We start from the raw sequence: 57671 nt of genomic DNA on the forward strand, positions 1-57671 counted from the left end.
TTATTTCTGACTTATTTTGCAAGTGAAACAAATAATAACTGTCCTTTCTTATGAAACGTTATTCTCTCAACACTTATTCATTCCTTTTCCTATTCAGCTCATTAAAAATTTCTCAATATATTTCTAGATAAAAAAGCTGCGTATAAAAGGTCTTTATCCTAACCTTTTATACGCAGCTTCTTTATTATAAATCAATAATATACTCATCATCATATTTATCGTATTGGAGCCCTGACCCTATTTTTGATTCCGTAACTTGATCTCTTAAAAACGGTGCAGCATCCATTTTGCTAGTTGCAATTTCAATTCCATATTTTTTCGTTAAATGAGCCAACTCTATTAAAAACCACTCTCTTCGTAATGTAACTGGAATATCAAATGTTCTTCTTTTCATATATAAAAGCACCTCTTTAATTTCATAACTTAATGAACATCACTACATGCACGTGTGAAAACTACCTTTCATCACTAACATCCAATGAAACATTATAGTATATGCATGTCCATTTTAAACGTGCTATTACAAAACATATTTTAGTTTACATAATCATATTATGTAAGAGTAGAAGAGAAAGGTATATCCCTTCCCTTCTACTCTAGAAACTTAAATTAAGAACATCTTGGTACACCTAAAGCTAAGAATAAACCTGCTACTCCCGCAGTAATCGGTACTTTTAACGTAATAACATCGTCTACTTTCGTTACTAAAAAGAAAGCATTACCTTCTTGTAATATACAAGTTACCAATAATTGAAATTCCATTTAACCCCCCTCCTTTCAATCGATATATTATACTTTATGAATTTTCTTTAAAAATGTAATAGGGAATATATCTATTTTTCCTTATATACGAAATAAATGTTTATAAGTCTATTAAAAATACTAATTTTCTAAATTTATATAAATCGTGTAATATCCAATAAGTTCCTATATAATCAATAGTGAAAATCTTACAAATGGAGGTATAAAAATGGCGATTTTGAGTAATATTGGTGCAGCTTTATTTTTTATTGCTTTTATTCTTTTAATACTATGTATCATTTCATTCTTTAAGAAAAATGGAAAAGCAAAACAATATGGTCGTCCTACTGTTATTCTTTTTATGATTTCAATTCTCTTAATAGGAATGGGCACTACAAAATCTGAACACCCAGTCATCGATTTTTTTGCTACTTTAAGTTTAATTTTATTTATTTTTTTCCTTGTTCTAGCAATCTTATCCGTAATTAAAAAGACAGGTGTAGCAAAAAAACAATTTATTATCACTGCTATTTTATTTGTCATTTTTGTTGCATTATCAAGTATTTCAGCTCCTTCTTCTGAAAAGACGACAGCAACAAATAAACAAGTCGCTTCTAATAATGCAGAGAAAAAAGATGATAAAAAGAAAGAAGCGGACGAGAAAACTCAAAAGCAAGAGGATGAGAAGCGTCTAGCCGATGAACAAGCTCGTAAGCAAGAGGATGAAAAACGCCAAGCCGAAGAGCAAAAACGTCTAGCTGATGAACAAGCTCGTAAACAACAAGAAGAACAAAAACGTCTAGCTGATGAACAGGCTCGTAAACAACAAGAGGAGCAAAAACGTCTAGCTGATGAACAAGCTCGTAAACAACAAGAAGAGCAAAAACGTCAGGCTGATGAACAGGCTCGTAAACAACAAGAGGAACAGAAAAAAGCACAGCAAGCTCAAACACAACCTGCTGCAGGAAATACTAGTAATGCATATTACAAAAACTGTGATGCAGTTAGAGCTGCTGGGAAAGCTCCGTTATATAAAGATCAACCAGGGTATAGCCGTAAACTAGACAAAGATGGCGATGGAGTCGCATGTGAAAAATAGCAATAAAAAAGAAGCTTCTAGTAAGCTTCTTTTTACTATTACGTATAGAATCTTATTACTCTTCCATTCTCGGAAGCCCTATATCAATTCAAATTGGTATCTTATTTTTTTATACTTGTAACATTAATCATTAACTGGGTCAATACTCCAATTAATGATTTCAATATTTTTCACCTCCACTTTTCCTTTGACAAGAAGATGTGGAATTAGGTGAAACATCCCGAATTTTCTACCCTTTTCATATTCCTCTCTGTAATATTCTTTTGTACAGATATTTAAATACTTTAATTCTCTATATTCATTAAAGTTGATGAGTTCTATTTCATATTCTTTTAATTCTCTAATTGGTCCACCCCAATTCTGCTTTGAGTACTTGTATATTGCCATACACTCACCATTCAGTGCGCTAATAGGAATTTTATAAAACAGTTTATTTGTATGAATGTTTACTCCTATTTCCAGTAGTACTTTATAAATCTCATAAGGATGCATTGGTAAAAAATGCACGACATCATTCCATAAACATTCAAGTTTTGGTATTTTACGTGTTAATAAGTTCTCTCTTTGAGGATGATCTTTATATTTTTGTATATACTCACCATATAAATTTGGATATAACCTTTTCAATTCATTTAATGGGATTAAATATTCTCCTTTTAATTCTTTTGGTACCATATGATAAACATATTCCATAAAAACCTCCTATAAAATATAAAATTCATACAAAAAAATCTTAGATTAATAGAAAATATATTTATAAACCATCTATATCATAATAATGCATTGTGGATAATTTTCGACTCAAAAAATCCTTCGCCATCAGTTCTATAATGTCCTCTGATAAATAACACTACTATTATTCTCAAAACTGACACATTATAAGTGATTTCAATCACCACATTGTTTTTCATCTATCTCTATTCTTAACTTAGATATTAAATTTAAACTTTATGGAGGCATTCATATGAAACATACATTTACTGAAACTTCAATTGTTGGTGAGATTGTTACACAATTTCCGAAAGCTAGTGATTTTTTCAAGTCATATAGAATAGATTTTTGTTGTGGTGGTGATAAGCCACTTATTGATGCAATTCATGAAAGAAATTTATCGGCTTCCGAAGTAATTACAGAGTTAAATACGCTTTATCATAATACGAAACAATTAAATGAATCTGAAATTGATTGGAAAAGTGCTTCTTATCGTGAATTGATTGATTATGTAATTAATAAGCATCATCGTTATTTAAATGAAGAGTTACCACAGTTAAGTCCATATGTGACGAAAGTATTACGCGTTCATGGAGCAAATCATCCTCATTTAGCTCAAATTCATAAGCTGTTTCATGAACTTAAAATGGAATTAGAACAGCATTTAATTAAAGAAGAAACAGAAGATTTTCCATTAATTTTAGAATTTGAACACAATCCAACTGATGAAAACTATGCAAAGTTACGTAAAGTAGTAGATGAACTAGAAAATGAGCACAATCATGCCGGAAATATTATAAAAGAACTTCGTAAAGTGACAAATGACTTTACTCCTCCAGAGGGCGCTTGCGGCACTTATCGACTTGTTTACCAGCGTCTTGAAGCTCTAGAGTCCGATTTATTTGAGCATATTCATTTAGAAAATAATATTTTATTTCCACGTGCCATTACAAAAGCATAAATAAAAGCAGGACATGAGCATTTCTACTCATGTCCTGCTTTTTCATTACGTGAATAACATCCACACTTCTCCCCTTCACATTAACCCGAATTTTAACAATTTGTGAATCATTATAAAAATGTGATAAATATCACATCTCCCCCTTTTTTGATTTTCTATAATAGAAATATAATCCTTTGTTCAACATTTCACATAAAAGGGGAAATGAAAATGAAAAAACGTTTAATTATGATCGGAAATGGTATGGCTGGCATACGCTGTATGGAAGAAATTTTAAAACATGATAGTGATTCATATGAGATTACTATTTTTGGAGATGAACCGCATCCAAACTACAACCGTATTATGCTCTCTCATGTTTTACAAGGCAAAACAAATATGCAAGATATCATTATGAATGAATACAGTTGGTATAAAGAAAACGAAATAACTTTGTATACAAATGAAAGAGTTCAAAGTATTAACCGAGAAGAAAAAATTATTATTACAGAAAAGAATCATACTCTTACATATGACAAGCTCATTATTGCAACTGGTTCTAGTGCTTTTATTTTACCTGTTGAAGGTTCCACACTTCCTGGTGTAACAGGATTTCGAACAATTGAAGATACACAATTTATGATTGATACCGCTAAAGAAAAGAAAAAGGCCGTTGTTATTGGTGGTGGGTTACTTGGTTTAGAAGCCGCAAGAGGTCTTATTGACTTAGGAATGGACGTACATGTTGTTCATTTAATGCCATGCTTAATGGAACAACAACTAGATACGACAGCAGCTTCTCTTCTGCGTGAAGATTTAGAGGCACAAGGTATGAAGTTTCTCATGGAAAAGAAAACTGTAAAGATACTTGGGACAGACCATGTTGAGGGCATTCAATTTGAAGATGGTGAAGTTGTAGACTGTGATTTAATCGTAATGGCTGTCGGAATACGCCCGAATACGCAAATAGCAAAAGATGCTGGTTTACTTGTAAATCGCGGCATTGTAGTCAATGACTATATGCTAACAAATGATGAATCCATTTATGCAGTTGGCGAATGTGCGGAACATAATGGTATCGCATATGGACTTGTTGCTCCTCTTTATGACCAAGGTGCAATATTAGCTAAGCATATAACAAATTTACAAACTGATGGATATATGGGCAGTATCGTCGGTACGCAATTAAAAGTTGCAGGTTGTGATTTATTCTCTGCTGGACAAATTTATGAAGATGATCAAACAAAAGCAATATCAATCTTTGATGAATGTAAACGTTCCTATAAGAAAGTATTAATTCGCGACAATAAAGTCGTCGGTATCGTTTTATATGGTGACACAGCTGATGGTACACGCCTCTTTAGCATGTTAAAGAAAGAAGAAGATATACAAGAATATACAACCGCTTCCCTTCTTCACAAAGCTGGTGAAGAAAGTGAACTTGACGTTGCTACAATGAGTGCGGATGACACGATTTGTGGATGTAATGGTGTTACGAAAGGTACAATCGTTCATGCCATTTTAGAGCAAGAGTTAACTACTTTTGAAGAAGTTAAAGGCTGCACGAAAGCCGCAGGATCTTGTGGTAAATGTCGTCCGCTTGTGGAACAAGTTTTATCTCATACACTCGGAGATGCTTTTGATGCTTCTGCGCAGTCTGCTGGTATGTGCGGATGTACAACTTTATCACGTGATGAAGTCGTAGCGGCCATTCACGAGAAAGGTTTAAAATCTCCAAAAGAAGTACGAAATGTGCTTGGTTTTGTACATGAAGACGGTTGTTCGAAATGTCGTCCTGCTTTGAACTATTATTTACGTATGGCGATTCCAGAAGAATATACAGACGATAAATCATCTCGTTTCGTTAATGAAAGAATGAACGGTAACATCCAGCACGATGGTACTTTCTCTGTTATTCCACGTATGTACGGTGGCGTTACAACAGCGGATGATTTAATGAAAATTGCTGAAGTTGCGAAAAAGTACGATGTTCCTCTTGTGAAAATTACAGGTGCGAGCCGCATTGGCTTATATGGTGTTAAGAAACAAGATTTACCTAACGTATGGGCTGACTTACATATGACTTCGGGATATGCATATTCAAAATCGCTTCGTAATGTAAAATCATGTGTTGGTTCTCGCTTCTGCCGTTTCGGTACGAAAGATTCATTAGGACTTGGTATGCTCCTTGAACAATCATTAGAAATGGTAGATACACCTCATAAAATGAAGATGGGTGTAACGGGTTGTCCGCGTAACTGTGCGGAAGTACTGACGAAAGATTTTGGCGTTGTATGTGTCGAAAATGGATACCAACTTTATATTGGCGGAAATGGTGGTACAGAAGTACGCGAGGCTGATTTTGTAATGATCGTCCCTACTGAAGATGATGTCCTTCGCATCGCCACAGCTTATATGCAATATTATCGTGAAACTGGTATTTACGGAGAGCGTACTGCCTACTGGACAGAACGTTTAAGCTTCGATCATATTAAAGAAATACTACAAGATGCAAGTATGGTTACTAGGCTAAATGAACGTTTCCAAACAGCTCGTAGCACATATACGGAAGCTTGGGGACAAGCACTAGAAACGAAGTCATTAAAAGCGATGTATGAAGTAGAAACTGTGAACTAAGGAGCTGTGACCTATATGATACAAACGAAAGAAAAAATAAAAGTTATGTGTGCAGAAGACCTTCCTATTCAAATCGGTAAAGAAGTGCAAATGAAAGGTATGTCTATCGCCCTATTTCGCCTTTCAAATGGTGATATTCGAGCTGTAGAAAATCGTTGTCCTCATAAAAACGGACCGTTAGCAGAAGGAATTGTATCTGGGGAATTCGTCTTTTGTCCACTGCATGATTGGAAAATCTCATTAATTACAGGTGAAGTTCAAAAACCTGATGACGGCTGTATCCAAACATACGAAGTAGAAGTTATTGATAGTGACATTTATATATACATGTAATTTACGAAAGGAAGCCTCCTCTGGCTTCCTTTTAAATAAAAATAGATGAGGTGCGATTATGAACGGATATGTATATTTAGTTGGTGCAGGACCAGGTGATGAAGGGCTTATTACAAAGAAAGCGATAGATTGTTTAAAGCGTGCAGATATCGTTTTATATGACCGTTTATTAAACCCTTTCTTTCTTAGTTATACAAAAGAAACATGTGAACTTATTTATTGCGGAAAAATGCCAAAGAATCATATTATGCGACAAGAAATGATTAACGCCCACCTCCTTCAATTTGCGAAAGAAGGAAAAATCGTTGTCCGATTAAAAGGCGGAGATCCATCTATTTTTGGCCGTGTTGGTGAAGAAGCAGAAACTTTAGCAGCAGCGAACATTCCATATGAAATTGTACCAGGTATTACATCTAGCATCGCCGCTAGTAGTTATGCAGGTATCCCCCTCACCCACCGTAACTACAGTAATAGCGTCACTTTACTAACTGGGCATGCAAAAGGTCCTTTAACCGATCATGGAACATATAATGCATCCCACAATAGTGACACAATCGCCTACTACATGGGTATAAAAAACTTACCTACAATTTGTGAAAACTTACTACAAGTAGGAAAAAAAGAAGATACGCCCGTAGCAGTCATTGAATGGGGTACAACTGGAAAGCAGCGCGTTGTCACAGGTACTCTAGCAACCATTGTTCATAACGTCAAAACCGAAAATATTTCTAACCCTTCCATGACGATTGTTGGTGATGTCGTTTCCTTGCGTAACCAAATCGCTTGGAAAGAACGTAAACCATTACATGGTAAAAAAGTTTTATTTGCATCTGCAACAAATAAAGAAAGCGCAATAAAGCAAATGTTACAAGAGTCCGGTGCAGAAATATATCAAATTCCAACTTTCAAAAAGAAAGAATACACATTAACCCCTGAACAAATCAATGAGATTTTTAGCGTTGACCGCCTTGTATTTTGTTCAACTGAAAGTGTAGAAATATTGATGAGATCATGTAGTAAGCACGATAAAGATATTCGTTCCTTACAGGCGAAACTGCAGTATATGAACGGTGCCACTCAAGAAAAACTGATGCAATATGGGCTACTAAGTACACAAGCAGAGTTCTCTTCCGATCCAACTGTTTATTTAGGACGAAATATTAACCGAATTGCTTTTATTCAAGAGAAAACTGGTGCTGGATCCTATATGATGACTCATGCGTATACTATTGATTATCGCTTCGATGAAGTTCATTCTCGTATACTTTCTGAATTCTCAAGGGATAGCATTGTGTTTGAAGGGCGTGCCTCAATTGATACATTTTTATCAGAAATAAAACGACTTGGCTTTATTGATATTCTTACTCTTCCCTTCTCGTATACCGACGTTCCAACTTTACACTATGCGAATAAAGTCGGATTTCATCATGTAGATGAGCAATTACAAAACATCATTATGATGAAAGATTTGGTGCTACAATGAAAGGAATTGTATATGTTGGACACGGCAGTCGCCTGCAAGAAGGCAATGAACAATTTATTCGCTTTATTCAATCTGTTATGAAAGAACGTAAAGAAAGAATTCAAAAAATAGCTTTTCTAGAGCTAACAACACCTACCATTGAAGATGCAGTTACAGAAGCGATACTGGAGGGAGCAACTGAAATAATGGTTGTACCTGTTTTATTATTTGCAGCAGCTCATTATAAACGTGATATTCCTTTTGAGATAGAGCAACTACAAAAGAATTATCCACAAATAACATTTTCAGTTGTACCACCTTTTAGTACGCATCCACATATGGTGGCACTTGTAGTGAAAAGAATACGTGAAGCCATGCCAATGCAAGGTAGTAGTATTTTACTCGTAGGACGAGGCAGTAGTGATTCACAGCCGATACATGAGTTACAACAAATCGGAGCAGCTGTCGAACGAAAACTCAGTATGCCAGTATCGTGCTCATTTTTAACGAAAGGAACTCCCTCTTTTACTGCTGAGCTCAAGACTATAACATCGACTGCGTCCCATGTATATGTCATGCCGTACCTTCTCTTTACTGGATTATTGCTTCAAAAAATTAAGTTGCATACAAAAAAATACGATCACGTTACAACTTGCAATTGCCTTCAGTTTGATACATATATAAAATTAACATTACTAGAACGAATGGAGGAATGTGTGTATGTATAACATGTACCCTCTTATGTTTAATCTACATAATAAAGTGGTCGTTATCATTGGTGGAGGTAAAATTGCATATCGAAAAGCGTCTGGTTTAAAAGATACAGGAGCTTTTGTCACCATTATCAGCCCAGAAATTTGCGAGGAAATGAAAGAACTTCCTTATATTACTTGGAAGCAAAAAACTTTTAGTAATGATGATATTAAAGATGCGCACCTTATTTATGCAGCTACAAATCAACATGCTGTAAATATGATGGTCAAACAGGCCGCCCACGATTTTCAATGGGTTAACGTTGTAAGTGATGGTACAAAATCATCGTTTCACACACCGGGTGTCATTCAATATGATGAATATGTTGTAACGATTTCAACTTCAGGTAAAGATCCATCGTTTACGAAGCGTATGAAGCAGGAACTAACATCTATATTTCCTAAACTTATAAAAAAGCTTTCTCGTACACATAAATCGTAATCTACCTATTATCTAACTATAAATTTACTTTGGACAAATGTTTTTTAGAGGCGTTTGTTCTTTTTATTATTAAACAAATAATTGACACTCCTACTTCTATGAACCACGTCAGTGGAAGTCCTTTTCTAAAACCCTAGACGTGTAAGAGGCGGAGTGCCTTTATCTACTAGTACCTTCAAAGTTCCCAATAGTGGAATTAAATTTAAGTTCATACATTTATCTCTTAATATCTTTATCTGTAGGCAAAACAATTGCAGCTATTATATAAAGTAACACTGTAAATCCGCTAGAAAAAAAGGCTGATAATGCAGTTACTATACGAAGGATACTAACATCAATTCCATACTTATCACTTAAACCACCTAATACACCTGATACTTGTTTATCTTGAGTGGACTTATATAATTTTTTCATCTAAACACCCCGATTCAATTAAATATTTGTATGTTAAAAATTAGTTCGATCTTTGGAAGAAATTTAAACTTTCTTTAACTAACCTGCCCTTTAATTGAATAACACCTGACATCTATATTTTAACATAAAATCCCATAAGCCTTCTTTTTTTCATTTTAAAACCACATTATTTTAGAAAACAAGCGTTTGTTGAGATATCAATAAAAAACATGTTGAAGCCTATTACTAAAAGAACCATCCCAAAATACTTTGGGACGGTTCTTTTTCCTGATTAATGATTCTTTAACATCACTAACAGTTTCTCTTGGCTATACATCCATACTGTAATGATTAAACAAGCAAGTGCTACTTCTGATAATGCCATAAATCCAATTGCATAATGGCCTGTTAGTTGGAATAGTAAAGTTAAAATTAATGGTGGGAAGAATCCTCCTAGTCCGCCTAAAGCTGAAACGAGTCCATTTACAATACCAGCTTGTTCAGAGAAGTACATTGGAACGAGTTTGAAGATTGTACCATTACCAATCCCTGCACAAAATGCGACTAGTAGGCAGCCAAATGTATACACATTCATACTTGGCATAAATGATAAGATAATACCTGAAAGTGTTAAACCGATAAACACGAAGATTAATATTTTAAATGGATTAAACTTATCCCCAAGCCAACCGCCAATCGGACGCATAATTGTTGCTAATACAATGAATCCGGCTGTCCGCATACCTGCATCTACTTTCTCTAATCCGAAGTGGGATACTAAAAAGTTTGGTAAATATACTGTAAATGCGACAAATGATCCGAAAGTTAAAAAGTAAAAGATACATAAAAACCAAAGTTTTTCATTTTTATATACACCTTTTATTTGTTCCATTAATGGTGTATTCACCCTTTTCTCTTTACGATCGCCTAATAAAAAGTTCATAAGTGCAAACGCTGCAAGTAAAACTAAATAACACTGTACTGTCGTTCTCCAGCCAACTGAAGTTGCGATAACTGGTGCTAAGAACGAAGTAATTGCTGTTCCAGCGTTACCGACACCGTAAATACCATTTACAAAACCGTGACTCTCTTTCGGAAAGTATTTCGGTAAAGAAGTTACCCCTACAGAGAATACAGCTCCACCAATTCCTACAAATAAGCCACCAATAATTAAATCCATCATTGAATTGGCAACACTAATATAAAAGACAGGAAATAATAATAGAATAAAACTAATAAAGAATAATTTCCTTGCTCCGAAACGATTTGTCCAATAACCAATTGGAATGCGAAGAACAGACCCTAAAATAACCGGTACTGCTGTTACCATAGAAATTTGTCCCGCAGTTAATGGAATATCCGTTTTAATATAAGGCATTAATGATGATAAAATGACCCATACCATAAAACCGATAACTAGATTAGAAGTTTGTAAGCTTAATTGAAAATTAGGACTTTTCATCGTGTTCCCTCCTATGTATGCATAGTTATATTCATTCCCTCCAACCTAATCACGTCCTAACATGATTAGGCTGAAAAGAATCAACCACCACTTACTGGCGGAATCATCGCTACTATATCGCCAGTTTGAATGATGTCATCCTCATTTGCATACTCTTCATTTATAGCGACCATTATCTCACCTGAAATCGCTACGTTGTATTTCTTAATGAGGACTTCCTTTAGTTCAGCAACCGTAATATTTTCACAATCTATGTGTAATGCTGGCTTACTTACTTCTTCTTGCAAATGTGCAAATAATAGTACTTCAATCATATTCTCATCTCCTTTCCAGGCTCACTATTTGCATATGCTACCTTCTCTAACTGATCACCTATCCAAGACTCACCATCTTCCCAAAACTCTTTCTTCCAAATTGGAACAATTTGTTTTATACGTTCCATAATATATTCATTCGCCTCATAGGCTGCTTTCCGGTGTGGTGTAGAAACAGCGACGACAACAGCCAAATCAGAAATTTGTAATGTACCAATGCGATGTGTAATCGTCACATATGTCCCAGGCCATTTCTCCCCTACTTCGGTACCAATTCTCTCAAGCTGTTTCTCCGCCATTGTCTTATAAGCTACATACTCTAAATACAGCGTACGACGCCCTTTCGTAAATTCTCTGACAGTACCAATAAAAGTAGTAACCGCACCACACTCACGACGAATTACTTTGTTTGTAACTTCTTCAATTGAAATAGGTGTATCAATTACTTCATAATACGTATGTGTCATCTTGCACCTCTTATCTTCGTATAAGTTAGCAATCTATTTTTCTATTATTTGTATGATCGAAGTGGTTCTTCCCACGGCCACTCACTTCCGACGTTTGATTCTAATAAAAGTACCGAAACAGTTATTCCTGCTTCAAATCCTCTCGTCCCTCCCGGCAGAACGATAAATGTATTCGCTTCTGCAAGTGAAGAAATTGCGCTAGATTTATCTAAACCAACTGGTGTAACTTGTAATTGACCATCTACAATCTCTACTCTCCCTCTTACAAAACGAGTAAATGGATTTGCTTTCGGAAAGTCTTTCTGTAAAATTGCTTCTGCACGATATACGTGCGGATTTTTCCTATGCAAGTATGTTCCAATGACTGGTCGAACATATAATTCACATCCGACATAACAAGCTGAAGGATTACCAGATAGACCAAATAATAGTTTTCCTTCTAACTCAGCTACAGTTGTCACACTTCCTGGTCGCATTGCTATTTTATTGAAAAGTACATTAGCTTGTAATCTCTCATAAATAGCAGGTAAATAGTCATAGTCTCCTACTGAAACACCACCAGTTGTAATTAAAATATCGACTTCTTTTATCGCTTTTTTTACAGTGTTATAACACGTCTCAAAATCGTCAGCGAATTGTCCATAATACTGTACAACTCCGCCCGCTCGTTCAATTTGTGCAGCTATCATATAGGAGTTACTATTTCGAATCTTCCCTAGCTTTAATTGTTCATGTACTTCAAGCAGTTCGCTTCCTGTCGTTACAATTCCAATAACCGGCTGTTTTACAACGTGTACGGTACTATAACCAAATGTAGCAAGAAGAGCTACTACTCCAGGATTAATAACAGTCCCTTTTTTCACAAGGATGGCATTTTCCTTTACATCTTCTCCTTTAAAAGAAATGTTATCACCAGAAGAGAAAGAGCGTTTTAATACCATATAAGTCTTTTCGTTTTCTTCAAATCCTTCCGTAAGCTCTAACATAACAGCAGCATTACACCCAGCTGGAATTGCCGCTCCTGTCATAATACGGACAGCTTGAAATGGTTTCACTTCTTCTGTAAAAACAAAGCCGGCTCCAATTTCACCAATCACTTCAAACTGAACAGGGTTACTGCTACTTGCTTCTTTTGTATCTTCTGCTCGAATCGCAAATCCATCGTACGGAGAGCGATCAAAATGGGGAACATCATGATCTGCAATAATATCTTCTCCAAGCGTTCTACCGTAGCTTTCTATAAGAGAAACCTTTTCTATTTCACCTTGATGAGCATATTCCATTACACGTGCAACTGCTTCTGCCACTGGAATTGGTATACGTTTTTCTAACATTCTTTTTCACCTCGTTTTAATAAGGAGCAACTCTCTTTCTGTTCATCCTATATATTTTGCATATAATCGTTTTGCTATTTTCACATCATTTGTCCCATGAATAAATGCCCTACCGTCTGTAAATAAAACAAAACGATATTCATCAACAAGAAACGATAATAAATATGGTGTTTTTTTGACATCCAAACTTTTTTGTAAGCGCTTTTGTATTTCTTCTAAATTAAGAGTTCCCTCTATTCCTGGACGTATTTGAACGGTATTCCGTCCGCATAACACTTCCGTTTTCATCTGTGCTTCAAATGTTAAACTTGGATACGTTCGTGATTCCCCGCAAGATGGACATGTACTTTTTCTCTGTCTATTTACTTTTAATGAGAGATATTGATTGTTCCAAATATCAAATGATAACATTGTTCCTCGCAGCGCCTCAAAATCATCCACCAATATTTTTATCGCCTCTGTTACTTGGTGAGCAACAACCATCTGTACAGCTGGCTGAATAATTCCGGCTGTATCGCATGTTGCACCGCCCATAGGATGATCCATCAGACAGCGAAAACATGGTGTTTTCCCAGGAAAAATTGTATACGTTACACCGTAACTTCCAATGCAGCCACCATATATCCAAGTTATATTTTCTTTTTGTGAAATGTCATTTATAAGTAGGCGCGTATCGAAATTGTCAGTCGCATCTATTATAAGATCCACTCCTTTTGTTAACTCTTCTATTTCTTGCATTGTGACATCCGTTACAACTGGTATAATTTTCACTTCAGAATTAATCTTTCTTAAATGTTCTGCTGCTGCAATTGCTTTTGGTTTAGACTGCTGTGCATCTTCTTCTCTATATAACTGTTGCCGCTGTAAATTACTCCATTCCACATAGTCACGATCGACAATTGTCAATTTCCCAATTCCCATCCTAACGAGCGCTTCTGCATTCGCAGCCCCTAGTGCACCCGCACCGATTAAGAGCACATGTTTTTCTCTTATTTTTCTTTGTCCCATTTCACCAATTCCAGAAAACAATACTTGCCTTGAATATCGCTCTTGCATAGGGAATCCTCCTTTCGTTATCCACCAATGTAAGACATTTCAACTTTTGGACGTTTATTTGTACTTTCAGCAGTTCTTTCATCTGAATATCGATCTGTTCTAAACTCCCATGTATGTTGGAGAATTTTTAGTAGTGAGGCATCAGAAATGTTTTCTCGAAGAAGCGTTCGCAAATCCGTTCCTTCCGTTCCAAATAGGCACGTAAAAAACTTACCATCTGCCGAAATACGAGCTCGCGTACAAGAAGAACAAAATGACTCAGATACTGAAGTAATAAATCCAACTTCGGCATCGCTCCCTACATATCGATACAATTTCGCAACTTCTCCAAAATAATTAGGCTTAACGGGCTCTATCGGATATACACGATTAATCGTCTCTATTAATTGTTCCTTCGTAATGACTTGTTCAAAGTTCCATCCGTTCGTACTGCCTACATCCATAAACTCAATGAAACGTAACTGTATTTCTTGTTCTTTAAAATACTGAGCCATAGGAAGAATTTGACTATCATTCATTCCTTTTTTTACGACCATATTTACTTTTACTTCTAATCCAGCAGCCTTTGCTGCTTCAATTCCTTTTAGTACAGGTTTTGTACTTACGTTTCTTCCGTTAATTTTTTTGAAGAAGTGGTCCTCTATCGCATCTAAACTAATATTTACACGTTTTAATCCCGCGTCTTTTAGCGCCTTAGCTTGTTTTGCTAAATGAATTCCGTTTGTTGTGAGCCCAATATCTTTTAGGCCTTCTAGCTTTGCAAGCCTTGCAATTAACTTCGGTAAGTCTTTACGCAATAAAGGTTCACCGCCAGTAAGCCTTATTTTGTGGGCTCCCATACTTATAAACAATCTTACTAATCTTTCTATTTCATCGAACGTTAATAAAAACTCTTCCTGTAAAAAAGCGTAATCAGGTCCGAACACTTTAGCAGGCATACAATATGTGCACCTAAAATTACAACGATCAATAACTGAAATACGTAAATCTTGAAGTGGCCGTTCTAAAGAATCTTTCATTTTCTCGTGCATCTATATCCCTTCTTTTCTGCTCAAATCCTTAGTAAGCTTTCGATTTTTTTATTTGCCTTCATTATAAAAAAGAAGCGACATATTCAATGTGACTTTTCTCACATTACTTTCCCCATTCAAAAATTCTTCACAAATCTGTTCGAATTTTGTTCACATCTCCATCCCCTTACTCCTTACGGTCATTGAAATTTTACATTATTTTTAAAATAGCTCTTGCATTTTCAGCATATTTACACTCAAAATAGGAAATGTATTGCTTATAAGAAGAAAGGTGATTGCTGTGACAAACAGTATGACATTATCTCAAGATTTAAAGGAATTACTTGCATCTGTTGAATATAAAATGCAGATTAAAAAAGGAAGTTTTATTTTTCAAGAAGGTATGGACGCGACAGAACTCTATATCGTCCACTCAGGAAAAGTACAAATTAGTAAACTAAGTGCTGACGGGCAAGAATTAACACTTCGGATTTGTTCGGAATATGACATTATCGGAGAATTAACATTGTTCACGGACAATGCGAAGTATTTATTAAATTCAAAATGCCTTGAAGATGTTGAAGTAGGCGTTATAAAGCGTGAAGCGTTAGAAAAAGCATTACTCCAAAAGCCCGCACTTGTATTTGAATTTATGAAATGGATTAGTGAACATTTAAGAAGAATGCAAACGAAGTTTCGAGATTTAGTATTACACGGCAAAAAAGGTGCCCTATATTCTACTCTCATACGAATGACAAATAGTTATGGTGTTTTAAAAGAAAATGGAATTCTCATCGATTTACCATTAACGAATCAAGAACTTGCTAATTTCTGTGCAACTTCGCGTGAAAGTGTAAATCGAATGTTAAATGATTTGAAAAAAAAGGGTACAATTTCTATTCATAAAGGAAAGATTACAATTCATGATTTACAATTTTTAAAATGTGAAATTGCTTGTGAAGATTGCTCCGCTTCTGTTTGTAGCATTGATTAACAGCTTATTTAGGTACTTATACCTATAAAGAAAGCCGAGGTCTCCAATTAGATCTCGGCTTTCTTTATAAATTACTAAACATATAAAAAAAAATTATTTTTTCAATTCATTAGGGATACGTCTTCTGTAAATTACATAACTGCGGCTTAAGTATTTAATTGGGGCACTAAATACATGTACCAGTCTTGTAAATGGCCATACTGCGAAAAGCCCTAAGCCTGCCAGAATATGAATTTTAAACCATACAGGTACTTCCGTCATATATTCAACTTTCGGTTGGAAAATAAAGAGACTTCGGAACCAAGGACCTATCGTTGTACGATAATCAAATCCTTTTGAGTCGATGTTTAAAAATGTTGAAGAAAGCCCTGCCATCATAACGATAAGTAATAAAATAAGCGCAATATAATCTCCCTTTGTACTCGTTGCAATGATGCGTTTTACCGTTACACGGCGGTATGTTAATATAATTAAACCGATGATAGAAGCAACACCTGCCGGAAGCCCGAAACTAATTGCTACTACATGATACATATGCTCAGAAATACCTATTGAACGATATACAGCTTCTGGAATTAAAATCCCCATAACATGACCGCCAATTACGAACATGATCCCAAAGTGGAATAATATACTTCCGATTCGGAGCATTTTCTTTTCTAATAGTTCACTAGATTTTGATGTCCATCCAAATTGATCATAGTTGTATCTGAAAATATGTCCACCGATAAAGATTGCAAAAATGATATAGGGAAACAATACCCATAGAAATTGATCCATCATTTTGACAACTCTCCTTTCTAATTTGTCTGTACACCCCATGTATCGATAGCGAGTAGAACAGCCGCAAGAATTGGTTCATACATACTATCTGCTTCTTTTAACTGAACGTGTAATGCTTGTATGTTCCCCTTGTATTTACTCATAATTGGTTCACTGTCTTGCTCATTTGCATTTGCAAAAAACTCGAGTAATAGCGGTAAATAATCAGGGAGTTCTTTATCTGTTACTTCAAAACCAGATTTTTTATAATGTTGTTTTAACTCTAGTAATTCAATACCTCTTTCTCTTTGTTCACCAGTGTTCATATAAGTAAGATACATATTTGTTTTCTTACCAAAATCGAATGTATATACGTAACTATCAATGAGTTGATCATTCGTTTTATCTAGCACCTGTTTTACAAATGCTGTAAGTGATGCTTTAACGTCTTCCTGTTCAATTGCTGCAATCTCTTCTTGTAATTCAGTTACATCTTCTCTCCACCCTAGTTCCGGGTAGGAGAGAAGGAATGAAGAACAGGAAAAAGCAGTTTGTAAACTTTGTTTCATATTTTTCTGCCTCCTTTATTTAAGAAATTGTCATACAAGAGCCTGGGCCACCTGCGAATGATAAACCACAGCTTCCTTGTTCGTTATATAAATCTGCAACTTGTTCGCGGTGAGACGTTGGGATGACGAAGCGATCTTTATATTTTGCGATAGCAAGAAGACGATACATATCTTCTACATCCTGTTTCGTTAAACCAAGTTCTTTTAATACAGCTTCATTTGGTTCTTTATTAATTTGCAGTGCTCTCATATGCGTTCGCATGACAGCCATTTTTTTTAATGTAAGACGAATGTGTGATTCATCTCCTGCAGTGAGTAAGTTCGCTAAATATTGAATTGGAATACGCATATTATCGATAGCAGGGAAAATCTCTTCTGCTTGCCAGTTACTACCTTTCCCCTCCACCATATTCATAATTGGGCTAAGCTGTGGTATATACCAAACCATTGGCATTGTACGATACTCTGGATGAAGAGGTAGAGCAATTTTCCAATCGATAATCATTTTATAAATTGGCGACTGTTGTGCTGCTTTAATCCATTCTTCAGGAATGCCTTGTTTTTTCGCTTCAGCTGCTACTTCTGGATCATTTGGATCTAGGAAAACAGTAAGCTGAGATTCATATAAATCTTTTTCATTTTCAACAGAAGCCGCTTCTTTTACTTTGTCAGCGTCATATAGCATTACCCCAATATATCGAATACGTCCTACACATGTTTCTGAACAAATTGTTGGCATACCAGCTTCAATACGTGGGAAACACATTGTACATTTTTCAGCTTTATTCGTTTGCCAGTTAAAGTACACTTTTTTATATGGACAAGATGATACGCAGAATCTCCATGCACGACATGCGTTTTGATCTACAAGAACAATCCCATCTTCTTCACGTTTATACATCGCACCAGATGGACAAGATGATACGCAAGATGGATTCATACAGTGTTCGCATATGCGTGGTAAATACATCATAAAGACATCTTCAAAATCTGTTTTAATTTCTTCTTCCATTTTCTTTACGTTCGGATCTTGCAATCCTGTTATATGTCCACCAGCTAAATCATCTTCCCAGTTTGGACCCCATTCAATTTTGTCGATAAATTCGCCTGTAATTGCTGATTTCGGACGTGCAACTGGCTGATGCTTACGCTGCGGACTATTTGTTAACGTTTCATAATCATAGTTCCAAGGTTCAAAGTAATCATCGATTGTTGGTTGATCTGGATTGTGGAAAATATTCATAAGGCGTTTCATTTTCGAACCGGATTTCAGCTGAATTTCACCATTTTTTAATTCCCAGCCGCCTTTATATTTCTCTTGATCTTCCCATTGCTTCGGATAACCAATACCAGGTTTCGTTTCTACGTTATTGAAGTACATATATTCAGCACCTGGACGGTTCGTCCAGGTGTTTTTGCATGTTACGCTACAAGTATGGCAGCCGATGCATTTATCTAGGTTCATTACCATTCCGACTTGTGCTTTAATCTTCAAGCCAATCTACCTCCTTCAATTTGCGAATTACAACGTTTAAGTCACGCTGATTCCCAGTCGGACCATAATAGTTAAATCCATAACTTAATTGACCATATCCACCAATCATATGTGTCGGTTTCACGTGAATTCGAGTTGGACTATTATGCGTTCCCCCGCGGTTACTTGTTAATTTCGTACCAGGTACGTTAATGTGGCGATCTTGTGCATGATGCATAAATGCCATTCCTCTCGGTATACGGTGCGTTACAACAGCACGCGCTACAACAACACCGTTACGGTTAAAGCACTCAATCCAATCATTATCTGCTACGCCAGCTTCTGCAGCGTCCTCTTTATTCATCCAAACAGTTGGACCACCTCTAAACAGCGTTAACATCGGTAATGAATCGAAGTACATACTATGAATCGACCACTTATTATGCGGCGTTAAATAGTTTAATGTAATTTCTTTCCCTTCTACTTCAGGTCGTGATTTACGGAACGGTTTATGTTGCAGAATTGGTTTAAATGTTGCCATCGTTTCACCAAATTCTTTCATCATGTCATGATCTAAGTAGAAAGATTGTCGACCAGTTATCGTTCTCCAAGGAATAAGACGTTCCACATTTGTTGTAAATGGTGAATAACGTCGTCCACCTTTTTCAGAACCTGTGAAGGCTGGAGAAGTGATTACTGTTTTCGGTTGTGCTGTAATTTGTTCAAAAGTGAAGCATTCTTCTTCACGTTCTTCTGCTAAATCACGTAGTTTTAAATCGGTTTGTTTTTCAAGTGCTTCCCATGCTTTTACTGCCATATGACCGTTTGTTGTAGAAGAAAGCGTTAATACCGCTTCAGCAGCATTGATTGCTTCTTTTATGTCTGGGCAACCTTGCGCAATAGAATCTGTTCGAACAACTCCTAATCGACTCTTTAGTTGCTCATATTCTTTTTCTGCAGACCAAGAAATCCCTTTTGTACCAATCGGTTGTTTCCCTGCATTCGGTCCTAGCGCAGTCATTTTGTCATAAATCGTTTTATAATCCCTTTCGACAACATGAATTTGTGGCATTGTTTTACCTGGTATTGGTTCACACTCACCTTTGCTCCAGTCTTTAATCTTGCCGAGTGGTTGCGCTAGTTCTTGCGGTGTATCGTGAAGAAGTGGTGTTGCAACAACTTCTTTCATTGGTTCAAGATCGATTTTCTTCGCTAAATCAGACACAGCTTTAGAAAGAGAAGTGAAAATATCCCAGTCAGAACGTGCTTCCCATGGTGAACCGATTGCCGGATTAAACGGATGTACAAATGGATGCATATCTGTACTGCTTAAATCGTGTTTTTCATACCAAGTTGAAGCTGGTAAGACGATATCAGAATAAAGTGCTGTTCCAGCCATGCGGAAATCTAAATTAATGAGTAAATCAAGCTTCCCTTCTGGTGCGTCCTCATGCCACTTAATTTCTTCTGGTCGTAACGAATCACTATCGTCATTCATCAATCCGTTTGTTGTACCTAATAAATGTTTTAAGAAATATTCGTGTCCTTTACCAGAACTTGAAATTAAGTTTGCACGCCATACGAATAAATTACGCGGGAAGTTGTTTTTGTTATCTGGATCTTCAATCGCAAATTTTAGTTCTTTTTCTTTTAATTTTTGTGCAACGTATTTACCGATTTTTTCTTGCGTTGTTGCACCAGCAGCAACAGCTTCTTTATATAATTCAATTCCATTTTTCTCGAATGTCGGATACGAAGGTAACCAGCCCAGTCGTGCTGCTAATACGTTGTAATCACCGTGATGTTGATAACGTGAGTTACCTTCAATTGGTGATGCTAAATGGCCAACAGGTGTATCTTCATAACGCCATTGGTCTGTTACGAAATAGAAGAAAGATGTACCGTTTTGTAATTTCGGTGGCCCTTGCCAATCTTTTGCCATTGCAATTGTTTGCCATCCTTCTGCTGGTCGCAATTTTTCTTGCCCAACATAGTGCGCCCAGCCACCGCCGTTTACACCTTGCGCTCCGACGAGAAGAACAAGATTTAAAACTGCGCGATAAATCGTATCAGAATTAAACCAATGGTTAATACCAGCTCCCATAATAATCATCGAGCGGCCATTCGTATCAACAGCATTTTGTGCGAACTCACGAGCGATTTGAATAATAATCTCTCGTTTCACTCCTGTCATTTTCTCTTGCCATGCAGGCGTAAACGGTACATCATCATTGAAATCTTTCGGCTCTTGTCCGCCAAGCCCTCGATTCACGCCGTAATTTGCTAATGTTAAGTCATATACAGTTGTAACGAACACTTCGCCTTCTTCTGTCATAACCTTTTTCACTGGAATTGTACGTTCTAATATTGCATTTCCATCATCAGAGAAGTACGGAATTTGCACCGTTTCAACAGCATCTTCCATTCCAAATAAAGAAAGACGTGGATCAATCTTTTCACCTGTTTCTTCATCTTCTAAACGTAAGTTCCATTTCTTCTCATTATCCCAACGTGACCCCATTGTGCCATGAGGTGTTGCAAAATCATTCGTATTTTCGTTCCAAAGAACAGGTTTCCATTCTCCTAACTTTGTTTCGCGTCCAATATCAGAAGCATTTAAGAAACGATCAGCAACGAATTGATCTCCTTTTTGTTTCAATGTGACAAAGAAAGGAAAATCAGTATATTGCTTCGCATACTTTGTGAAGTATTCCACTTGATTATCTACGTAAAATTCTTGTAAGATCACATGCCCCATTGCCATCGCAAGTGCACCGTCTGTACCTTGTTTCACACTAATCCAATCATCCGCAAACTTTGTTGACTCAGCGAAATCAGGACTTACTGAAACTACTTTCGTTCCTTTATATCGAACCTCCGCTAAAAAGTGTGCATCTGGTGTTCTTGTCATCGGTACATTTGAACCCCATGTCATAATGTAGCCAGAGTTATACCAGTCACTACTTTCTGGTACATCTGTTTGATCACCCCAAATTTGCGGAGAAGCTGGTGGTAAATCAGCATACCAATCATAGAAGCTAAGCATCGGCCCGCCCATAAGTTGCATAAAGCGGCTACCTGCAGCATGACTTAACATCGACATAGCTGGAATTGGTGAGAAACCAACATTTCGGTCTGGACCGTATTTTATTACTGTATAAAGTAAAGAAGCTGAAACGAGTTGTAATACTTCATCCCAATTCGTACGAACGAATCCCCCTTTACCACGTGCCTGCTTATACTTGCGTGCTTTTTCAGGGTTTTCCACAATGCTTTTCCAAGCATCTAATGGTGACTCATTATTTTGTAATTCCTCTTGCCACATACTCCAAAGAACACCACGTACATACGGATATTTCACACGAAGTGGACTATAAATGTACCAAGAAAAACTCGCTCCACGTGGACATCCTCGTGGTTCAAAGTCAGGCATATCTGGACCTGTTGTTGGATAGTTAAGCTCCTGCCCTTCCCAAGTTACAATTCCATCTTTCACATAAATGTTCCAACTACATGAACCAGTACAGTTCACGCCATGTGTAGAACGAATTACTTTATCATGCTGCCAACGCTTTCTGTACACATTCTCCCATTCTCGATCTTCATATGTTTCTTGTGTATGATTATCGTTATAACGATCTATTGGTGAAAAATATTTTAAACGTCTCATTAGTGCTGAAGGTTTCTTCTTCATACTGTTCACTCCTTTAATACGTCTCTCTTACATACCCTTACTATAAGAGAGGTTGTAAAATACAGATGTGACATTTCGCACAGTTCAAGAGATTGTCAAAAATTCCGAAAAAAATATAAAAAAGTGAATATCTAATCATTGTGGAGGGATCACATCCTTCACTGACTGTTAAATTACTTCCTTGCTTCTAGAAAAGTTTAAGATGAAGTACTGATAATAATGAGCGTGCAAAAAATTTCTTACATAATAGAGGAAGTAATTTGGGAGTAGTTAAATTTGATATGCCTAAATCGTTAGATGGGTTTATAAATAAAAATACAATACTTTAATTCCACCCTACCAAGGGCAACTATCCTGAAAATAGTTGAAAAAAAACGCCAGGGAATCCATATGAATTGTCAGCAAGTTGAATTGAATGAATAGAAAAATACACCCAGAATGGCAGGATTATAAGATAATAATAAAAGGAGGATATTATGATATTAGAACCGCTTTATGCAGAAAACATTATAGTAGCCGTTATATATAAAAATGAGTTTAGATGGTATGTAACAGATAAAGAACTATGGTTTTTAGATTATGATAAATTAGATCATGCATATAAAAATTTAGGTGTAAGCATTGAAGATAATGGGGAAACGGAAGAAAGAAATGGAATACAAGTATTAAATAATGAAAATGTAGAAGTATTTTTACTAAGGATTAATCAATATAAAACAACTAAAGAGGAAATAAATTATTTACTACTTGAAAATATTAAAAGGAAAAATGCAGGAGAAGATCTATTAGATTTTAGTCCAGTCTTATTAATTAACTTTGATAATAAAATACTATATTCAATGTTTCCAGAACCGGCATCATACGAAAACTATGTACCAAAAGATTGGATTGGTACATATGAAGATTTCACTGAATTCATACCTACATCAGAGAAATATTGGATAGATAAGTTTAATAATAATCTACTTTTACTATAATTCAAGTAGGACAAGAGTGATGATAGTATAAGAACTTCTTACCTTAATAGAGCTTATAAGATTAATGGAGAAGTAAATAGAGTCCCTAAATCCAGAAATAAAGGAGTAAAATAGTCATGAAATATCCATATAGTTTTGAAGTACTTAACAGTAGACATTTAGTTATGAGACTTCCTCAAGAAATTAAACTTGTTGAAACTTTTTTAGGAATTGAAGTTTCAGCTTTTGGAGATTGGATTTTAAAAGAAATACAAAGTGTTTTAAACGGAGAAAAAAATTATGTAGTAGTAAATGGCAACATTTACGGTTTAGAAATTCGGAACGATACAACTACTGTGTTAGACAATTTAGCCGAAGATGGTAAAGGCGAATATTGTGAAATTGAAACAATGGACTTGGTAGAATTAATTCATATTTGGTTAGATAAACAAAAAGAATATAAGAAAGATAAAAATAAAGGATTGTAATAATTTACATAGCTGGCCTCTTAATGAAGTCGGCTTTATTTATTACTCATATAAATTTTAATCACAAGGCGTATGATATAGGCTTCCAACTTTACGCGTAGGGTTCCCTATGCTATTTATTTTGCTCATCGAAGTCACTCTTTCCTTCCCCTCCTCTATGTTTTACCGATAATACTAGTTTATATCAAGACATATTGCACATAAAACTACAAATCATTATTTACCATATTGCCCTAAGTTACGGAAACAATTATACTAGATATAATCGAGATAAATAATCTGAATATTCTCAGAATTAGAGATAAGATTTTTACTTCCCGCAAATAGAGGCGTAAATTCTATTTTCCACTAAATAGATTAGAAAACGTTAATAAAATGAGGAGGGTTACGATGCCCCAGCTTGATTCATTACATCCTATTGTAGAAAAAATAATAAACAATATTGAAAAATTAATGGTCGGAAAACGAAAAGAAACGATCTTATCCTTGACAGCTCTCTTAGCTGAAGGTCATGTACTATTAGAAGATGTTCCTGGTGTCGGGAAAACAATGTTAGTACGTGCTCTTTCTAAATCCATTGATGCTGATTACAAGCGAATTCAATTCACACCTGATTTACTGCCGTCAGATGTAACAGGTGTTTCTATTTACAATCCAAAAGAGCTCCAATTTGAGTTCAAGCCTGGACCAATCATGGGGAATTTTATACTTGCTGATGAAATTAATCGTACATCTCCCAAAACACAATCTGCCTTACTTGAAAGTATGGAAGAAGGCAATATTACAATAGATGGCATGACAAGACCGTTACCAAAACCGTTCTTTGTAATGGCTACACAAAATCCGGTCGAATATGAGGGAACATACCCTTTACCAGAAGCCCAGCTCGATCGATTCTTATTGAAACTAAAAATGGGATATCCTACACCAGAAGAAGAATTTGAAATTTTAAACCGGATGGAAAAAACAAATCCACTCTCCCATCTACAAGCTATTACTACAATAAAAGAGTTACTTTATTTACAACAAAGCGTACGAGAAGTAAGCATGGACAAAGCAATCAAGCATTACATTGTAAAGCTTGTTAGTCAGACTCGTTCTTATAGTTCTATACAGCTAGGTGCAAGTCCACGTGGCTCAATTGCTTTAATGAAAGCTTCACAAGCTTATGCATTCATCCATGGTAGAAATTATGTTATTCCAGACGATGTTAAATTTTTAGCTCCTTACGTGTTAGCTCACAGACTCATTCTAAAAATGGAAGCAAAATTTGAAGGAGTAACAGGGGAACAAGTTATTTCAAAAATCGTTGCACGAACTGCCGTGCCGACTCAAAGGACGATGAACCTTTGATGAAACGCATGCTACGAGCACTATATCATGTTACTAAGTTATCACTCATTCCTTTATGCCTAGTCTTAACCTTTGTATACGCTATGCTTCAAGGAGGATTTGTTAGTTGGTTTTTGTTTTACAGTACGATTCCTATTGGCCTTTATTCACTATTACTCCCTTTCTATGCTTTACGGAACGCCGAAGTAAAACGAATAACAAACCAAGGCGAATATGTAGCAGGAGTACCATTTGTAAGCACCATTACAATAAAAAGAAAATTTCCTTTTCCCTTACTCTATTTAATTATAGAAGATGAACTGCCATCACAATTTACAAATTGTAGACAAACGAAGGCGAATAAGGTCATACTCTTTCCAGGATTCAAACGAAATATTTCGTTTCAATATGCTATTGACACAATCCCTCGAGGAGAACACACATTTTCAAGCGTACGTGTCAAAACTGGCGATCTATTCGGTATGATAAAGAAAGATGTAACTTTTTCAGTTCCAGATACATTTTTAGTCTATCCCCAGTATGTAGATATAACGTATCGACAATTGGAAAATCATTTCGAACAAGGAGCGCTTTCAGCAAATATAAATTTAGCAAAAGACTCTACAATTTCTGTCGGTGTCAGAGAATATAAACCTGGCGACCGCTTTTCATGGATTGATTGGAAAGCAACTGCACGAACAAACAATATTATGACGAAAGAGTTTGAACAACAACGTAGCCACAATATCATGATATTTATGGACAGAACCGAGTCTCCTCTATTCGAATCAGTCGTAACGTTTACTGCCTCTATTGTGAGGGCTGTCTTGAAGCAAAATTCATCAGCCTCATTCGTGTCTGTCGGAAAAGAACGTACTTTTTTTCCTTTAGACAATGGAGATAGCCAGTTGCAGCAAATCTTTTGTCATTTAGCGAAAGTACAAGCTGACAGTGTATTCCCGCTCTCCCAGAGTGTAGAAATCGAATTAAGAAAAATTTTTGAGCCCGTAACGATTATACTCGTGACAAGCGATCTTTCTCCCGATATTCAAAAGGCAGCTGACTATGCTGCTATAAAAAATAGGAAATTAATGGTGTTTGTCGTGAAAGAAAAAGCGAATCAACTCTCACATCGAGAACTAAGTATTCTAGAAAATCTACAAAAACGAAAAATATTTGTAAATGCAGTTTATGAAAACCGGTATACAAACGTGTTTTTTGAGGTGAGCAAATGATAACATTACGGACAAAAAAACAATGGGATATGAGCAGATTCTTCATACATGTATGTGCATTTCTACTTTTACTAGAATGGCTAAGACCCCTTATAGGTATTACAAACGTAGGTAGATTAGATATTTTTATAATATTTATAGGAATTTGCTTCACACTCTCTTTTTTTCAAACAAGTTGGCAGATTCCAATAAAGATCGTCACGATTTTATTCATCATTCATTTCCTATATTATAAAAATGCTTTTATCAATCCATCTTGGCTAACAAAATTTTTTACTGATATTTCTCGAAATTCCTCCCTGTTATTTCAAGGGAATTTACTAGATATTTCTCCAGTTTTTCCAACACTTTTATTTTTTTTATCATTTTGGTTTTTGAGTGCTTTTATCTCTTTTTGGATGATTCATAAAAAACGTGGGTTGTTATTTCTTATATTGACTATTATTTATATCACAATTTTTCACGACTTACATTTATACAATGCAAACTACGCTATTATTCGTACTGTTGTCATCGGTTTTTTTATGCTTAGTCATCTCCACATAGAACGAATAAAAGAGATGGAACACTTACAAAATTATGCTAGAGAAATCTCAAAATTACTTAGACCACTTACACTATTTATTGTATTTTCAGTAACCATCGCATACTTTGCTCCAAAATTTGGACCTCAATGGCCAAACCCAATGGATTTTTTAAAACTCAACACATCCGAAGCAAGTACAAAACAAGAAGTTTCTAAAATTGGGTATGGTTTAGATGACTCGCGATTAGGCGGTCCTTTTAAGGCGGATCCTACAATTGTTTTCACAGCACAAACGCAAAACAAACAATATTGGAGAGTCGAAACGAAAGATTTTTATACCGGAAAAGGCTGGGAAGTTTCTGAAAATCAAAAAAAGGTTTCTTTTAAAAATAAAAACGACGTCGTGAGCTGGTACGAACAAAATACAAAAACGGAGGCAACCGAGGCAACAATCACCATGCAAAAAAGTTATCCTCACCTTACCTATCCAGCAGGATTAGTATCAGTTGAGGCTTCTTCTGATGTATCATACAGCGTTGACCCATTTTCAGAAAAAATCTATACGATGCACGGAGACTCTTCTACTACTTTAAATTCATATAAAGTAACATATGAGGTCCCGGAGTTTTCCATAGAAAATTTGAAAGCTGTAAAAGCAAATGAAGGTCATGAAACAAGTCCTTATTTTATGACAAAGTACACCCAACTTCCCAAATCATTACCGCAACGAATAAAAGACTTAGCTGTTAATCTAACAAATGATAAAGACAACCGATATGATAAAGTATTAGCTATTGAAAATTACTTCACCGACCATTCTTTTGTATATGAAACAACGAATGTTTCATTCCCTACTAAAAACCAAGATTATGTAGATCAATTCCTTTTCGATACAAAAAGCGGCTACTGTAATAATTTTTCGACGTCTATGATTGTATTACTTCGTTCTGCCGGGATTCCCGCTCGCTGGGTAAAAGGTTATACAGAAGGAACTCTTGATAATACACTTGCCTCTGCAGAAGGTGAAGATGTTTATAAAATCGCGAACGATAACGCACACTCTTGGGTCGAAGTATATTTTCCAGGATATGGATGGATTCCGTTCGAACCAACAAAAGGATTTACCAATCCCTATAATTTTACAAATAATACTCCTGCTCCTACTTTACAAAATAGCGAAGAAACTAATTCTCAAAATGCGCAAATGCACCAAAGAAATAATGAAGCAAAGCTCAAAAGTTTAATAGAAGATACAGAGGAAGCTTCTACTAAAAAGATTACAAATGCTAAAAATAGATTTTCTTGGTGGTACGTATTCCTCTCTTCGATGCTAATTAGTATTATAGGATACATTCTCTTCGCTACTAGAATGAAATGGATTACATTTTTTATCATTCTTTTCTATAAATACCGAAAAGATGATGCTGTTTATAGCAAAGCTTACGGTGCACTTTTAAAACAATTTGCGCGAATCGGTATACCACGAGGTGAAAGTCAAACATTCCGCGAATATGCACTCCACATCGATACGCTTTACAACTCAGCCGATATGCAACAACTTACTTTCAGTTATGAGAACGCTATGTATCAAAAGGGACAGGCTGCAGTAGAATGGAAAAAATCCGCACACTTATGGGAAGTGCTTATGAAAAAAGCAGCTTCTCCGCCCAAATCAAATGACTTCCATTCAGCGATTTAATCTTGATAATGTGAGTTAAAGGAAAAAGCCTCAAAGAACTACCTTGTTCTTTGAGGCTTTTTTAATAAAGTGAAACTTCTAGTTATTCCCCAAGTACCTTCTCAATCTCAACCTCTAAATCCACCGGCTTCGTCTGCGGCGCAAAACGCCCTACTACTTTCCCGTCTTTTCCAATTAAAAACTTAGTAAAATTCCATTTCACTGCTTTCATACCGAGTAAACCTGGTGCTTGTTCTGTCATGTATGTATACAGAGGATGAGCCTTGTCACCTTTTACATCAACCTTTGCAAACATCGGGAAATTTACACCGTAGTTTAACTCACAAAAACTAGTAATATCTGCTTCTGTGCCTGGTTCTTGTCCTCCGAATTGGTTACAAGGAAAACCGAGTATTTCTAGTCCTTGGTCTTTATATTTATCATATACTTCTTGTAACCCTTTATATTGCGGTGTAAAACCACACTTGCTAGCTACATTTACAATAAGAAGTGCTTTTCCTTCGTAATCTTTTAACGATTTATCTTCTCCTGTTATCGTTTTAGCTGAAAAATCATAAACTGTCATTGTCCTTACCCCTCTCTTCACTATCATTCTATGTTTATACTATACTACATTCATGAATATACAGCTCTTATTACGTACTTACAGGCTGAAATGATAGCGCTTTATTTTCGTTCGAAAATTCGACACAAACTACTAGACTTTTATGTTGGAAAGTTTTACAATTGAATTGTGAACAAAATGTGACAGTTTATATTCCATTATAAAAGAAAAGGATGGTGTTCATTATGAAAACTGCACAACATGAAACGATTTCAAATCGCGAGTTTTATTTCGTACTATATATGATGTTATTGTATGTGATTGGCTGGGTAATCGATGTAAATGGTTTATTTTTAAGCTCCTACTTTAATTTAGCAGGAGAGATTATGCTTCCATTAGTTGGTGGCATTGTTGGGTTGTTCGTTATGTCTATCAATAAAGAACAAACGAAATAAATACATTACAAAAAGGCAGAAGACGAAACTTTCGTTTTCTGCCTTTTTGTATTTTTAGCGTATAATAGTTACATACCGTATATAAGGAGTGGTAAAGATGAAAAAAGTAGAGCAATTATCTTCGCACCTATATCTTATTGATGATTTTGATTTACAACATACTGAACGTACAGGTACGTATGTTTTATTAGGTGACGATATTACTTTAGTTGAAACTTGTGCAGCCCCTTCTCTTCCATATATTTTAGATGGCTTACAACAATTACATATTGATTTAAACGATGTTAAAAACATTATCGTTACACATGTTCATTTAGATCACGCCGGGGCTGCTGGTTTAATGATGGAAAAATGCCCAAATGCTACTTTATATGTGCATTCTCGCGGCGCTCGTCATATGATTGATCCAACAAAACTCATTTTAGGCGCAAAAGCTGTATACAAAGAAGATTTCGATAAACTATTTGATCCAATTCTTCCTATAGAAGAAGAACGTGTTCATATTGTACAAAATGGTGATACTTTAAAAATTTCAGAAGACCGTATCCTGACATTTTATGATACACCGGGACATGCTAAGCACCATATTAGCATTCACGATTCATTAACAAATGGCATTTTTACTGGCGATACAATAGGAATTTACTATAGAGAACTCGCAGACCTTGGTGTAGAACTATATCTACCATCAACGTCCCCTTCACAATTCCAACCAGATGCGATGATTGCTTCTAAAAATCACATTCAAAGTATGAATGTAGATACTATTTATTTCGGCCATTACGGTGCATCATCCAATGTTACAGAAGTATATAACCAACTGGAACATTGGTTACCTATTTTCGTCCATACTGGTAAAGAGGTCTTTGAACAGTATAATGATTTCGATGAAGCGACTAAAGCTTTACAAACTATATTAATGGATAAGATCTCTTCTCACCTTACAAAGGTAAACGTTCCATCAGATCATTCCGTTTATAACATTTTACATCTAGATATAGAAATTAGCGCTATGGGCATTATTGATTATTTCACGAAGCAAGAAAAAGCAAACTCCACTATTAAATAACCGTAAAAGAAGAGATATACAACAGTAGTTATTGTATATCTCTTCTTTTTTTGAATATATTTTGAGTAAAGGATGGTGGAATGTAATGCAAAAAGTGATGCTATATCTCTGCTTCACCTTATTTATCGTCTTATTATTATTTGTCGGAGTGAAAATTCAATTTTATTTAGATACAGACGCGCAGGTGAACTTTAAATTTTATCCAAGGTTATTCTACTATACACTCTTCCCTCTTATAGTTGGCATTTTATTACGATTCCTTCAGTCCATTAATCGCGAAACAAATAAACAAAACTGGCGCTTTCAACCGGATAAATTTATCGCTATTACTGTGCCTACGCTATTCATTTCCTTTTCTCCAGCCCTACTCTTTTCACCAGTTGGTGAATACCTACCTTATTTAAATAATATTATTCTTGTGAATACGACTTTCGTTACCATTATTAGTTTAATAGCTGGTTACTCACTTTTAGATTGTTTGATACAAAAAGACAAGGAGAATAGTAAGGAATATAACTAAGTAATTTCCCACTTTCACTTTATTAAGCAAATCAAGATAATTCTGCCCCTGACTTGTATGCAAAAGAACCTAATGTTCAATTTTCAAGTGCCGTTGGTTATGGTGGTTTATTTATAAGCGCAATACTCCTTGTAAGATTTGCTATACATGCGGTAAGGAATTTTAAGTAATAACAAAACGAGTGTGAAATCGCATAGATTTTATACTCGTTTTTTATTGTTTATATATTCAATATGTACTAGGACATTTATGTTAAACTATAGAAAATCTTGCACTAAGTCAAAATACATTTCAATCAAGGGAGAATTATTATGTATAGATTTTTCGGATTTTCGTGTCTAATGTTTCTCGCAAGTATATGTTCTTTCTTTGTTTTAAGAGGACCTAATGCAAATTTAACTTTGATTATTGCGATTCTAGGAATACTTTCATTACTCGGTATTATTTCTGCGATAGCATCAAAAAATTGGTTATTCGGAATAGTTGGTACTGCATTAAATGGCGTAATATTAGTATTTGTATATTTCTTATTGCTAGCAAAAGGAATAGGTGGTTAATATATTTACGTTTCAATAAGAAAAGCTCACAGCTTAAGCTATGAGCTTTTTTACTTATCTCACCTTTTCATCTACATACTCCATAAACTGTTCTGCTTTAATAAACCTTTCTTTATACGCTTCAGGTACTTCTTCTACTGTTATCCCACCACTCGATTTCGCTTTTACTAATACAGTTTGATATGACATTAACGCTTCCATATATTGTTCATACTCTTCCGAAGTTAATACTTCTTTACTAGATTTATGGCCATTTAATTTATCAAAATATGGCTGAAGTTCCATTTCTACCTTTTTCATTTCCTCTTTTTTAGCTGGTGATAATTGATCATAATCAATATTACCGTTCGAATCCCCGTGCTCAAGTTTTGCATTTGTTAATTTCTTTAGTTCTGTTGTAAACTCTTCATATTCCTTCGCACCCATTTCATCTTTCGCTTCTGATAATTTTGCATTAAAACGCATATACGCTTCTAATGTCATAGCTCCAGCATGTTTTTTTAAGTTCTCAAAAGATCCGTATATACCATCCGCCATAATAGATTGGTAAGCAAAACCAGTCGTTGGGATTAAAAATACTGCTGCAAGCACTCCTGCAATAAGTCGCTTCTTCCTTTTGTTACCGCCGCGATTCATTTTAATCTGAACAATTACTTTTTCTTTTAACTCCGGCGGGGCAACAATCCCCTTCGCTTCTTCTTGTATAGATTCTCTAACTCTACAATCTAAGCTCATTTCACATTCCCTACCTCTCCTAAAAAGATTTCTTCTATTTGTTCTTTTTGGCGTAGTTTCTTTAATGCCGCATGAATTCTAGACTTAACTGTACCGATTGGAATATGTAATATTTGTGCTACTTCTTCTTGTGAATAATCGTGTAAGTATCTTAAGATAATAACTTGTTTCAATTTATACGGTAACTTATGAATGAGTTCGATTAATTTTTGATTTGATATTTTACTTATAACATCGTTAGAAAAATCAATTTGTACTGGTTTTCTTTGCTCTTCTGCTTTTTTTATAATTCGTAGTCGCATCCACCTCTTTCTTCTATAGGAGTGAATTTGTTTAATCGTAAGTCCAATTAGCCAAGGGCGAAATGGCTTCTCGCTATCATACTTACGAAGCGATTCATATAGCTGTATGTATATTTCTTGAACGACATCATCTACATCCGTTTTATCTTCTATTAAAAAATGTGCTGTCTTATATACTTCTTGAATCGTTTTATCATACAATTCGCTATATGCTTCTTTATTGCCTGATAAAGTTAATTGGATTAAATCTATATACACCGTTTCATCCTTCATATTCCATCCCTCCTTTGTCTTACACTTTATATTGGCAAGTAATTGATGTTTCGTTCGATTTTTTCAAACAGTTTTTTATATACATTAATATAATGATCCAATGAGTTCATAAGCTTCACTTATAAAGCCGCATAACTATTATATAATTTCCCAATTGCTAATGACGCTTTAAAATGATTTGTATAGTCAAATTTAGGAGGATATATGATGAAAGCTATCGTTGTAACGTCGTTCGGTGGTCCTGAAGTGATGCAATATACAGATGTGGATATACCGGTTATTTCAGAAGATCAAGTTTTAATTCGTGTTGTTGCTACCAGTGTAAATTTCGCCGATATTAAATCACGGTATGGAAAAAAAGGAAATAAAGCACTCCCTTTTATTCCAGGTATAGATGTCGCTGGTATTGTAGAACGTGTCGGTTCTCATGTGAAAAATATTCATCCTGGACAGCGTGTCATTGCTTTTCCTCAAAATGGATCTTACGCAGAATACGTTGTCGCAAACGAAAACCTTACTTTCGTTTTACCTGATAAAGTCGATTTTCAAACGGCAGCTGCTTGCCCGATCGTATCTTTTACAAGTTATAATTTACTCGCAAATGTTGCAAGGCTTCAACAAGGTGAATCTGTACTCATTCATGCGGCTGCTGGTGGAATTGGTACTACAGCGATTCAACTTGCTAAACTATTAGGGGCTGGAAAAGTTATCGGCACTGTCGGAAGTGAAGCAAAAAAAGAAATTGCTTTAGATGTTGGAGCTGATTATGTTATTTGTCATCAAGATGAAGATTTTGTAGAGAAAGTCAATGAACTGACAAACGGAGAAGGCGTTAATATCATTTTAGACTCTATTTCTGGAACGGTTTCGGAAAGAAGTTTAAACTGTCTTGCTTATTATGGTCGCCTCGTTCATTTCGGTAATGCTAGCGGTGAAATTGGTAATTTTGAAACGAAAGATTTACATGCAAGTTGCCGCTCTATACTCGGATTCAGCTTTGGAACCACACGAAAAAAACGTCCTGAACTGCTCCAAGAAACTGCAAATGAAGTTTTCCGTTATTTGCGTGACGGACGTTTGCAAATTAAGGCTACGAAATCTTTTCCACTTCAAGATGCAGGGAAAGCACATGAATGGGTCGAAAGTAGAAAAAGTACAGGGAAAGTAATACTAACTGTTCAGTCCTCTTCCTGAAATGAATACTTGAAACCGAGGTGTCATTTTCATGGGATCACGAATTATGCATGCTATTATCGCCAACAAGATTGCCGAAAAACTATATATCCAAGATAAAACTTCTTTCATACTTGGAGGTGTAGCCCCCGATGCGGTTCATTCAGCAGAAGAAAAAGGAGCTTCACACTTTTACGCTGGCACAACGAAAAACTATACGAGAAGGATAGATTTCAATTCTTTTTTTCAAAAATATAAAGCTCATATGGATTCCCCTTTTCTCCTTGGCTATTACACTCACCTCATTGCCGATGATAATTGGCTAAGCGGCTTCTTTCTACCTTGGCTAAAAAATAGAATAGAAAATGACGAAACGATCGCACCTATGTACTATAACGATTTTAAATTGTTAAATGCAAAGTTGCTTCATCATTACGATACAGAACAGCAGCTCTTCTCTCTTCTCAACCAAGAGGCTCACATTGTGGATATTGAAGAAGTTTCTAAAGAAAATGTTTTAGAATTTCGAAAGTATCTTTTTGAAGATATGTTGTATCCCGAGCAACATTTGCATGAAGACTTACAGGTATTTACGTTTAATCAAATTGTCGGTTATATGGAAACTGCTATTGAAAAAGGTGCATTTTTTATTAAACAACTCTCTCATGAAAAATTCATTTCAAAGATTTAATCCCCCTCAATATGTTTGAGGGGGATTTTCACATCTCAATATTATTATCGGTTCTTTTCCATAACCGCAAAATAATTCCCTTCACTATCAGCAAAGTTAAACACTTTACCAGAAGGCATAGTTACCATTTCGCCAACAGTAACATTTTTATTTTTTAAATCTGTATATAATTGATCCAGATTTTCTGAGAAGAACATTAAAGACGGTGTACCAAGATTCAATTCTGGGCTCATCTTAGAAATCACTTCTTTATTATGTAGTACAATGCTCGTTTCAGCATCATTAGTTGGAGCAATTTCAATCCATCTCATTCCTTGTTTGTTATCTTCCACTGCAACTACATGAAACCCTACCTTTTCCGTCCAAAAATTTACTGCCTCATCCTGATTATTTACATATAACATAATTTGTCCGACTTTATGAATCATTGTTTTTCCCCCTAATGGTTTTAATATTCTATGTAGGTTTCTACAGGTACTATTGTTAATCCTTTTTCATTCAGTTGAATACTTATAAATCGCTAGTCATAAAAAGTTGTCTTTTTGCTTAGGGGAACTTAATAGCTTTTGCTTAGTAGCAATAATGTGGTTGTATCTCATCGATATCAAGCTACGGTTATGAAGTACCCCCTAAACAAATTTTTTATCTCTTTACAATTATTTATAATCATTCAGCTCATTTTTGTCGTTTTGGAGAACAAACAATTTTTTAATATAGATTTTCAATTGTATTGCCATCCTTCGGTTCAACTTCACGAATCATATAACTATCTACCTTTTGCATTTAATAAATCATGGTAAAGTTTAAGGTAGATTATGGTTATAACTCTATATAAGCTTTTTCCCCACCTGGAATCTTAAATTTATTTACATCATATTCTTTAATTATATATTTCTTTATCGCTTCAAAATCTTTCCCAAAAGCAAGAATTGGATTTTTTGAGAAATATATCGTTTCTTCCTCGTCATAAATTCGGGCTTTAATTACTTCTTTGTCAGAGTGAAACGATACATTGACTCCTTTGTAAAAATATTCATAGTATCCCTCTTCATCCTGTTCACTCTTATCTTCAAAAGGAACTGATTCAATATGATATATAGCTCCATTTACATTTATAGATTTCATACAACACTACTCCTTTTCAAGAATATCCATCAGAATGTAAAGTAATAATAAAGTTGTTTAAATGTTGTTCAACTAAAACACCCGTTAGTTCACTTAAGGTAATCCTATTAAACCTGGAGTAACTCCTTCTATTCTCGCCCAGTCAAATAAAGATTCAACTATCATTTGATTCTTACATTTAATTTTTAATAAACTTCCTTCTGACATCGTACTTATTTCAAAATGCTCAATGATATTTTCTGTTCCTAAATTTTCTATTATTAAATTTTGAATAGTAAAAAAAGAGATTTCTACATAGATTACATCCCACTTATTCCAGCGTTTAGGTTTATGTTCAACGTTTTCATTTGTCATCAATTGGATAACTAGGGTAGGGCCATCCCTTTTAAGACACACTTCTAATAACTCTGCTTCTTCAAATTTTGGTACTTTTCCAAAAATGCTAATTAACGTCTGGGGATTTAAAATTTTTAATTGATCAATCATTTTTATACCTTCTATTTTTTATTTCTCTTTTCAAAATAATAATGATCCTCCATCCCATCGACTTGTCCCATTCCTGTATTGTACTCAGGTCTTTCATTTTAATGAGTTGGTTGATCTCCAATGCCACGTTTCCCGAAGATATGACCGGCTAAGTGATCTAGAATTATAATTTTTTGTCCATCGACTTCATATGTGAATTCCTGGGTCATAATAGGCTGTTTTTTATCATTTAGTATCCATTTTTCGAAGAGTCAATTGGATTAATGTTGCAACACTCAAAATGAATTTCATAATATTCTTCCTCAGAGAATACTTGTACAATTTGTCCCGTGTCCTTATCAGCAATTGTAAATTCGTTAGTTTCAGAAATGTCCCAAAGTTCCTCAATAAATTTTGTAAAGTTCAATATCCTAACATTTGCCCACATCGGTTCTAAACAATTAGGAACTAATATAAAATATTCTGTTTTATGATTTGAAAAATTTAAAGAAGCTAAAGAATTTTCAATCCATAAAATATACTTACTTTTAACATTACCAATTGGAATACAAAACTTTGGCTTAGAATCAATCTTACGAAATTTTTTCAATGCTATATCGAATAGTTCTATCCATGCAGAATCTGGATTTTCAAATTCAATAAATTTTAAATTTGAAAATAGGCTAATGATTTTTTCAGCACTAATTAACGCCTTCTTCCTACAAATCCTATCATTTTGATATATCATAATCTATACGCCTCTCATTTATTATAATAAGTATGATGATCGTTATTAAGCCTGAAATGTTCAAATATCTTTTCTTCATAAAAATCCTGTCTTTTTTCAAGACAATTATGGATGGTATCTTCCTTTCACGAGCTGTTGTAGACCCACTATGTATTCCAAGCTCAATAATATTTTTTCATAATAATCCAATTCTATCTTAAGGTCAGGGAAGGTTTTCGGCATTTTCGTTCGCCAGGGGTTCGCAAAATCTGTGTAATATTTAAAACTTCGATTCTAAAACACCACGTTTTATGGGGGAGAGATAAATCCCTTTAAATATATTTGTATTACTTCGGATATGTCCACTTTATTCTACTGATAGTTCTCTATGGAAAACAACTATAAAATATGGAATAATTAAATTTAAGTGAAAAAAGACCACACTTTCTAGTGTTTTTTACGCTTCAATATCTTTCCCTTCTGCTACCACTGTATCTCGCCACAACACAAGTAGTTTTCTAAATTCAGAGGTCTCAATTTTACATTGGTTATTTGGGGCACTCATAAATAAGTTAATAGCACTAGTATAATTAGGTTCAATGTAGACTGCTGCTACGTTCCCTTCTATTTCATATTGCGGAACTTCTTGCTTCACTACAGTATCTAAAATCTGTATATACTCATCTGCTTCATCATCTAAAATATCTTCTAAAAAATGAGAAATTATAGAAATCTCTTTGGGCAAACGTATTCTTAATCCGCCGAGTCCATCACGGTAAAATTCGTATATGTATTCCATTTTTCACCTCCTAATATAAATAGATTATACATTTATCATCTCATTATTCTGTATATTTTTTCTATTTTAAATCTGAGAGAGGTTTGTCTTACATATCTAACTGTATCGACTTCAATCTTATTATTATTTGCTTCTCACGCTTTGGAATTAACAGTTACTGTCGTACGTATTGCATGTGGTATTGTTTTTGAACTGTGTCAGAATCAGAACTCATTTGCGTAGCAATTTTTTCAGCTTTCTGAACATTACTTTGAAAGATTGCCATTATAATTTAACTCCTTACTTTAATATATTTTTTAAATTACAAAAGAAGAGCCTATGTAGTTTTTATATTAATGATATTTAACAGGGAATATGTAGTATTTTCATATACCCCAAAACATAGACCCTATACCAATAAGGTAATCCATAAAATGGAACACATCTTTAATTATACTAATACATCCTTACATTGACTTAGAAAAAATTTAAATTAGTGAATAATCTTTCTATATATTTTTAAGAGGAAATAATTAGTTACCTAAAATGAGCATATTGACTCAAATAAAAAAGACGCAACTATAAATAGTTACGTCTTCCCTATTATTTATCCCGTAAACGTCCGATTGATGAGGGATAATAATCAGTGGGGGAATCCCCACTGATTATTTTTTCACTTTATCTAGGCTTTTTCTTCCCAGTAAACGCTGGTTTCTTTTTCTTTGGTGCTTTCGGTTTCGTTTCTACAAATGATCCGTTGAACATTTCTTGCTTCGTAAATACGATACCTAGTTTTTTTGCAAATTGAAGTAATTTACGCTCTTCTTGTTGTGTTACAAGAGAAACGACTGTTCCTTCTTTACCCATACGTCCTGTACGTCCTGAGCGGTGAATATATTGGTCTACTGTGTCTGGTAACTCCAAGTGGATTACATGTGTTAAATCATCAATATCAATACCGCGTGCTGCAATATCAGTAGCAAGTAGAATTTCTAATTTACCGCCGCGGAAAGCTCGCATCGTTGCTTCACGTTCTTGCTTACTTGCTTCTGCATGAAGAGCTGCTGCTTTCATTTTACGGAATTTCAATTTCTGAGTAATTTCATCTAAACGGAATGGGTCATTTAAGAAAGCAACTGCTTTTACATCGCCCATATGCATAATTCTTCTTACGTAATCATTTTTTTCGCGTCGCTCACAAATGATATACGTATGCTCAACTAAGCTTTTTGACTCAGCACGAGTTACACGTACTAATTGTGGTTCAACTGTCAAATCACGTGCAGCATCTTCTGCCGCTTTTGTCATTGTCGCAGAGAAGAATACTAATTGACGATCGCGCATTGTAGATTTAATTACATCTTGTACAGCGCCCATCATCTTTTGTTTTACAATTTGATCAAACTCATCAAATACAATTGTTTTCACTTCATGCATCTTTAGTTTTTTCATACGAATTAATTCTAAAATACGTCCTGGTGAACCGACAATTACTCTCGGGTGTTTCTTTAATTTTTCAACTTGGCGCTTAATATCTGCACCACCAATTAAAGATGCACCTGAAATTTCAGTCCCTGCTGTAAACTTTTGAACCTCTTCGTGAATTTGCATGACAAGCTCACGTGTTGGTGCTAAAACAACAACTTGTGGTTGTTTTACTTCAGGATTAATTTTATGTAAAAGGGGTAATAAGTACGCTAATGTTTTTCCTGTTCCAGTTGGAGATTCAGCTATAACGTCTTGTCCTTCTAAAATAGTTGGAATCGCTTGTTTTTGAATTTCGGTTAATTCTTTAAAACCAGCCTTTTCCCAAGCTTGTTGTAAAAATGGTTGCATATCTTTTATCATTTGTTTTTCTCCTTTATCTCTATTTTTGAAGAAAATGTTGTATTGTTCGCACCGTTTCTATCATGTGTGAAATAACAGCTATTAAATCATCAACATGGTCTTCTGTAATCGCTTTTTGAAATAGAACCTCTACCTTATTATGATATGAAATCGCTTGCTTATTATATTCGTATGAAAGTTTTTGCGTAATCATTCTTTCTTTTCCCCATATAGAATGCATGAAAGTTTCAATTTCTTCGCACACTACCTCTGGCTTTTCTATCGGGAATGAAAATGCTAACTTCATTTCACAACCTGGTGTAAATTGTGGTACTTCCAATATTTCACCAGACAAGTTCTTTGCATCCACAGATAATGAAAATGTTGCTTCTACTAGTGGTTCGAACGGTTCTGTTAATTGAAATGAAATACGATATATACGACTTAATGAAGCAAGGTCCATCATATCTTTTCGATTTGTTACAAGAATATCTCCATGTAAATCAAAATCATAAACAGCACCTTCTACGATTACTTTTAAATTATCAAAAGCAGTTGGATCAAACATAATTTCCTCCAAAAAACAGGCGCCTTTCGATGGAAAGGCGCCACTTGATGTATATATAGTTTACAGATAAACGAGATGAATTACAACCTTTTAGAATAAACCTACTGCTTTTCCATCTTCATTTACATCCATTTGTAGTGCTGCTGGCTGTTTTGGAAGGCCTGGCATTGTTAACATTGTTCCCGTTAACGCAACGATAAAACCTGCACCGATAGATGGTTTTAGCTCACGAATTGTAACGATAAAGTCAGATGGACGACCTAATTTCGTTGCATCGTCAGAAAGAGAGTATTGTGTTTTCGCCATACAAACTGGTAGGTTACTCCAACCTTCTCCTTCATATTGAGCTAATTGCTTACGTGCTTTTGGAGCAAATTCAATATCTTTTGCGCCATACACTTTTTGGGCAATTGTACGAATTTTTTCTTCTAATGGTAATTCTAATTCATAAAGTGGTGCGTAGTTATTCTCACCTTTTTCGATTTCTTTTAGTACTTTTTCAGCAAGGTCAACTCCGCCTTGGCCACCTTTCTCCCAAACTTCTGTTAAGGATACTGCATAGCCACGCTCGTTACACCACTCTTGTAAGTATGTAACTTCTGCATCTGTATCTGTAATGAATTTATTAATTGCAATTACGAAAGGCACACCGAAGCTTTGAATTGTTTCAACATGCTTCTGTAAGTTTTCCATACCTTTTGCTAATGCATCTACATTTTCTTCTTTTAATTGATCTTTTGCTACGCCACCATGCATTTTAAGCGCACGAATAGTCGCAACAATAACAACTGCTTCTGGTTTAATACCAGCTGCTCGAGCTTTAATATCTAAAAACTTCTCTGCACCTAAATCAGCACCAAATCCAGCTTCTGTAATAACATAGTCACCTAATTTTGCTGCCATTGTTGTAGCGATAACACTGTTACAACCGTGAGCGATATTTGCAAATGGTCCACCGTGAATGATAGCTGGTGTATTTTCTAACGTTTGTACTAAGTTCGGTTTTAATGCGTCTTTTAATAATAATGTTAACGCACCTTCTACACCTAAATCTTTAACCGTTACAGGTTGATTTGCAAAGTTATATGCAACCACGATGCGAGATAGACGCGCTTTTAAGTCTTGAATATCTGTTGCAAGGCAGAATACAGCCATAATTTCAGATGCCACTGTAATATCGAAACCATCTTCACGTGGTACACCTTGAACTGGTCCACCAAGACCAATTACTACGTTACGTAGGGCACGATCATTTAAGTCAACACAGCGTTTCCAAACGATTTTACGCGTATCAATCCCAAGTGTGTTTCCTTGTTGGATATGATTATCAATAAACGCTGCTAACGCGTTATTAGCAGTTGTAATCGCATGGATATCTCCAGTAAAGTGAAGGTTAATGTCTTCCATAGGTACAACCTGTGAAAAACCACCGCCTGCTGCTCCGCCTTTTAGTCCCATCGTTGGTCCAAGAGATGGTTCTCGAAGTGCGATTACTGTTTTCTTACCAATTTTATTAAAAGCTTGACCTAAACCAACTGTTACTGTTGATTTACCTTCTCCAGCTGGAGTTGGGTTAATCGCTGTTACTAAAACAACTTTACCGTCTTTCTCATTCTGTAAGCGCTTAAAAATATCAAGAGATAACTTACCTTTATAATGCCCGTATGGCTCTAATTCATCTTCTAAAATATTTAAATCAGCTGCAATTTCTTGAATCTTCTTCATACTCGCTTCTTGTGCGATTTCAATATCGGATTTAACTGTTGTAGTAGTTGTCATATACCCTAGTCCCCCTTTAATTGGTTCTGATGATATTGTATCAGTTTTTTGTATTTTCTGCACTTATTTACCTCCTAAAAATTCTTTCATTTCTTTATACGTTTTTTAACATAAATACCCATAAGAATGTTAACGATTGTTGTAACTCTGTAGGTAGTTGACCTAACATCTTCTCATTTACTCCACGCTTATATACACCGATACCATCCACAACTTCAAAACCTTGTTCTTTCGCTAGCTGCTCAAATTCCCAAGGCATCATCGTATTACAAACAACGTCTTTGCCGTATAAACGAGGATAACTGTTCTCTCGAGGCTTTGCTGTCGGTCCTAAAATTGCAATACATGCGTATCCATCTTTCTTTAAAACACGCTTTATTTCATTTAATGCTCGCAATGGCTCCTCGGTCCATTCTAAAGAATTAATTGCCATAATTGCTTCAAATTTCTCATTTTCAAATGGTAATGAAGAAAGATCACCTTTTATAAAAGATAAGTTTGGGCCTTCTCCGCGTTCTTTACCCTTTTGAATCATAACTTCCGATAAGTCCACCCCAACCGCTTTGTACCCAGTAAGACTTAATTTATATGTACCATACCCATCACCACAGCCAACATCTAACACTTGTACTTCCTTTTCCACGTACTGCTCAAAAAATGGAATGATTGTACTCCTGCTCCCACTATCCCACATTTCTTGACTATTTTGATTCCAAAAATCTGCATTATTATCCCATTTTTTCTCTGCCGATTCATGCCAATTAAACTTCGTCATACATTCCCCTACCTTCAGTTATTATCATTCATTTCATTCTACATCATTTTCCAAAATTCCTGTTTATCTTCATTAGGAGATGTACATGCTAATGATGGAATCTTTATTCTCCAATTTTTGCTTTACTTGGGTTTAACTCATACACATGTTCTTCTCTTTATGAAAGATACTATAGGTACACCCAATTGAAAGAGAGGGATGTACATGCGAAGAAAGAGAAATCATCATTTTAAAAGTGGTGAAAAAAACGAAGAGTATGCAGCTGAAATATCACCAGCTGGCATACCAATTAGACATAAGCGTAAAGAAATTGCAAATGAAATAGAAGGTACAAATACCGGTGCAATGGTAGGCTATGTCGCTTTATTTCTTTCGCTTTTCTCAATTGCATTTTATCCGGTTACACTCGGCTCTCTTGCGATTTTAGTCGGCTTATTAGCTGTCAATTTCGGAGCAAGAACACTTGGATATACAGCAATTGGTTTTGGTAGTTTTTCTGTTTTATTTACTTTACTTTATCCGCTTGCTTTGTCAGCGTTTTAAAAAAACACACCAAGTTATACTTGGTGTGTTCATTCGTGATACAACATGATATGACCGCATCCACAACAATGTTTCGCTGTAATTTCTTGAAACACCGGATAATTCTCTTCATCCCGATGCTCAATAAACACCTTTTCAAATCGATACATATTTGGTGCATATGCCCAATCTTGTTTCGTACGTGCATATAAAGTTGAGGAAAAGAACTCCTCACCACCGCAAACGATACATGTATTTTTCATCACTACCCCTCCTATGCTTGTCTTACTTCATCTATATGAACATAAGCATAAAAAAAAGACCTTCTATTACTAGAAAGTCTTTTCTGAAACAAAAAGAAATGTACCAAACATTCCTACTCCGCTATATTCTTTCGTAACACCAGCTTCTGTTTTATATGTTTGCTTTACAGTCATAAAAAACACACCATTTCGTGCATCTGTACTTTCAAATTGTAGTTTTTCTTTTTTATCGTCTACATTTTGTGTGCATTCAAAACTACTCTCATTACATTTCAATGCATACTTATCCTCTACATACACTTTAAAATCTGATTCTTTCGGACAAGTAATAAGTAAAATCGCCACGAGAATAATACTTATAACACCCACAATTGTATAATATTTCTTCATTTGTACTCCTTTCAAATGACAAGAAAACTTGACTTCATGCGCCAAGTTTTCTTAGTCCACAACCCATTGCCATTCTTGTTCTTTCTTATCAAAAATGAGCCAACCAGTCTCTGTTGCTTCTTCTTTTAATTCATCGATATTATCTAGCACCTCATCCGTACTTTCATACGAACCAACTACATATACCGGAATTTCAAGACCTCTTCTTGACTCAATTTTCCCTGCTAGATCAATATAAAGACCATCTTCCATTAATGGAAGAAGTCCCATGATCACTTCTTTCGAAATTGCTGGGAAAATTTTCGATTTTTGGAAGAAAGAAAAACGTTTCTTACCGAAAGCACCGAGTTTATAAGGAATGACTTTACTTAACATTCCTACAAAGTCAGCAATTCTACGATAATACACTTTGTTGTACCACCCGTCATCATGTGAAAAATAAACAAATCTATTTTTCAACAACGGAAAGAATGTTCTTGCAAGTGGTTCTTTTTTGTGAGCCAAATATAAAAGCTCTGCAATTTCTTTTGGCTCTAATTCATCTAAATCGCTTGCATCATCAAAATCTACCCAACAAAATTCATCAAATTCATCAATCTCTGCTTGAATTAGCTTATGTATATTTTCTTCCTCAACATATTCAAATAAAGTATGATAATGAAAATCTGTCCATTCAAAGTTATGCTTCAAAAGCAACACTTGATGAAGCGGTGAAGGGATGTTACTTGCAAACTCTTTAAATGTAATTCCTGATGTAATAAAACAATGACCCCGACGATTACCATTAATATATATCATATTCTTTACTTGGTCAGATCCTCCAGACAAAGCACCTAGCCACCTTCGTTTTATATGTTTCAATTCTATAGCATATTTTAACATGAAAAATTTTAGAAACATAGAAAAAAATTCAAAAACTATTTACAATTTCATGTGTTTTATTACATAGTGATTACAAGAAAAAACGCCTGCTCGTAAGCAGGCGTTTTTAAAGGATATCATCTGGGTTTTGAGGATGATGATCTCCCTCTTTCTTATCATCTTTTTGGAACATCGATTGAATTTTATCAATTGTTTGTGGAGCTAATTCAATCATTTTTTCCGCTAAATGTGTCGCATTTTGTAGATGCAGAATATTTACTCCATCTTTATTCACCACAAGAAATGCTACTGGTGTAATAGAAACACCACCCGCGCTACCGCCACCAAATGCAGGGTTACCGTTCGTTCTTTGTCCATCATTCGTTTGGAAATCAGAACCTCCTGCTCCAAACCCGAACGCTACTTTAGAAACCGTTAACACCACACCACCGTCAGCCGTTTGAACAGGCTCTCCAACAATCGTATTTACATCGACCATTTCTTTTAAATTTTCCATTGCCGCTTTCATTAACCCTTGAATTGGATGATCCACCGTTCATAACCTCCTTTGTCATATCTTTCCTAGTTTTTCCGAAAGTTGGTGAACTAAACATAAAATTTTATATTGATTTCAAAAAACTTAAGTTGTAATATTTAGAAAAATAAAAAAAGAGGTCGATTCGTTATGATGCGAAAATTAACAAAGAAAGATCATGAACAAGTATTCGCTTACCTAAAAGAAGAAGCAGCCCTTAACTTGTTTATTATTGGAGATATTGAAGCTTTCGGTTATGACACAGATTTTCAAGAATTATGGGGCGTATTTAAAGAGAATGGAACATTAAAATCAATTCTACTCCGATTCCACGATTCATTTATACCCTATAGTAAAGAAGAACTTGTTACCACTGATTATGAGACACTTCTTTCCGCATATAAGCCGCTTAAACTCTCTGGTAAGTCAACTATTGTAGAAAGGTTTGAAACTGCTCCAAGTCTACAATTAGGCTCCAAAAATGAAATGTATTTTTGCGAATGTCTAGATGCCGACAACTTACCTAGTACGCCTGCCCAAGAAACAATTAAACTTGCCACACTAGATGATGTAGAGCGAATTATGCAATTAAGAAGTAGCATCGATGAATTCCCGACTGCTCATGAATCAGAAAAAATTTTAAGGCAAGCTATCGAAACCAATACAGGACGTACATATTATATTGAAAAAGACGGTGCAATCATCGCATCCGCCTCAACTTCCGCTGAAAATTCATTATCCGCAATGGTGGTTGGCGTATGTACGCATCCGAACTACCGCGGAAATGGATATGCTTCACTCATATTACAAAAAATGATTCAAGACTTTACGAAAGAAAGCCGAACACTTTGTTTATTTTATAACAATCCAGCTGCTGGACGAATTTATAAACGTCTAGGGTTTAAAGACATTGGGATGTGGACGATGTATCGATAATAAGAGGTACTCTATAAGCGGAAATAGTTGTAACTTTGCAATAAAAGCCGATTACACAAAAACTTCACACCGTTATTATGAAGAAACTACTTGAGGAGTGAGGACTCTAACTAAAAAATGTTATGCATTCAAACTAAATTTAGACAGATAAACGCCCCAATTGTTGCATTTCCTCCAGCAATTGGGGCGTTTATCCTCAAATTCTTTCCACTACAAATAGAAATATTTATGAAACATTTATCACACTTATGTCGCTATTATCTTTACGTGCAAATGCCCTTCTTAATATTACTGCTTCTTATTATACTGTGCTTTAAAATCAATATATTCCTGTCTCGCATCCTGATTATTACCTTGGTGACTATCAAAAGATGTATGTATTTGTGATATATATTTTACTAATTTGCCCTCATCATTTCTCTTCTTATAATTCACTACAATACTTACTTCCAATATCTGCTTTGAACCATTTTTAGAATCAATATGCAATGCGATTGATCCACCACCATATTCATCAAATTGTATTTTCAACTTATCATTTATGATACTCTGAAACTCTAATTCAGTTAGTTTGTATCCAACAGTACTAGGCTGATCAAACTTTTTTATATCATCCCCGGGCTTCATCTTTAGTTTCCCTATCCCTTTTAAACGATCTACAATTAAGTTCACGTATGAAACATCCAGGTTTGAATCCGGACTTTGTACCTGTCCATTTTGATACATAATATTGGTACTATAATTAACTTCTTCTTTATAATTTTTATTATCTACTTCCGAGGTAATTTCTTGTGTTGTATTTCCATATAAACTTTTATCTTTCGTATTATATATGCCTTCCGAAGTTTGATAGATTGTTTTACTATGCTCTCCATCTTCTTTTTGTTCATATGTACTATATATACCTCTTTGTTCCACAAAAGCATACCCATCATCACTCGCAGACATAACCTTTTTCATGTCACCTTCATCCAATGCCTTAACAAATGGCTCATACTCTATCTTTTCTTCAAAAAAACTACATGCTTGTAGTAGGCTGATTGTTATTATGATAGTAATCATTTTAGAAACCTTTTTTGTGTTCATTTCATCATCACACTACACTCTCTATATTTTCGATCAGATTATCTTCTAATCACTTTAATCACCTTACATAAGTAAATTTTCTTTTTGTAGTTCAAATACTCTCCTATAAATTATCACTTTTTCACCATCAAAACTTACAATACACACTTTCTTTATGCCTTACGTTTCGATTTACCTTTTTTATTTTTCTTTCGATATCTTGGAGTCTCTCTTTTATGTTGCTCCCATGAAATATTAAATGACGGAAATTTAAACCTGCAATATGCTAATAGCTGAAATTCAGCTGCTCCGATTGCTATCGTATACATTAAAAAGGTCCCTACTACATACATAAATAAATCATCAAATCCATAATCGTTATGAAAATATATCAAAATAAGAATAGTTACTGCGTATAGTGTAGCCCACTTCATCATCTTTCCTTTTGTTTTACTAAAGAAAGAAGCAGACCTCTCATCCATACTAAACGCACCTTCACTCGCTTGTTTAAACGTATCAATTGTTGTCACGATATGAAAAATCACTGCTCCTAAAAGCAATAAACCCGCATACAGTATTGTAATCCAGTCAATTGAATTATTAGCCATTTTAGTAACAGTCAACGCAGTAGGAGCTATTGTTGCTATTTGGAATGCATATAATAATACGACAAGGGTTTGTAGTTTTTGTAATTTAAATTGAGCTATCGGAAATGAATAAATAATGAAAAGAATTATTTGTAGGCTGTACAATAACACTTCTAACTTAACAATTCCTATATTAAAGAGAAGCATACAGTAATCCCACCCAGCTGATAAAACAATAGAAAAAATAGTTATTGAACTAAATAGTATTCCTCCAAACATAAATCCTGTAGCACCTTCTGGACTTAAACGATCATTACATATCATCCGAAACTTATCTAAATCTTTTTCTTTTATATTCCACATCCTGACTCTTCACCCTCTATACAGTTTAAATAATTTTCATTCACTTCAATTCTATTTCACTCTTATTTACTTTTCGATTGGGATTTTGTATTTTGCCTTCAAAATCTCCCACGCATTCTCTCATTCTCTTCCCACGTTATATTAAATGGCGGACATTTAAATTTATTCTGCCATTTCCCTTTATGCCTTACGTTTCGATTTACTTTTTTTATTTTTCTTTTGATATCTTGGAGTTTCTCTTTTATGTTGCTCCCACGTTTTATTAAATGACGGAAATTTAAATCTGCAATACGCTAATAACTGAAATTCAGCTGCACCTATGGCTATCGTATACATTAAAAAGGTCCCTACTACATACATACCTAAAGTATCAAATCCATAATCGTTATGAAAATATAGCAAAATAAGAATAGTTACTGCGTATAATGTAGCCCACTTCATCATCTTTCCTTTTGCTTTACTAAAAAAGGAAGCGGATCTTTCATCCATACTAAATGCACCTTCACTTGCCTGTTTAAACGTATCAATTGTTGTCAAAATATGAAAAATTACTGCTCCTAAAAATAATAATCCTGCATACAGTAATGTAATCTGATCAATTGAATTATTAGCCATTTTAGTACCAATCAAAACTACGAGTAATATTATTGCCATTTGAAATGCATTTAATAATACAACAATTGTTTGTAGCTTTTGAAATTTAAATTGAGCTTTTGGAAATAAATATAGAATGAAAAAAATTACTTGCAGAGCATATAACAACACTTCCAGCTTAACAATTCCTATATTAAGGAGAACCATACAGTAATCCCAATCACCTGATACAATAATAGAAAAAACGGCTATTGAACTATAAAGTATTCCTCCAAACATAAATCCTGTAGCACCCTCAGGACTTAAACGATCATTACATGTCATCCTAAACTTATCTAAATCTTCCTCTTCTATATTCCACATCTTGGCTCTTCACCTTCTATACGTTTCAATTATTTTTCGAACACTAAAATTCTATTAATATATTATTTATTTTTCGTCTTGGATTTCTTATTTTGTTTTCGAATTCTTCCACACTTTCTCTCATTCTCTTCCCACTTCATATTAAATGACTTGAATTTAAATCTGCAATACACTAAGAGCTGGAATTCTGCCGCTCCAATGGCTACTGCATACATAACAACATTACACATAACATAACCAAACATTGTGTTTAATGAGTAATTATTATTTATATAAATTAAAACAAGAAGAATTAACACATAAATTACAGCACCTTGTATAACATGTCCCTTTGTTTTACTAAAAAACGAATCTGATTTGTCCCCACTACTAAATGCACCTTCGCTTGCTTGTTTAAATGTATCAACTGTTGTCACAATATGAACAATAATTCCACCTAATACTAATAGACCTACATAAACACGTGTATTGAGATCAATTGAATTCTCAATCATTCCAGAAAGAACAAATAACGTGCATCCGATAGTTCCAAGTTGAAATGCATATAATAATATAACAAGCGTTTGTAATTTTCGAAATTTATAACGAGCTTTAGGGAATAAATATAGAATTAAAAACATTACTTGCAAACCATATAACACTAATTCAATCCTAACAATTACCTTATCAAACAAGGTAGTATAATAATCTATTCCTCCTATAAAAATAATAACCATAAATAATGAAGTATAAAATATCGTTCCGAGCATAAATCCCGTCGCACCTTCAGGACTTAAACGATTTCTACATGTAATCCTAAATTGATCTAAATCTTCTTCTTTTATGTTCCACATTCAGTTTTTCACCTTCTATACGTTTCAATTATTTTTCGAGCACTAAAATTCTATTAATATATTATTTGTTTTTCGTTTTGAATTTCTTATTTCGCTTTCGAATTCTCTCATTCTCTTCCCACGTCATATGAAATGACTTGAATTTGAATCTACAGTACACTAAGAGCTGGAATTCAGCTGCTCCGATGGCTACTGCATGCATTACAATTGTCCCTACTACATACAAAATTAACGTATCAAAGTCATAATCATTATGGAAATAAATGATTATTAGAAGGACTAAGTTATATACCATGCTACCTTTTATCATTCTTTCTTTTGTTTCACTAAAAAATGATTGAGACCTCTCATCCATACTAAATGCACCTTCACTTGCTTGCTTAAACGTATCAATTGTTGTCACAATATGAACGATAACTGCTCCTATAAATAATAACCCTACACAAATTAAAGTCATTCGATCAATTGAATAGTCAGTCATTCCAGGAAGAACTAACGCTGTAAATGTTATTGTACCTAATTGAAATGCATATAATATTACAACGAGCGTTTGTAACTTTTGAAATTTATAACGAGCTTTCGGAAATAGATATAGTATTAAAAAAATTATTTGTAAACTATATAAAACTAATTCAATACTAACAATTATTTTGTCGAAAAAAGTTGAATAGTAATCCCAACCATCTGTAACTAGTGCTACGAAAATAAAAAACATCAATAATGAAACAAAAATGATTGTTCCCATCATAAATCCCGTCGCACCTTCAGGACTTAAACGATTTCTACATGTAATCCTAAATTGATCTAAATCTTCTTCTTTTATGTTCCACATTCAGTTTTTCACCTTCTATACGTTTCAATTATTTTTCGAACACTAAAATTATATTAATATATTATTTACTTTTCGATTTGGATTTTGTATTTCGCTTTCGAATTCTCCCACGCATTCTCTCATTCTCTTCCCATGACATATTAAATGACTTGAATTTAAATCTACAGTACACCAATAGTTGAAATTCTGCCGCTCCAATGGCTACTGTATACAGTAAAACAATACCTACCGCATAAAGAACTAAAACATCAATTCCATAACCATTATGAAAATATATCAAAATAAACAGGATTAGCGCATATATTGTAGCCCACTTCATCACATCTCCTTTTCTTTTACTAAAAAATGAGATGGATCTTTCATCCTTACTAAACGCACCTTCACTCGCTTGTTTAAATGTATCAATTGTTGTCACAATATGAACGATAACTGCTCCTATAAATAATAACCCTACACAAATTAAAGTCATTCGATCAATTGAATAATCAGATATTCCAGGAAGAACTAACGCTGTAAATGTTATTGTACCTAATTGAAATGCATATAATAATACAACGAGCGTTTGTAACTTTTGAAATGTATAACGTGCTTTTGGAAATGAATATAGAATTAAAAAGATGAATTGTAAGCTATATAAAACAATTTCAGTTTTAACAATTGTTTTATCAAAATAAGTATGATAATAATCCAATCCCCCCATAAAAATAAAAAACATAAATACTGAAGTATAAACTATCCCTCCAATAAAGAAAACCATAGCACCCTCAGGACTTAAACGATCATTACATGTCATCCTAAACTTATATAAATCTTCTTCTTTTATATCCCACATCCTGGCTCTTCACCTTCTATACAGTTTAAATAATTTTCATTCACTTCAATTCTATTTCCCTCTTATTTACTTTTCGATTTGGATTTTGTATTTCGCTTTCGAATTCTCCCACGCATTCTCTCATTCTCTTCCCATGACATATTAAATGACTTGAATTTAAATCTACAGTACGCCAATAATTGGAATTCTGCCGCTCCGATTGCAACCGCATACATTAAAACAGTTCCTACTCCATACATAACAAAAAAATCAATTGAATAATCATTTTGAAAATACATCAGAAGAAGTAGTATTAATATATATATTATAGCCCCCTTTATCACAGCTCCTTTTGTCTTACTAAAAAACGAGGTGGATCTTTCATCACTACTAAATGCACCTTCACTTGCTTGTTTAAATGTATCTAGCGTTGCTGCAATATGGATAATAACTGCTCCTACAACTAGTAGCCCGGTATACATCCTACCAATTGAATTATCAGCCATTTCAGAAACAATCGAAACTACAAATAATATCGTTCCAAGTTGAAACGCATATAGTAATACGATTAGCGTTTGGAACTTTTGAAATGTAAAACATGCTTTCGGAAATAGATATATAATTAAAAATATAATTTGAATACTAAATAACACAATTTCGGTTTTAACAATAGTTCTATCAAAAAAATTGTTGTAGTAATTCAAATCCCCTACAAAAATAATAAACATAAATATCGAAATATAAAATATTGTTCCAAGCATAAATCCCGTCGCACCTTCAGGGCTTAAACGTCCTTGACATGTCATTCGAAACTTATCTAAATCTTCTTCTTTTATTTTCCACATCCTGACTCTTCACCCTCAATACAGTTTAAATAATTCTCATGCACTAAAATTCTATTACATTCTTAATATTTTTAAGTACATAGATCTTTGTACAACTAAATTTAGATAATTTTTTAGGTATACCATTACCACATTAATTACGCTAATCATATAATCAGATTGCTTTTTGATAGTTCAAATAGTATCCTTTCTCCTCAAAAGTTCCAAATACTCTTCTCTCTTTCACTTAAGTATAACCGTCTTCTTGTCACCTTCATCCATTGCTTTTATTAGGCTCTCATACTTTATTTTGATTTCCTAAAACTACACGCGCTCAGCAAAACATAACTGTTATCACAGTAACTATTTTTCACTACCCCTTTACTCATATCCTCACAACATTTATCATTCTCAAAATTCAATCAAAATATATTATTTTTAATTTATATACTCTTTTTCATAATTTACATATTCTTTTTTGGCACTTTGATTATTATCTTCTCTGGTATGATAATATGTTGAAATCTCTTGATTGCGTTTTATAAGCTTATCTTCTTTTTTTTCTTCATAATTTACCGATATTGTTATTTGTATTATTCTCATTTGATTTTCTTTTGTATCATTAGACGTATTAAACTCAATCATCAATATTGCAGAATCAAATTTATCATATTTTAAATTTAACTTGTCATTTATTATGCTTTTAAACTGTAATTCAGTTAAATCATAGCTTATTATGCTCGGTTCACTAGATCTTTTTGTATCTTCACTCGGTTTCAATTTACTAAGTTCATTTAATCCTCTAAACATTAATTTTACATATGAAACATTCATAGCTTGACCCTGGGCTACTGAACGGGATTTTTCATTTTTTAAATTTGTACTATAGACCGTTTCTTTTTTGTAATTTTGATTACTACCAACGTTTTTATCATTTTTTATATCAGTAACAACCTTTTGAGTTGTTTTCCCATATAAGTCGTCTTCTTTCACATTATATACTCCATGGGTTGTTTGATATATTATCCTGCTATGTTCACCATCTTCTTTTTCTTCATAAGTACTTTCGCTAGTCTCTTCTTTCACATATGCATATCCATCATCACTCGCAGACATAACCGTTTTCATATCCCCTTCATCCAATGCCTTTACTAATCTCTCATACTCTATCTTCGTCTCCCCAAAACCACATCCACTTAATAAACTTGATACTATTGACAGAACTATCATCATCTTAGATTTCTTCTTTAACTTCATACTGACACCCCGTTGATTTCCCTAGGCATTTTTAAGTTCATTATGTTCCTTTTTGGAAATTAATACATTTCACCTTTACTTACTGCTATTTATTTACTCATGCAGATTATATTGAAGATGCTTTAATTTTTAATAGCATTAATTTATATACAATCCTTAATTGTTTATATATTCTATTCGAATTTTCAGAAACCAAAACTTATTTTATTTCTTTAGTTTTCTTTTTTCTTTCTCTTCATAAAGCTTTAGTCTTTTCTGACGTTCCCTTTCATGTTCCTCCCACGAAATATAAAATGATGGAAATTTAAATCTACAATAGGCTAATAATTGGAACTCTGCTGCACCTATGGCTACCGCGTACATGATTAGAGTTCCTCCCGCATACAATCCTAAAATATTTTGTGTATAATCATTATGCACATAAATTAAAATGAGCAGAGTTAACACATAAATTAGAGCACACTTAATTGCAGTCCTCTTTGTTTTACTAAAAAATGAAGAGGATTCTTCTCCCGTATTAAATGCCCCTTTACTTGCCTGTCTAAAAGTATCAATAGTCGCTAAAATATGTAAAATGACTGCACCTAAAAATAATAACCCGACATACATTAATGTAACTTAATCAATTGAATAATTTGACGCTCCTGGAATTATCAACATTGTAAATGTTATAGTGCCTAGCTGAAACGCATATAATAGTACCACGAGTGTTTGTAGTTTCTGAAATTTAAATGGCATCTTAGGAAACAAATAAATAATTAAAAAAATTACTTGAAGACTATAAAGCACTAACTCAAGGCTAACAATTATTTTATCAAAGAGAGTCGGGTAATAACTCCAACCAAACTTTATTAACCCTCCAATAAGAAAAAACATTATTAAAGAAATAAAAAACATCGTTCCAAACATAAATCCTGTAGCCCCATCGGGACTTAAGCGATTCTTGCAAGTACTTTTAAATTCATTTAAATCTTCTTCTTTTATATTCCACATATAATTACACCATCTTTTCTAAAATCATGTAATAACTCTATTTTTGTAGACAAACTGAAAGTAAATAAATGTTTTTAGTATTTCATATTAAACTAGCCTTTTTTACTTTTTTTAACAAACACAAAATACAACGATAGCATTAGTATTAAGCCTATTCCACAAACCAATACACCTCCATATTCTTTCTGGTATAAAAAAATAAACATAGTAACAATATAGCCCGGTATTGACAAAATAATGAGCCACTTCCCCAGAAACTCTGCTATTTTATATAGAATTAAAAAAATAAACATAATCCCGACAATAATAGGTGCTATTACACTTTCAAATAAACCTTTTTCTTTTTTTACAGCTTTATAATCTTTATTCAAGATATTACATTCCTCCCTTTACTAGTTAATTTATGAATAATGTATTCATTCTATCTTCAATGTAAGTTTTCGAGTATCATTTATAACTTTCATTTCAGTTTTTATTTCGCTTTTGCTCTTTCTCTCTTATTCTTTTTCTATTTGCTATAAATTCTTGGCGTTCCTTTTCATGTTGTTCCCACGTAATATTAAATGATGGAAATTTAAAGCGACAATACACCAATAGGACGAATTCTGCTGATACTACAGCAAATGTATATAATATTATTGTTTGTGTCACATAAATTGCCATTTCATCAAATGCATAATTAAGGTTTAAGAAAATTAATATAAGCAAAACTACTACACAACTTATCATCCCAATTAATAAATATAATTTCATGTCAGTAAAAAACGAGACAGCCGGTCCCTCCAATTTATATCCTCCATGTTTTGCCTGTTTAAAAACATCAATTGTAGCTACAATGTGCGTACAGATTGCCCCTAATAGTATTAAACCAATATAAACCAATGTTTTATTGTCACATGGAAAATCATATATTCCTTCAACAACCATAACTATGAAAGGTAATGTCGCTAACTGAAAAGCATAAAATACAGTTACGATTGTTTGTAGTTTCTGTAATTTAAAAGCAATCTTTTTAGACATGAATAATATTAAAAAAATGAACTCCAAAACATACAACTTAACCTCAGTTTGTACAACTATCTTTTCAAAAGGATTTAGAGAAATCTTGTCACCGTTCAACAAAAAAGCTAAAAACATAATAAGCATGGGTATAGAAGTATATGCAAAAACTCCCCCATAAAAGATTCTTATATAATCCGGACTTAATCGATTTTTATTTTCAATTTTGAAAAAACCTAAATCTTCTTCCTTTATTTTAAGCATTCATCTTTCCTCATTTCGACACAAAACTTATTTTATTTCTTTAGTTTTCTTTTTTCCTTCTCTTCATAAAGCTTTAGTCTTTTCTGACGCTCTCTTTCATGTTCCTCCCACGAAATATAAAATGATGGAAATTTAAATCTGCAATAGGCTAATAATTGGAACTCTGCTGCGCCTATGGCTATCGCGTACATAATGAACGTAAATATAAAGTAACCAAACATTATGCTCAATGAGTAATTATTTTGTACATAAATTAAAACAAGAAGAATTAGTACATAAATTTCCACACCAAACATTACATTTTTCTTTGCCTTATTAAAAAATGAAGTAGATCTTTCTCCCATACTAAATGCACCTTTACTTGCTTGTTTAAAAGTATCAACTGTTGTTACACCATGAACAAGTATTGCTCCTAATACTAGTAAACCTACATAAATAAGCGTAGTAAAATTAATAGAATAATTACTCATCCCTGGAAGAACAAATGCCGTAAGACTTATAGTACCTAACTGAAACGCATATAATAATATCACCAATGTCTGGAGCTTTTGAAATTTAAAACGTACCTTAGGGATCAGATATATAATAAAAAAGATTACTTGTAGGCTATGTAACAACAATTCCATTCTGACTATTACTGTGTCAAAAAGAGTCGGATAGTAATCCCAGCCAAATCTAATTAATGCTCCAAAAATAAAAAGCATCAATAACGAACTATAAAGCATTCCACCAAACATAAACAACATAGCTCCTTCAGGGCTTAAACGATTTCTACATGTTATTTTAAATTCATCTAAATCTTCTTCTTTTATGTTCCACATCCAATTGTCCCACCCTTAACTACATTCCCTTAAATCATGTAGATTAAAAATAAAAACCTTCTCATTTTGATGAAAAGAGAAGGTTCTATTAATCTCAGATATTCTTACATTATAATAATGATTATTTTAAGCTATTTCATAGTGCTCTGCTATTTTTTTACACATCTTTTTATATTCCAGCATCTACTCTGCTATTTCTTCTTTCTCTTCGTCAGTGGATTTTTTCTTATATTTAAAACCAATCACTTTCATATCCAAAAATACTTATTCTTCCATTTCCTCATCTACCGGAATACATTGGATAATAACTTTT

The 57671-nt window shown here is 34.3% G+C and carries 63 protein-coding genes and 2 pseudogenes; 21 read left to right on the top strand and 44 right to left on the bottom strand.

All coding sequences use genetic code 11. The features are described from left to right. Positions 1–184 precede the first annotated feature (184 nt). Together ACUN28_RS18790 and exsG are read right to left on the bottom strand one after the other, a co-directional pair. Positions 185–394 carry a hypothetical protein gene (locus tag ACUN28_RS18790; protein ID WP_016088109.1) on the bottom strand — a complete coding sequence of 70 codons (210 nt, stop codon included), beginning with the start codon at positions 392–394 and terminating at the stop codon, positions 185–187. Between the two features lie 215 nt (positions 395–609). After that, complete coding sequence (gene exsG / locus ACUN28_RS18795; protein ID WP_000395678.1) at positions 610–762, bottom strand: exosporium protein ExsG; 153 nt, start codon at positions 760–762, stop codon at positions 610–612. 208 nt (positions 763–970) lie between these two features. On the opposite strand from exsG, the gene ACUN28_RS18800 reads away from it, so the two are divergent. Beyond that, positions 971–1840: an excalibur calcium-binding domain-containing protein gene (locus tag ACUN28_RS18800; protein ID WP_016088110.1), complete on the top strand. Its 870-nt coding sequence runs from the start codon at positions 971–973 to the stop codon at positions 1838–1840. 123 nt (positions 1841–1963) lie between these two features. Here the strand turns inward: ACUN28_RS18800 and ACUN28_RS18805 are convergent, their stop codons facing one another. Continuing rightward, positions 1964–2533, bottom strand: coding sequence for a hypothetical protein (locus ACUN28_RS18805; RefSeq protein WP_016088111.1), 570 nt, complete (start codon positions 2531–2533; stop codon positions 1964–1966). Between the two features lie 271 nt (positions 2534–2804). Here ACUN28_RS18805 and ric point away from each other — a divergent pair, with 271 nt between their 5' ends. The 6 genes from ric (at position 2805) to ACUN28_RS18835 (ending at position 9117) form a co-directional block, all read left to right on the top strand. Beyond that, on the top strand, positions 2805–3512 hold the full coding sequence (gene ric, locus ACUN28_RS18810; RefSeq protein ID WP_016088112.1) for an iron-sulfur cluster repair di-iron protein: 708 nt from the start codon (positions 2805–2807) through the stop codon (positions 3510–3512). A gap of 210 nt (positions 3513–3722) precedes the next feature. After that, positions 3723–6128, top strand: a complete 2406-nt coding sequence (nirB, locus tag ACUN28_RS18815; protein ID WP_016088113.1) for an NADPH-nitrite reductase large subunit — start codon at positions 3723–3725, stop codon at positions 6126–6128. 15 nt (positions 6129–6143) lie between these two features. Further along, a complete protein-coding gene (gene nirD / locus ACUN28_RS18820; protein WP_016088114.1) occupies positions 6144–6461 on the top strand; it encodes a nitrite reductase small subunit NirD in 318 nt (105 codons plus the stop codon). A gap of 58 nt (positions 6462–6519) precedes the next feature. Next, complete coding sequence (locus tag ACUN28_RS18825; protein ID WP_016136666.1) at positions 6520–7944, top strand: uroporphyrin-III C-methyltransferase; 1425 nt, start codon at positions 6520–6522, stop codon at positions 7942–7944. Next, positions 7941–8651, top strand: coding sequence for a sirohydrochlorin chelatase (locus ACUN28_RS18830; protein WP_016088116.1), 711 nt, complete (start codon positions 7941–7943; stop codon positions 8649–8651). The genes ACUN28_RS18825 and ACUN28_RS18830 overlap by 4 nt, the downstream gene beginning before the upstream one ends. Beyond that, positions 8644–9117 carry a precorrin-2 dehydrogenase gene (locus ACUN28_RS18835; RefSeq protein WP_016088117.1) on the top strand — a complete coding sequence of 158 codons (474 nt, stop codon included), beginning with the start codon at positions 8644–8646 and terminating at the stop codon, positions 9115–9117. The genes ACUN28_RS18830 and ACUN28_RS18835 overlap by 8 nt, the downstream gene beginning before the upstream one ends. 216 nt (positions 9118–9333) lie before the next feature. On the opposite strand, the gene ACUN28_RS18840 is transcribed toward ACUN28_RS18835, so the two are convergent. The 7 genes from ACUN28_RS18840 to moaA all read right to left on the bottom strand — a co-directional run bounded on the left by ACUN28_RS18840 (position 9334) and on the right by moaA (position 15174). Beyond that, positions 9334–9531 carry a PspC domain-containing protein gene (locus ACUN28_RS18840; protein WP_000737851.1) on the bottom strand — a complete coding sequence of 66 codons (198 nt, stop codon included), beginning with the start codon at positions 9529–9531 and terminating at the stop codon, positions 9334–9336. Positions 9532–9802: 271 nt separating this feature from the next. Beyond that, the gene (narK, locus tag ACUN28_RS18845) at positions 9803–10972 is read right to left on the bottom strand and encodes a nitrate transporter NarK (protein WP_016088118.1); all 1170 of its coding nucleotides are present in this window, start codon (positions 10970–10972) and stop codon (positions 9803–9805) included. 80 nt (positions 10973–11052) lie between these two features. Beyond that, entirely contained in the window at positions 11053–11286 is a 234-nt protein-coding gene (moaD, locus tag ACUN28_RS18850; protein WP_016088119.1) for a molybdopterin converting factor subunit 1, read from the bottom strand. Then, a complete protein-coding gene (gene moaE / locus ACUN28_RS18855) occupies positions 11283–11753 on the bottom strand; it encodes a molybdopterin synthase catalytic subunit MoaE (RefSeq protein ID WP_016088120.1) in 471 nt (156 codons plus the stop codon). Before moaE ends, moaD begins: the two co-directional genes overlap by 4 nt. A gap of 44 nt (positions 11754–11797) precedes the next feature. Then, entirely contained in the window at positions 11798–13087 is a 1290-nt protein-coding gene (locus ACUN28_RS18860; protein ID WP_016088121.1) for a molybdopterin molybdotransferase MoeA, read from the bottom strand. Between the two features lie 42 nt (positions 13088–13129). Further along, positions 13130–14143: a molybdopterin-synthase adenylyltransferase MoeB gene (locus ACUN28_RS18865; protein ID WP_016088122.1), complete on the bottom strand. Its 1014-nt coding sequence runs from the start codon at positions 14141–14143 to the stop codon at positions 13130–13132. Between the two features lie 17 nt (positions 14144–14160). Beyond that, positions 14161–15174 carry a GTP 3',8-cyclase MoaA gene (moaA, locus tag ACUN28_RS18870; RefSeq protein ID WP_016088123.1) on the bottom strand — a complete coding sequence of 338 codons (1014 nt, stop codon included), beginning with the start codon at positions 15172–15174 and terminating at the stop codon, positions 14161–14163. A gap of 280 nt (positions 15175–15454) precedes the next feature. Between moaA and ACUN28_RS18875 the strand changes: the two genes are divergently transcribed. Continuing rightward, positions 15455–16147 (top strand): Crp/Fnr family transcriptional regulator, encoded by a 693-nt coding sequence (locus ACUN28_RS18875; RefSeq protein WP_000185192.1) that lies wholly within the window; start codon positions 15455–15457, stop codon positions 16145–16147. Positions 16148–16240: 93 nt separating this feature from the next. Here the strand turns inward: ACUN28_RS18875 and narI are convergent, their stop codons facing one another. The 4 genes from narI to ACUN28_RS18895 are packed head-to-tail and all read right to left on the bottom strand — an operon-like array spanning position 16241 to position 22646. Further along, complete coding sequence (gene narI, locus ACUN28_RS18880) at positions 16241–16930, bottom strand: respiratory nitrate reductase subunit gamma (RefSeq protein WP_016088124.1); 690 nt, start codon at positions 16928–16930, stop codon at positions 16241–16243. Between the two features lie 17 nt (positions 16931–16947). After that, on the bottom strand, positions 16948–17478 hold the full coding sequence (narJ, locus tag ACUN28_RS18885) for a nitrate reductase molybdenum cofactor assembly chaperone (protein ID WP_016088125.1): 531 nt from the start codon (positions 17476–17478) through the stop codon (positions 16948–16950). Positions 17479–17497: 19 nt separating this feature from the next. Next, on the bottom strand, positions 17498–18973 hold the full coding sequence (gene narH / locus ACUN28_RS18890) for a nitrate reductase subunit beta (protein WP_016088126.1): 1476 nt from the start codon (positions 18971–18973) through the stop codon (positions 17498–17500). Next, on the bottom strand, positions 18963–22646 hold the full coding sequence (locus tag ACUN28_RS18895; protein WP_016088127.1) for a nitrate reductase subunit alpha: 3684 nt from the start codon (positions 22644–22646) through the stop codon (positions 18963–18965). Before ACUN28_RS18895 ends, narH begins: the two co-directional genes overlap by 11 nt. A gap of 476 nt (positions 22647–23122) precedes the next feature. Between ACUN28_RS18895 and ACUN28_RS18900 the strand changes: the two genes are divergently transcribed. The 5 genes from ACUN28_RS18900 (at position 23123) to ACUN28_RS18920 (ending at position 28882) form a co-directional block, all read left to right on the top strand. Next, positions 23123–23623, top strand: coding sequence for a hypothetical protein (locus ACUN28_RS18900; RefSeq protein ID WP_016088128.1), 501 nt, complete (start codon positions 23123–23125; stop codon positions 23621–23623). A 116-nt stretch (positions 23624–23739) separates the two neighbouring features. Continuing rightward, positions 23740–24090 carry a hypothetical protein gene (locus tag ACUN28_RS18905; protein WP_016088129.1) on the top strand — a complete coding sequence of 117 codons (351 nt, stop codon included), beginning with the start codon at positions 23740–23742 and terminating at the stop codon, positions 24088–24090. A gap of 390 nt (positions 24091–24480) precedes the next feature. Continuing rightward, entirely contained in the window at positions 24481–25443 is a 963-nt protein-coding gene (locus ACUN28_RS18910; RefSeq protein ID WP_001135794.1) for an AAA family ATPase, read from the top strand. Beyond that, positions 25443–26657, top strand: a complete 1215-nt coding sequence (locus ACUN28_RS18915) for a DUF58 domain-containing protein (RefSeq protein ID WP_016088130.1) — start codon at positions 25443–25445, stop codon at positions 26655–26657. Before ACUN28_RS18910 ends, ACUN28_RS18915 begins: the two co-directional genes overlap by 1 nt. Then, complete coding sequence (locus ACUN28_RS18920) at positions 26654–28882, top strand: transglutaminase TgpA family protein (protein WP_016088131.1); 2229 nt, start codon at positions 26654–26656, stop codon at positions 28880–28882. The genes ACUN28_RS18915 and ACUN28_RS18920 overlap by 4 nt, the downstream gene beginning before the upstream one ends. 82 nt (positions 28883–28964) lie before the next feature. On the opposite strand, the gene bsaA is transcribed toward ACUN28_RS18920, so the two are convergent. Beyond that, a complete protein-coding gene (bsaA, locus tag ACUN28_RS18925) occupies positions 28965–29447 on the bottom strand; it encodes a glutathione peroxidase (protein ID WP_000219426.1) in 483 nt (160 codons plus the stop codon). 224 nt (positions 29448–29671) lie between these two features. Here bsaA and ACUN28_RS18930 point away from each other — a divergent pair, with 224 nt between their 5' ends. The 4 genes from ACUN28_RS18930 to ACUN28_RS18945 all read left to right on the top strand — a co-directional run bounded on the left by ACUN28_RS18930 (position 29672) and on the right by ACUN28_RS18945 (position 32027). Beyond that, the gene (locus ACUN28_RS18930) at positions 29672–29881 is read left to right on the top strand and encodes a DUF3925 family protein (protein ID WP_002085972.1); all 210 of its coding nucleotides are present in this window, start codon (positions 29672–29674) and stop codon (positions 29879–29881) included. Between the two features lie 97 nt (positions 29882–29978). After that, positions 29979–30950: an MBL fold metallo-hydrolase gene (locus ACUN28_RS18935; RefSeq protein ID WP_016088132.1), complete on the top strand. Its 972-nt coding sequence runs from the start codon at positions 29979–29981 to the stop codon at positions 30948–30950. Positions 30951–31035: 85 nt separating this feature from the next. Next, a complete protein-coding gene (locus ACUN28_RS18940) occupies positions 31036–31470 on the top strand; it encodes a hypothetical protein (protein WP_016088133.1) in 435 nt (144 codons plus the stop codon). Between the two features lie 311 nt (positions 31471–31781). After that, on the top strand, positions 31782–32027 hold the full coding sequence (locus ACUN28_RS18945) for a hypothetical protein (RefSeq protein WP_016088134.1): 246 nt from the start codon (positions 31782–31784) through the stop codon (positions 32025–32027). A 54-nt stretch (positions 32028–32081) separates the two neighbouring features. Here the strand turns inward: ACUN28_RS18945 and ACUN28_RS18950 are convergent, their stop codons facing one another. Together ACUN28_RS18950 and ACUN28_RS18955 are read right to left on the bottom strand one after the other, a co-directional pair. Next, positions 32082–32762 (bottom strand): DUF3600 domain-containing protein, encoded by a 681-nt coding sequence (locus tag ACUN28_RS18950; protein WP_016088135.1) that lies wholly within the window; start codon positions 32760–32762, stop codon positions 32082–32084. Beyond that, entirely contained in the window at positions 32759–33337 is a 579-nt protein-coding gene (locus ACUN28_RS18955) for a sigma-70 family RNA polymerase sigma factor (RefSeq protein WP_016088136.1), read from the bottom strand. Before ACUN28_RS18955 ends, ACUN28_RS18950 begins: the two co-directional genes overlap by 4 nt. 207 nt (positions 33338–33544) lie before the next feature. Between ACUN28_RS18955 and ACUN28_RS18960 the strand changes: the two genes are divergently transcribed. Both ACUN28_RS18960 and ACUN28_RS18965 read left to right on the top strand, forming a co-directional pair. Next, complete coding sequence (locus tag ACUN28_RS18960; RefSeq protein ID WP_016088137.1) at positions 33545–34531, top strand: quinone oxidoreductase family protein; 987 nt, start codon at positions 33545–33547, stop codon at positions 34529–34531. A gap of 31 nt (positions 34532–34562) precedes the next feature. Further along, positions 34563–35201 (top strand): zinc dependent phospholipase C family protein, encoded by a 639-nt coding sequence (locus ACUN28_RS18965; protein ID WP_016088138.1) that lies wholly within the window; start codon positions 34563–34565, stop codon positions 35199–35201. A 44-nt stretch (positions 35202–35245) separates the two neighbouring features. Here the strand turns inward: ACUN28_RS18965 and ACUN28_RS18970 are convergent, their stop codons facing one another. From ACUN28_RS18970 to ACUN28_RS19015, 10 genes are all read right to left on the bottom strand, one after another. Continuing rightward, positions 35246–35629 carry a VOC family protein gene (locus ACUN28_RS18970; protein ID WP_016088139.1) on the bottom strand — a complete coding sequence of 128 codons (384 nt, stop codon included), beginning with the start codon at positions 35627–35629 and terminating at the stop codon, positions 35246–35248. Between the two features lie 391 nt (positions 35630–36020). Then, on the bottom strand, positions 36021–36326 hold the full coding sequence (locus tag ACUN28_RS18975) for a hypothetical protein (protein ID WP_016088140.1): 306 nt from the start codon (positions 36324–36326) through the stop codon (positions 36021–36023). Between the two features lie 93 nt (positions 36327–36419). Then, positions 36420–36812, bottom strand: coding sequence for an immunity 50 family protein (locus ACUN28_RS18980; RefSeq protein ID WP_016088141.1), 393 nt, complete (start codon positions 36810–36812; stop codon positions 36420–36422). Positions 36813–36910: 98 nt separating this feature from the next. After that, complete coding sequence (locus ACUN28_RS18985) at positions 36911–37021, bottom strand: HNH/endonuclease VII fold putative polymorphic toxin (protein WP_229193736.1); 111 nt, start codon at positions 37019–37021, stop codon at positions 36911–36913. A 20-nt stretch (positions 37022–37041) separates the two neighbouring features. Further along, on the bottom strand, positions 37042–37539 hold the full coding sequence (locus ACUN28_RS18990; protein WP_016088142.1) for a hypothetical protein: 498 nt from the start codon (positions 37537–37539) through the stop codon (positions 37042–37044). 436 nt (positions 37540–37975) lie between these two features. Continuing rightward, positions 37976–38317: a hypothetical protein gene (locus ACUN28_RS18995; RefSeq protein ID WP_000455778.1), complete on the bottom strand. Its 342-nt coding sequence runs from the start codon at positions 38315–38317 to the stop codon at positions 37976–37978. A 657-nt stretch (positions 38318–38974) separates the two neighbouring features. Then, a complete protein-coding gene (locus tag ACUN28_RS19000) occupies positions 38975–40144 on the bottom strand; it encodes a DEAD/DEAH box helicase (protein ID WP_016088144.1) in 1170 nt (389 codons plus the stop codon). Positions 40145–40163: 19 nt separating this feature from the next. Next, complete coding sequence (locus tag ACUN28_RS19005) at positions 40164–40691, bottom strand: hypothetical protein (RefSeq protein WP_016088145.1); 528 nt, start codon at positions 40689–40691, stop codon at positions 40164–40166. Positions 40692–40781: 90 nt separating this feature from the next. Beyond that, complete coding sequence (locus tag ACUN28_RS19010) at positions 40782–42470, bottom strand: formate--tetrahydrofolate ligase (protein WP_033660141.1); 1689 nt, start codon at positions 42468–42470, stop codon at positions 40782–40784. A gap of 94 nt (positions 42471–42564) precedes the next feature. Beyond that, positions 42565–43245 (bottom strand): class I SAM-dependent methyltransferase, encoded by a 681-nt coding sequence (locus ACUN28_RS19015; protein WP_016088147.1) that lies wholly within the window; start codon positions 43243–43245, stop codon positions 42565–42567. Between the two features lie 204 nt (positions 43246–43449). Here ACUN28_RS19015 and ACUN28_RS19020 point away from each other — a divergent pair, with 204 nt between their 5' ends. Beyond that, positions 43450–43788: a hypothetical protein gene (locus ACUN28_RS19020; RefSeq protein WP_001253201.1), complete on the top strand. Its 339-nt coding sequence runs from the start codon at positions 43450–43452 to the stop codon at positions 43786–43788. 29 nt (positions 43789–43817) lie between these two features. On the opposite strand, the gene ACUN28_RS19025 is transcribed toward ACUN28_RS19020, so the two are convergent. The 4 genes from ACUN28_RS19025 to ytfJ all read right to left on the bottom strand — a co-directional run bounded on the left by ACUN28_RS19025 (position 43818) and on the right by ytfJ (position 45834). Continuing rightward, entirely contained in the window at positions 43818–44030 is a 213-nt protein-coding gene (locus tag ACUN28_RS19025; RefSeq protein ID WP_000798747.1) for a hypothetical protein, read from the bottom strand. Between the two features lie 69 nt (positions 44031–44099). Next, a complete protein-coding gene (locus tag ACUN28_RS19030) occupies positions 44100–44420 on the bottom strand; it encodes a hypothetical protein (protein ID WP_016088148.1) in 321 nt (106 codons plus the stop codon). A 51-nt stretch (positions 44421–44471) separates the two neighbouring features. After that, positions 44472–45248 carry an oxalate:formate antiporter gene (locus ACUN28_RS19035; protein WP_000014091.1) on the bottom strand — a complete coding sequence of 259 codons (777 nt, stop codon included), beginning with the start codon at positions 45246–45248 and terminating at the stop codon, positions 44472–44474. A 160-nt stretch (positions 45249–45408) separates the two neighbouring features. Next, positions 45409–45834 (bottom strand): GerW family sporulation protein, encoded by a 426-nt coding sequence (gene ytfJ, locus ACUN28_RS19040; RefSeq protein WP_016088149.1) that lies wholly within the window; start codon positions 45832–45834, stop codon positions 45409–45411. A gap of 132 nt (positions 45835–45966) precedes the next feature. Here ytfJ and ACUN28_RS19045 point away from each other — a divergent pair, with 132 nt between their 5' ends. After that, entirely contained in the window at positions 45967–46752 is a 786-nt protein-coding gene (locus tag ACUN28_RS19045) for a GNAT family N-acetyltransferase (RefSeq protein ID WP_016088150.1), read from the top strand. A 288-nt stretch (positions 46753–47040) separates the two neighbouring features. Here the strand turns inward: ACUN28_RS19045 and ACUN28_RS19050 are convergent, their stop codons facing one another. From ACUN28_RS19050 to ACUN28_RS19110, 13 genes and pseudogenes are all read right to left on the bottom strand, one after another. After that, a complete protein-coding gene (locus ACUN28_RS19050) occupies positions 47041–47814 on the bottom strand; it encodes a DUF3952 domain-containing protein (RefSeq protein WP_016088151.1) in 774 nt (257 codons plus the stop codon). A 176-nt stretch (positions 47815–47990) separates the two neighbouring features. Next, on the bottom strand, positions 47991–48767 hold the full coding sequence (locus ACUN28_RS19055) for a hypothetical protein (protein WP_016088152.1): 777 nt from the start codon (positions 48765–48767) through the stop codon (positions 47991–47993). 180 nt (positions 48768–48947) lie between these two features. After that, positions 48948–49724 carry a hypothetical protein gene (locus tag ACUN28_RS19060; protein ID WP_016088153.1) on the bottom strand — a complete coding sequence of 259 codons (777 nt, stop codon included), beginning with the start codon at positions 49722–49724 and terminating at the stop codon, positions 48948–48950. 62 nt (positions 49725–49786) lie between these two features. Continuing rightward, positions 49787–50557: a hypothetical protein gene (locus tag ACUN28_RS19065; RefSeq protein WP_016088154.1), complete on the bottom strand. Its 771-nt coding sequence runs from the start codon at positions 50555–50557 to the stop codon at positions 49787–49789. Between the two features lie 61 nt (positions 50558–50618). Continuing rightward, the gene (locus tag ACUN28_RS19070) at positions 50619–51389 is read right to left on the bottom strand and encodes a hypothetical protein (RefSeq protein ID WP_016088155.1); all 771 of its coding nucleotides are present in this window, start codon (positions 51387–51389) and stop codon (positions 50619–50621) included. Between the two features lie 61 nt (positions 51390–51450). Further along, positions 51451–52221, bottom strand: a complete 771-nt coding sequence (locus tag ACUN28_RS19075; RefSeq protein ID WP_016088156.1) for a hypothetical protein — start codon at positions 52219–52221, stop codon at positions 51451–51453. Between the two features lie 62 nt (positions 52222–52283). Further along, complete coding sequence (locus ACUN28_RS19080; RefSeq protein WP_016088157.1) at positions 52284–53045, bottom strand: hypothetical protein; 762 nt, start codon at positions 53043–53045, stop codon at positions 52284–52286. 231 nt (positions 53046–53276) lie between these two features. After that, positions 53277–53413: pseudogene (locus tag ACUN28_RS19085) on the bottom strand (DUF3952 domain-containing protein); the annotation flags it as partial. A gap of 49 nt (positions 53414–53462) precedes the next feature. After that, positions 53463–54257 carry a DUF3952 domain-containing protein gene (locus ACUN28_RS19090; protein ID WP_016136648.1) on the bottom strand — a complete coding sequence of 265 codons (795 nt, stop codon included), beginning with the start codon at positions 54255–54257 and terminating at the stop codon, positions 53463–53465. A gap of 228 nt (positions 54258–54485) precedes the next feature. After that, positions 54486–55274, bottom strand: a pseudogene (locus ACUN28_RS19095) (hypothetical protein). 92 nt (positions 55275–55366) lie between these two features. Further along, positions 55367–55645 carry a hypothetical protein gene (locus tag ACUN28_RS19100; protein WP_016088161.1) on the bottom strand — a complete coding sequence of 93 codons (279 nt, stop codon included), beginning with the start codon at positions 55643–55645 and terminating at the stop codon, positions 55367–55369. A gap of 94 nt (positions 55646–55739) precedes the next feature. After that, the gene (locus ACUN28_RS19105) at positions 55740–56537 is read right to left on the bottom strand and encodes a hypothetical protein (protein WP_016088162.1); all 798 of its coding nucleotides are present in this window, start codon (positions 56535–56537) and stop codon (positions 55740–55742) included. A 32-nt stretch (positions 56538–56569) separates the two neighbouring features. Beyond that, the gene (locus ACUN28_RS19110) at positions 56570–57358 is read right to left on the bottom strand and encodes a hypothetical protein (protein WP_016088163.1); all 789 of its coding nucleotides are present in this window, start codon (positions 57356–57358) and stop codon (positions 56570–56572) included. Positions 57359–57671 lie beyond the last annotated feature (313 nt).

This window comes from Bacillus sp. WC2507 (assembly GCF_052656125.1).

What these genes read in the sequence shown, in the direction of transcription:
- ACUN28_RS18900 (WP_016088128.1), top strand. Translation starts at nt 23,123, where the DNA reads ATGATATTAGAACCGCTTTATGCAGAAAACATTATAGTAGCCGTTATA.
- ACUN28_RS18950 (WP_016088135.1), bottom strand. Translation starts at nt 32,762, where the DNA reads ATGAGCTTAGATTGTAGAGTTAGAGAATCTATACAAGAAGAAGCGAAG.
- moaE (WP_016088120.1), bottom strand. Translation starts at nt 11,753, where the DNA reads ATGACACATACGTATTATGAAGTAATTGATACACCTATTTCAATTGAA.
- ACUN28_RS18975 (WP_016088140.1), bottom strand. Translation starts at nt 36,326, where the DNA reads ATGAAATCTATAAATGTAAATGGAGCTATATATCATATTGAATCAGTT.
- ACUN28_RS19015 (WP_016088147.1), bottom strand. Translation starts at nt 43,245, where the DNA reads ATGACGAAGTTTAATTGGCATGAATCGGCAGAGAAAAAATGGGATAAT.
- ACUN28_RS18990 (WP_016088142.1), bottom strand. Translation starts at nt 37,539, where the DNA reads ATGATATATCAAAATGATAGGATTTGTAGGAAGAAGGCGTTAATTAGT.
- narJ (WP_016088125.1), bottom strand. Translation starts at nt 17,478, where the DNA reads ATGAAACAAAGTTTACAAACTGCTTTTTCCTGTTCTTCATTCCTTCTC.
- ACUN28_RS18790 (WP_016088109.1), bottom strand. Translation starts at nt 394, where the DNA reads ATGAAAAGAAGAACATTTGATATTCCAGTTACATTACGAAGAGAGTGG.
- moaD (WP_016088119.1), bottom strand. Translation starts at nt 11,286, where the DNA reads ATGATTGAAGTACTATTATTTGCACATTTGCAAGAAGAAGTAAGTAAG.
- ACUN28_RS19050 (WP_016088151.1), bottom strand. Translation starts at nt 47,814, where the DNA reads ATGATTACTATCATAATAACAATCAGCCTACTACAAGCATGTAGTTTT.
- ACUN28_RS18905 (WP_016088129.1), top strand. Translation starts at nt 23,740, where the DNA reads ATGAAATATCCATATAGTTTTGAAGTACTTAACAGTAGACATTTAGTT.
- ACUN28_RS19005 (WP_016088145.1), bottom strand. Translation starts at nt 40,691, where the DNA reads ATGTTTGATCCAACTGCTTTTGATAATTTAAAAGTAATCGTAGAAGGT.
- ACUN28_RS19090 (WP_016136648.1), bottom strand. Translation starts at nt 54,257, where the DNA reads ATGATGATAGTTCTGTCAATAGTATCAAGTTTATTAAGTGGATGTGGT.
- ACUN28_RS18960 (WP_016088137.1), top strand. Translation starts at nt 33,545, where the DNA reads ATGAAAGCTATCGTTGTAACGTCGTTCGGTGGTCCTGAAGTGATGCAA.
- ACUN28_RS19045 (WP_016088150.1), top strand. Translation starts at nt 45,967, where the DNA reads ATGATGCGAAAATTAACAAAGAAAGATCATGAACAAGTATTCGCTTAC.
- ACUN28_RS19010 (WP_033660141.1), bottom strand. Translation starts at nt 42,470, where the DNA reads ATGACAACTACTACAACAGTTAAATCCGATATTGAAATCGCACAAGAA.
- ACUN28_RS18805 (WP_016088111.1), bottom strand. Translation starts at nt 2,533, where the DNA reads ATGGAATATGTTTATCATATGGTACCAAAAGAATTAAAAGGAGAATAT.
- ACUN28_RS19110 (WP_016088163.1), bottom strand. Translation starts at nt 57,358, where the DNA reads ATGTGGAACATAAAAGAAGAAGATTTAGATGAATTTAAAATAACATGT.
- ACUN28_RS19060 (WP_016088153.1), bottom strand. Translation starts at nt 49,724, where the DNA reads ATGTGGAATATAGAAGAGGAAGATTTAGATAAGTTTAGGATGACATGT.
- ACUN28_RS19065 (WP_016088154.1), bottom strand. Translation starts at nt 50,557, where the DNA reads ATGTGGAACATAAAAGAAGAAGATTTAGATCAATTTAGGATTACATGT.
- ACUN28_RS18840 (WP_000737851.1), bottom strand. Translation starts at nt 9,531, where the DNA reads ATGAAAAAATTATATAAGTCCACTCAAGATAAACAAGTATCAGGTGTA.
- ACUN28_RS18965 (WP_016088138.1), top strand. Translation starts at nt 34,563, where the DNA reads ATGGGATCACGAATTATGCATGCTATTATCGCCAACAAGATTGCCGAA.
- ACUN28_RS18945 (WP_016088134.1), top strand. Translation starts at nt 31,782, where the DNA reads ATGTATAGATTTTTCGGATTTTCGTGTCTAATGTTTCTCGCAAGTATA.
- ACUN28_RS18940 (WP_016088133.1), top strand. Translation starts at nt 31,036, where the DNA reads ATGCAAAAAGTGATGCTATATCTCTGCTTCACCTTATTTATCGTCTTA.
- ric (WP_016088112.1), top strand. Translation starts at nt 2,805, where the DNA reads ATGAAACATACATTTACTGAAACTTCAATTGTTGGTGAGATTGTTACA.
- exsG (WP_000395678.1), bottom strand. Translation starts at nt 762, where the DNA reads ATGGAATTTCAATTATTGGTAACTTGTATATTACAAGAAGGTAATGCT.
- nirB (WP_016088113.1), top strand. Translation starts at nt 3,723, where the DNA reads ATGAAAAAACGTTTAATTATGATCGGAAATGGTATGGCTGGCATACGC.
- nirD (WP_016088114.1), top strand. Translation starts at nt 6,144, where the DNA reads ATGATACAAACGAAAGAAAAAATAAAAGTTATGTGTGCAGAAGACCTT.
- ACUN28_RS18930 (WP_002085972.1), top strand. Translation starts at nt 29,672, where the DNA reads ATGAAAACTGCACAACATGAAACGATTTCAAATCGCGAGTTTTATTTC.
- moaA (WP_016088123.1), bottom strand. Translation starts at nt 15,174, where the DNA reads ATGCACGAGAAAATGAAAGATTCTTTAGAACGGCCACTTCAAGATTTA.
- ACUN28_RS19000 (WP_016088144.1), bottom strand. Translation starts at nt 40,144, where the DNA reads ATGATAAAAGATATGCAACCATTTTTACAACAAGCTTGGGAAAAGGCT.
- ACUN28_RS19105 (WP_016088162.1), bottom strand. Translation starts at nt 56,537, where the DNA reads ATGCTTAAAATAAAGGAAGAAGATTTAGGTTTTTTCAAAATTGAAAAT.
- ACUN28_RS18920 (WP_016088131.1), top strand. Translation starts at nt 26,654, where the DNA reads ATGATAACATTACGGACAAAAAAACAATGGGATATGAGCAGATTCTTC.
- ACUN28_RS19020 (WP_001253201.1), top strand. Translation starts at nt 43,450, where the DNA reads ATGCGAAGAAAGAGAAATCATCATTTTAAAAGTGGTGAAAAAAACGAA.
- ACUN28_RS18895 (WP_016088127.1), bottom strand. Translation starts at nt 22,646, where the DNA reads ATGAAGAAGAAACCTTCAGCACTAATGAGACGTTTAAAATATTTTTCA.
- ACUN28_RS19030 (WP_016088148.1), bottom strand. Translation starts at nt 44,420, where the DNA reads ATGAAGAAATATTATACAATTGTGGGTGTTATAAGTATTATTCTCGTG.
- ACUN28_RS18910 (WP_001135794.1), top strand. Translation starts at nt 24,481, where the DNA reads ATGCCCCAGCTTGATTCATTACATCCTATTGTAGAAAAAATAATAAAC.
- ACUN28_RS19070 (WP_016088155.1), bottom strand. Translation starts at nt 51,389, where the DNA reads ATGTGGAACATAAAAGAAGAAGATTTAGATCAATTTAGGATTACATGT.
- ACUN28_RS19075 (WP_016088156.1), bottom strand. Translation starts at nt 52,221, where the DNA reads ATGTGGGATATAAAAGAAGAAGATTTATATAAGTTTAGGATGACATGT.
- ACUN28_RS18800 (WP_016088110.1), top strand. Translation starts at nt 971, where the DNA reads ATGGCGATTTTGAGTAATATTGGTGCAGCTTTATTTTTTATTGCTTTT.
- ACUN28_RS18915 (WP_016088130.1), top strand. Translation starts at nt 25,443, where the DNA reads ATGAAACGCATGCTACGAGCACTATATCATGTTACTAAGTTATCACTC.
- ACUN28_RS18980 (WP_016088141.1), bottom strand. Translation starts at nt 36,812, where the DNA reads ATGATTGATCAATTAAAAATTTTAAATCCCCAGACGTTAATTAGCATT.
- bsaA (WP_000219426.1), bottom strand. Translation starts at nt 29,447, where the DNA reads ATGACAGTTTATGATTTTTCAGCTAAAACGATAACAGGAGAAGATAAA.
- ACUN28_RS19025 (WP_000798747.1), bottom strand. Translation starts at nt 44,030, where the DNA reads ATGAAAAATACATGTATCGTTTGCGGTGGTGAGGAGTTCTTTTCCTCA.
- ACUN28_RS19055 (WP_016088152.1), bottom strand. Translation starts at nt 48,767, where the DNA reads ATGTGGAATATAAAAGAAAAAGATTTAGATAAGTTTCGGATGATATGT.
- ACUN28_RS18835 (WP_016088117.1), top strand. Translation starts at nt 8,644, where the DNA reads ATGTATAACATGTACCCTCTTATGTTTAATCTACATAATAAAGTGGTC.
- ACUN28_RS18970 (WP_016088139.1), bottom strand. Translation starts at nt 35,629, where the DNA reads ATGATTCATAAAGTCGGACAAATTATGTTATATGTAAATAATCAGGAT.
- ACUN28_RS18935 (WP_016088132.1), top strand. Translation starts at nt 29,979, where the DNA reads ATGAAAAAAGTAGAGCAATTATCTTCGCACCTATATCTTATTGATGAT.
- ACUN28_RS18865 (WP_016088122.1), bottom strand. Translation starts at nt 14,143, where the DNA reads ATGCAAGAGCGATATTCAAGGCAAGTATTGTTTTCTGGAATTGGTGAA.
- narK (WP_016088118.1), bottom strand. Translation starts at nt 10,972, where the DNA reads ATGAAAAGTCCTAATTTTCAATTAAGCTTACAAACTTCTAATCTAGTT.
- narI (WP_016088124.1), bottom strand. Translation starts at nt 16,930, where the DNA reads ATGATGGATCAATTTCTATGGGTATTGTTTCCCTATATCATTTTTGCA.
- ACUN28_RS19080 (WP_016088157.1), bottom strand. Translation starts at nt 53,045, where the DNA reads ATGTGGAAAATAAAAGAAGAAGATTTAGATAAGTTTCGAATGACATGT.
- ACUN28_RS18830 (WP_016088116.1), top strand. Translation starts at nt 7,941, where the DNA reads ATGAAAGGAATTGTATATGTTGGACACGGCAGTCGCCTGCAAGAAGGC.
- ACUN28_RS18995 (WP_000455778.1), bottom strand. Translation starts at nt 38,317, where the DNA reads ATGGAATACATATACGAATTTTACCGTGATGGACTCGGCGGATTAAGA.
- ACUN28_RS18955 (WP_016088136.1), bottom strand. Translation starts at nt 33,337, where the DNA reads ATGAAGGATGAAACGGTGTATATAGATTTAATCCAATTAACTTTATCA.
- ACUN28_RS18860 (WP_016088121.1), bottom strand. Translation starts at nt 13,087, where the DNA reads ATGTTAGAAAAACGTATACCAATTCCAGTGGCAGAAGCAGTTGCACGT.
- ACUN28_RS18825 (WP_016136666.1), top strand. Translation starts at nt 6,520, where the DNA reads ATGAACGGATATGTATATTTAGTTGGTGCAGGACCAGGTGATGAAGGG.
- ACUN28_RS18985 (WP_229193736.1), bottom strand. Translation starts at nt 37,021, where the DNA reads ATGACCCAGGAATTCACATATGAAGTCGATGGACAAAAAATTATAATT.